The organism is Acinetobacter sp. CWB-B33 (assembly GCF_039655955.1).
GTDB classification, from domain to species: domain Bacteria; phylum Pseudomonadota; class Gammaproteobacteria; order Pseudomonadales; family Moraxellaceae; genus Acinetobacter; species Acinetobacter bouvetii.
Genome location: NZ_JAGFEU010000004.1, coordinates 57,672 through 115,342 on the forward strand (window position 1 = coordinate 57,672; position 57,671 = coordinate 115,342).

Annotated in this window: 50 protein-coding genes, 7 tRNA genes and 1 riboswitch (2 of these 58 cut by a window edge); of the genes, 26 read left to right on the top strand and 31 right to left on the bottom strand. The window is 47.8% G+C overall.

Translation table 11 applies throughout. From position 1 onward, the window contains the following. The 4 genes from JZ784_RS12395 to ftsW all read left to right on the top strand — a co-directional run. On the top strand, positions 1-1,725 hold the 3' portion of the coding sequence (locus tag JZ784_RS12395; protein WP_346315080.1) for a ferrous iron transporter B. The gene continues 129 nt to the left of window position 1, outside the view; the window shows 1,725 of its 1,854 coding nt (coding positions 130-1,854); the start codon falls outside the window, past its left edge; it ends in the stop codon at positions 1,723-1,725. A gap of 30 nt (positions 1,726-1,755) precedes the next feature. Continuing rightward, positions 1,756-2,007: a DUF6587 family protein gene (locus tag JZ784_RS12400; protein ID WP_346315081.1), complete on the top strand. Its 252-nt coding sequence runs from the start codon at positions 1,756-1,758 to the stop codon at positions 2,005-2,007. A 175-nt stretch (positions 2,008-2,182) separates the two neighbouring features. Further along, positions 2,183-3,529: a UDP-N-acetylmuramoyl-L-alanine--D-glutamate ligase gene (gene murD, locus JZ784_RS12405; RefSeq protein ID WP_346315082.1), complete on the top strand. Its 1,347-nt coding sequence runs from the start codon at positions 2,183-2,185 to the stop codon at positions 3,527-3,529. Positions 3,530-3,550: 21 nt separating this feature from the next. Next, positions 3,551-4,747 (top strand): putative lipid II flippase FtsW, encoded by a 1,197-nt coding sequence (gene ftsW, locus JZ784_RS12410; protein WP_005013359.1) that lies wholly within the window; start codon positions 3,551-3,553, stop codon positions 4,745-4,747. A gap of 147 nt (positions 4,748-4,894) precedes the next feature. On the opposite strand, the gene gluQRS is transcribed toward ftsW, so the two are convergent. From gluQRS to JZ784_RS12440, 6 genes are all read right to left on the bottom strand, one after another. Then, positions 4,895-5,815 (bottom strand): tRNA glutamyl-Q(34) synthetase GluQRS, encoded by a 921-nt coding sequence (gene gluQRS / locus JZ784_RS12415; RefSeq protein WP_346315083.1) that lies wholly within the window; start codon positions 5,813-5,815, stop codon positions 4,895-4,897. A 2-nt stretch (positions 5,816-5,817) separates the two neighbouring features. Further along, positions 5,818-6,345, bottom strand: coding sequence for an RNA polymerase-binding protein DksA (dksA, locus tag JZ784_RS12420; RefSeq protein ID WP_005013354.1), 528 nt, complete (start codon positions 6,343-6,345; stop codon positions 5,818-5,820). Between the two features lie 209 nt (positions 6,346-6,554). After that, positions 6,555-7,364 carry a 3',5'-cyclic-AMP phosphodiesterase gene (gene cpdA, locus JZ784_RS12425; RefSeq protein WP_346315084.1) on the bottom strand — a complete coding sequence of 270 codons (810 nt, stop codon included), beginning with the start codon at positions 7,362-7,364 and terminating at the stop codon, positions 6,555-6,557. 10 nt (positions 7,365-7,374) lie between these two features. After that, complete coding sequence (locus tag JZ784_RS12430; protein WP_346315085.1) at positions 7,375-7,995, bottom strand: NUDIX hydrolase; 621 nt, start codon at positions 7,993-7,995, stop codon at positions 7,375-7,377. Between the two features lie 83 nt (positions 7,996-8,078). Continuing rightward, positions 8,079-9,974, bottom strand: a complete 1,896-nt coding sequence (gene thiC, locus JZ784_RS12435) for a phosphomethylpyrimidine synthase ThiC (protein WP_346315086.1) — start codon at positions 9,972-9,974, stop codon at positions 8,079-8,081. A gap of 149 nt (positions 9,975-10,123) precedes the next feature. Further along, a riboswitch (TPP riboswitch) is annotated at positions 10,124-10,249 on the bottom strand. Between the two features lie 96 nt (positions 10,250-10,345). Further along, complete coding sequence (locus tag JZ784_RS12440; protein WP_346315087.1) at positions 10,346-11,380, bottom strand: hypothetical protein; 1,035 nt, start codon at positions 11,378-11,380, stop codon at positions 10,346-10,348. A 279-nt stretch (positions 11,381-11,659) separates the two neighbouring features. On the opposite strand from JZ784_RS12440, the gene JZ784_RS12445 reads away from it, so the two are divergent. After that, entirely contained in the window at positions 11,660-13,006 is a 1,347-nt protein-coding gene (locus JZ784_RS12445; protein ID WP_346315088.1) for a TolC family outer membrane protein, read from the top strand. An 86-nt stretch (positions 13,007-13,092) separates the two neighbouring features. Further along, a complete protein-coding gene (phoU, locus tag JZ784_RS12450) occupies positions 13,093-13,809 on the top strand; it encodes a phosphate signaling complex protein PhoU (protein ID WP_005013328.1) in 717 nt (238 codons plus the stop codon). 105 nt (positions 13,810-13,914) lie between these two features. Here phoU and JZ784_RS12455 read toward each other — a convergent pair whose 3' ends face one another. Further along, the gene (locus tag JZ784_RS12455; RefSeq protein WP_346315089.1) at positions 13,915-15,717 is read right to left on the bottom strand and encodes an ABC transporter ATP-binding protein; all 1,803 of its coding nucleotides are present in this window, start codon (positions 15,715-15,717) and stop codon (positions 13,915-13,917) included. A gap of 140 nt (positions 15,718-15,857) precedes the next feature. On the opposite strand from JZ784_RS12455, the gene JZ784_RS12460 reads away from it, so the two are divergent. Then, positions 15,858-16,481, top strand: coding sequence for an alpha-ketoglutarate-dependent dioxygenase AlkB (locus tag JZ784_RS12460; RefSeq protein WP_005013324.1), 624 nt, complete (start codon positions 15,858-15,860; stop codon positions 16,479-16,481). Between the two features lie 196 nt (positions 16,482-16,677). On the opposite strand, the gene JZ784_RS12465 is transcribed toward JZ784_RS12460, so the two are convergent. Further along, complete coding sequence (locus JZ784_RS12465; protein WP_130144047.1) at positions 16,678-17,451, bottom strand: IclR family transcriptional regulator C-terminal domain-containing protein; 774 nt, start codon at positions 17,449-17,451, stop codon at positions 16,678-16,680. Between the two features lie 483 nt (positions 17,452-17,934). On the opposite strand from JZ784_RS12465, the gene JZ784_RS12470 reads away from it, so the two are divergent. Genes JZ784_RS12470 through JZ784_RS12480 form a run of 3 tightly spaced genes read left to right on the top strand, consistent with a single transcriptional unit; the run spans position 17,935 to position 21,288 of the window. Next, positions 17,935-20,058 (top strand): FUSC family protein, encoded by a 2,124-nt coding sequence (locus JZ784_RS12470; RefSeq protein WP_346315090.1) that lies wholly within the window; start codon positions 17,935-17,937, stop codon positions 20,056-20,058. Continuing rightward, on the top strand, positions 20,051-20,254 hold the full coding sequence (locus JZ784_RS12475; RefSeq protein WP_346315091.1) for a DUF1656 domain-containing protein: 204 nt from the start codon (positions 20,051-20,053) through the stop codon (positions 20,252-20,254). Before JZ784_RS12470 ends, JZ784_RS12475 begins: the two co-directional genes overlap by 8 nt. Positions 20,255-20,280: 26 nt before the next feature. Next, entirely contained in the window at positions 20,281-21,288 is a 1,008-nt protein-coding gene (locus JZ784_RS12480; protein WP_346315092.1) for an HlyD family secretion protein, read from the top strand. Positions 21,289-21,360: 72 nt separating this feature from the next. Here the strand turns inward: JZ784_RS12480 and ruvX are convergent, their stop codons facing one another. The 3 genes from ruvX to recN form a co-directional block, all read right to left on the bottom strand. Further along, positions 21,361-21,804: a Holliday junction resolvase RuvX gene (gene ruvX / locus JZ784_RS12485; RefSeq protein WP_346315093.1), complete on the bottom strand. Its 444-nt coding sequence runs from the start codon at positions 21,802-21,804 to the stop codon at positions 21,361-21,363. Then, positions 21,797-22,351 carry a YqgE/AlgH family protein gene (locus JZ784_RS12490; RefSeq protein WP_005013310.1) on the bottom strand — a complete coding sequence of 185 codons (555 nt, stop codon included), beginning with the start codon at positions 22,349-22,351 and terminating at the stop codon, positions 21,797-21,799. Before JZ784_RS12490 ends, ruvX begins: the two co-directional genes overlap by 8 nt. 274 nt (positions 22,352-22,625) lie before the next feature. Continuing rightward, positions 22,626-24,287: a DNA repair protein RecN gene (gene recN, locus JZ784_RS12495; protein WP_346315094.1), complete on the bottom strand. Its 1,662-nt coding sequence runs from the start codon at positions 24,285-24,287 to the stop codon at positions 22,626-22,628. A 578-nt stretch (positions 24,288-24,865) separates the two neighbouring features. Between recN and JZ784_RS12500 the strand changes: the two genes are divergently transcribed. The 3 genes from JZ784_RS12500 (at position 24,866) to JZ784_RS12510 (ending at position 27,026) form a co-directional block, all read left to right on the top strand. Then, entirely contained in the window at positions 24,866-25,189 is a 324-nt protein-coding gene (locus JZ784_RS12500; protein WP_005013307.1) for a pyrimidine/purine nucleoside phosphorylase, read from the top strand. Positions 25,190-25,327: 138 nt separating this feature from the next. Continuing rightward, positions 25,328-26,077: a 23S rRNA (guanosine(2251)-2'-O)-methyltransferase RlmB gene (gene rlmB, locus JZ784_RS12505; RefSeq protein ID WP_005013305.1), complete on the top strand. Its 750-nt coding sequence runs from the start codon at positions 25,328-25,330 to the stop codon at positions 26,075-26,077. 28 nt (positions 26,078-26,105) lie between these two features. Beyond that, positions 26,106-27,026, top strand: a complete 921-nt coding sequence (locus JZ784_RS12510) for a DMT family transporter (protein WP_219190545.1) — start codon at positions 26,106-26,108, stop codon at positions 27,024-27,026. Here JZ784_RS12510 and coaE read toward each other — a convergent pair. From coaE to pilB, 4 genes are read right to left on the bottom strand one after another with little or no spacing between them, the layout of a single operon-like run. Then, the gene (gene coaE / locus JZ784_RS12515; protein WP_346315095.1) at positions 27,023-27,631 is read right to left on the bottom strand and encodes a dephospho-CoA kinase; all 609 of its coding nucleotides are present in this window, start codon (positions 27,629-27,631) and stop codon (positions 27,023-27,025) included. The genes JZ784_RS12510 and coaE overlap by 4 nt on opposite strands. 9 nt (positions 27,632-27,640) lie before the next feature. After that, positions 27,641-28,504 (bottom strand): A24 family peptidase, encoded by an 864-nt coding sequence (locus JZ784_RS12520; RefSeq protein WP_346315096.1) that lies wholly within the window; start codon positions 28,502-28,504, stop codon positions 27,641-27,643. A 23-nt stretch (positions 28,505-28,527) separates the two neighbouring features. Further along, the gene (locus JZ784_RS12525; RefSeq protein WP_346315097.1) at positions 28,528-29,757 is read right to left on the bottom strand and encodes a type II secretion system F family protein; all 1,230 of its coding nucleotides are present in this window, start codon (positions 29,755-29,757) and stop codon (positions 28,528-28,530) included. 35 nt (positions 29,758-29,792) lie between these two features. After that, positions 29,793-31,502, bottom strand: coding sequence for a type IV-A pilus assembly ATPase PilB (pilB, locus tag JZ784_RS12530; protein WP_005013293.1), 1,710 nt, complete (start codon positions 31,500-31,502; stop codon positions 29,793-29,795). A 275-nt stretch (positions 31,503-31,777) separates the two neighbouring features. On the opposite strand from pilB, the gene tpiA reads away from it, so the two are divergent. The 11 genes from tpiA to JZ784_RS12585 all read left to right on the top strand — a co-directional run bounded on the left by tpiA (position 31,778) and on the right by JZ784_RS12585 (position 39,023). Beyond that, entirely contained in the window at positions 31,778-32,569 is a 792-nt protein-coding gene (gene tpiA, locus JZ784_RS12535) for a triose-phosphate isomerase (RefSeq protein WP_346315098.1), read from the top strand. Between the two features lie 13 nt (positions 32,570-32,582). After that, entirely contained in the window at positions 32,583-32,912 is a 330-nt protein-coding gene (secG, locus tag JZ784_RS12540; protein ID WP_005013290.1) for a preprotein translocase subunit SecG, read from the top strand. A 53-nt stretch (positions 32,913-32,965) separates the two neighbouring features. Next, positions 32,966-33,050: transfer RNA gene (locus JZ784_RS12545), tRNA-Leu, on the top strand. A gap of 46 nt (positions 33,051-33,096) precedes the next feature. Next, positions 33,097-33,173, top strand: a tRNA-Met gene (locus JZ784_RS12550). 76 nt (positions 33,174-33,249) lie between these two features. Continuing rightward, a tRNA-Met gene (locus JZ784_RS12555) sits at positions 33,250-33,326 on the top strand. Positions 33,327-33,394: 68 nt separating this feature from the next. Further along, positions 33,395-33,471: transfer RNA gene (locus JZ784_RS12560), tRNA-Met, on the top strand. Positions 33,472-33,560: 89 nt separating this feature from the next. Beyond that, positions 33,561-33,637 (top strand) — tRNA-Met (locus JZ784_RS12565). Positions 33,638-33,852: 215 nt separating this feature from the next. Then, complete coding sequence (rimP, locus tag JZ784_RS12570; RefSeq protein WP_346315099.1) at positions 33,853-34,389, top strand: ribosome maturation factor RimP; 537 nt, start codon at positions 33,853-33,855, stop codon at positions 34,387-34,389. A gap of 23 nt (positions 34,390-34,412) precedes the next feature. Next, positions 34,413-35,897: a transcription termination factor NusA gene (gene nusA / locus JZ784_RS12575; RefSeq protein ID WP_005013286.1), complete on the top strand. Its 1,485-nt coding sequence runs from the start codon at positions 34,413-34,415 to the stop codon at positions 35,895-35,897. 10 nt (positions 35,898-35,907) lie between these two features. Further along, positions 35,908-38,619 (top strand): translation initiation factor IF-2, encoded by a 2,712-nt coding sequence (infB, locus tag JZ784_RS12580; protein ID WP_346315100.1) that lies wholly within the window; start codon positions 35,908-35,910, stop codon positions 38,617-38,619. Then, positions 38,619-39,023: a ribosome-binding factor A gene (locus tag JZ784_RS12585; RefSeq protein WP_005013277.1), complete on the top strand. Its 405-nt coding sequence runs from the start codon at positions 38,619-38,621 to the stop codon at positions 39,021-39,023. Before infB ends, JZ784_RS12585 begins: the two co-directional genes overlap by 1 nt. 362 nt (positions 39,024-39,385) lie before the next feature. On the opposite strand, the gene JZ784_RS12590 is transcribed toward JZ784_RS12585, so the two are convergent. The 11 genes from JZ784_RS12590 to JZ784_RS12640 form a co-directional block, all read right to left on the bottom strand. Further along, positions 39,386-39,784 carry a Na+/H+ antiporter subunit G gene (locus JZ784_RS12590; protein ID WP_005013273.1) on the bottom strand — a complete coding sequence of 133 codons (399 nt, stop codon included), beginning with the start codon at positions 39,782-39,784 and terminating at the stop codon, positions 39,386-39,388. Positions 39,785-39,795: 11 nt separating this feature from the next. Then, positions 39,796-40,071 (bottom strand): monovalent cation/H+ antiporter subunit F, encoded by a 276-nt coding sequence (locus JZ784_RS12595; protein WP_005013270.1) that lies wholly within the window; start codon positions 40,069-40,071, stop codon positions 39,796-39,798. Further along, on the bottom strand, positions 40,068-40,589 hold the full coding sequence (locus tag JZ784_RS12600; RefSeq protein ID WP_005013268.1) for a Na+/H+ antiporter subunit E: 522 nt from the start codon (positions 40,587-40,589) through the stop codon (positions 40,068-40,070). The genes JZ784_RS12595 and JZ784_RS12600 overlap by 4 nt, the downstream gene beginning before the upstream one ends. Further along, the gene (locus JZ784_RS12605) at positions 40,590-42,398 is read right to left on the bottom strand and encodes a monovalent cation/H+ antiporter subunit D (RefSeq protein ID WP_346315101.1); all 1,809 of its coding nucleotides are present in this window, start codon (positions 42,396-42,398) and stop codon (positions 40,590-40,592) included. It lies immediately after the preceding gene. Next, on the bottom strand, positions 42,398-42,763 hold the full coding sequence (locus JZ784_RS12610; RefSeq protein ID WP_005013260.1) for a Na+/H+ antiporter subunit C: 366 nt from the start codon (positions 42,761-42,763) through the stop codon (positions 42,398-42,400). Before JZ784_RS12610 ends, JZ784_RS12605 begins: the two co-directional genes overlap by 1 nt. 4 nt (positions 42,764-42,767) lie before the next feature. Further along, positions 42,768-45,605, bottom strand: coding sequence for a monovalent cation/H+ antiporter subunit A (locus tag JZ784_RS12615; RefSeq protein ID WP_346315220.1), 2,838 nt, complete (start codon positions 45,603-45,605; stop codon positions 42,768-42,770). A 338-nt stretch (positions 45,606-45,943) separates the two neighbouring features. Beyond that, positions 45,944-47,374, bottom strand: coding sequence for an AAA family ATPase (locus JZ784_RS12620; RefSeq protein WP_346315102.1), 1,431 nt, complete (start codon positions 47,372-47,374; stop codon positions 45,944-45,946). Between the two features lie 37 nt (positions 47,375-47,411). Next, on the bottom strand, positions 47,412-48,914 hold the full coding sequence (locus tag JZ784_RS12625; protein ID WP_018572855.1) for a UvrD-helicase domain-containing protein: 1,503 nt from the start codon (positions 48,912-48,914) through the stop codon (positions 47,412-47,414). A gap of 19 nt (positions 48,915-48,933) precedes the next feature. Next, a complete protein-coding gene (hisIE, locus tag JZ784_RS12630; protein ID WP_346315103.1) occupies positions 48,934-49,716 on the bottom strand; it encodes a bifunctional phosphoribosyl-AMP cyclohydrolase/phosphoribosyl-ATP diphosphatase HisIE in 783 nt (260 codons plus the stop codon). Between the two features lie 219 nt (positions 49,717-49,935). Next, a complete protein-coding gene (locus JZ784_RS12635; protein WP_005013241.1) occupies positions 49,936-50,823 on the bottom strand; it encodes an SDR family NAD(P)-dependent oxidoreductase in 888 nt (295 codons plus the stop codon). A gap of 587 nt (positions 50,824-51,410) precedes the next feature. Beyond that, positions 51,411-52,688, bottom strand: a complete 1,278-nt coding sequence (locus JZ784_RS12640) for an aminotransferase class I/II-fold pyridoxal phosphate-dependent enzyme (protein WP_346315104.1) — start codon at positions 52,686-52,688, stop codon at positions 51,411-51,413. 295 nt (positions 52,689-52,983) lie between these two features. Here JZ784_RS12640 and ettA point away from each other — a divergent pair, with 295 nt between their 5' ends. Next, positions 52,984-54,645, top strand: a complete 1,662-nt coding sequence (gene ettA, locus JZ784_RS12645; protein WP_004691537.1) for an energy-dependent translational throttle protein EttA — start codon at positions 52,984-52,986, stop codon at positions 54,643-54,645. Between the two features lie 59 nt (positions 54,646-54,704). On the opposite strand, the gene JZ784_RS12650 is transcribed toward ettA, so the two are convergent. Continuing rightward, positions 54,705-55,118, bottom strand: coding sequence for an SEL1-like repeat protein (locus JZ784_RS12650; protein ID WP_005013237.1), 414 nt, complete (start codon positions 55,116-55,118; stop codon positions 54,705-54,707). A gap of 573 nt (positions 55,119-55,691) precedes the next feature. On the opposite strand from JZ784_RS12650, the gene JZ784_RS12655 reads away from it, so the two are divergent. Beyond that, entirely contained in the window at positions 55,692-56,642 is a 951-nt protein-coding gene (locus JZ784_RS12655) for a cation diffusion facilitator family transporter (protein ID WP_346315105.1), read from the top strand. A 31-nt stretch (positions 56,643-56,673) separates the two neighbouring features. Here JZ784_RS12655 and JZ784_RS12660 read toward each other — a convergent pair whose 3' ends face one another. The 4 genes from JZ784_RS12660 to gltX all read right to left on the bottom strand — a co-directional run. After that, positions 56,674-57,015 (bottom strand): hypothetical protein, encoded by a 342-nt coding sequence (locus JZ784_RS12660; protein WP_005013235.1) that lies wholly within the window; start codon positions 57,013-57,015, stop codon positions 56,674-56,676. Positions 57,016-57,182: 167 nt separating this feature from the next. Continuing rightward, positions 57,183-57,258 (bottom strand) — tRNA-Glu (locus JZ784_RS12665). A gap of 31 nt (positions 57,259-57,289) precedes the next feature. After that, positions 57,290-57,365, bottom strand: a tRNA-Ala gene (locus JZ784_RS12670). 57 nt (positions 57,366-57,422) lie between these two features. Further along, on the bottom strand, positions 57,423-57,671 hold the end of the coding sequence (gene gltX / locus JZ784_RS12675) for a glutamate--tRNA ligase (protein ID WP_346315106.1). It continues 1,260 nt past the right edge of the window; the window shows 249 of its 1,509 coding nt (coding positions 1,261-1,509); its start codon lies beyond the right edge, outside the window — the gene reads right to left on this strand; it ends in the stop codon at positions 57,423-57,425.

The window sequence follows — 57,671 nt, forward strand, 5'->3', positions numbered from 1 at the left end:
GGCCAATTTGTACTGCCGTCAGGCAAGCCTGTACGTGTGCTGGATTTGCCGGGGACATACAGCCTCAACGCGACCAGTCCGGATGAGGAGATCACCCGCGATGTGGTGCAAGGCAAAATTGCTGAGGAAGGCCATCAGGATGCTTTCCTGTGCGTGGTGGATGCCACAAACCTCAAACTGCATCTGGGCTTGGTGATGGAGATGATTGCGCTGGGCCGTCCAATGCTGCTGGTGTTGAACATGATGGACGAGGCGCGCCGCCGGGGCATGCAGGTCAACACGCAAAAGCTGTCAGAGCGTTTAGGCATTCCGGTTGTGGAAACGGTTGCTGTGCGCAATGCAGGTATTGAAAGCCTGATGAGTGCGCTTGATCAGGAAAAATTTGCTGTACCGCATACCGAACTCAGCGGCCTGACGGGTGACACTCACCAAAAGATTGATACGATTCTGAACGATGTGGTTCATTTTGTAGACCATGAAGATAAGCGTTCCGACTTTCTAGATAAAATATTCCTGCATCCTGTGCTGGGCTTAGTCAGCCTGGCGGTCATGATGTTTATTATCTTCCAGGCGGTCTTTGCTTGGGCTGCGCCATTTATGGACGGCATTGAAACCTTCTTTGGCTGGCTGGGAGAATTTATCGGACAGCATATTTCGCATCCACTGCTGAACAGTTTGGTGGTGGATGGAATTATTGCAGGGGCGGGCGGTGTCGTGGTGTTCCTGCCGCAGATTTTGATTTTGTTCTTTTTTATTTTGGTGCTGGAAGAATCGGGCTATTTGCCGCGCGCGGCTTTCCTGCTGGATAAGCTGATGTTCAAAGCCGGATTGAGCGGGCGTGCGTTTATTCCATTGCTGTCCAGTTTTGCCTGCGCTGTGCCGGGTGTGATGGCGACCCGCAGCATCAGTGATCCGCGTGATCGTCTGGTGACCATTTTGGTTGCGCCATTAATGACCTGTTCTGCGCGTTTACCTGTCTATGCGCTGCTGATTTCAGCGTTTATTCCTGCAAAGATGGTGTGGGGCGTGTTTAATTTACAAGGTCTTGTGCTGTTTGCCTTGTACATGGCGGGCATAGTCAGCGCTTTAATCGTCGCGACCATACTGAAATTTTTCCAAAAAGATAAGTCTCAGCATGCGCTGCTGATGGAGCTGCCAAGCTACCGCTTTCCTGATATTAAAAGCATCTGGATCGGCTTGCTGGACCGCGCCAAGATCTTTATGAAGCGCGTTGGCGGCATTATCTTTGCGCTGTCAATTTTGCTGTGGTTCCTGTGCACTTTCCCGCAGGCGCCAGAAAATGCGGCGTTGCCAGCGATTGATTATTCTTTTGCCGGCATGCTGGGTCATTTAATGCAGCCGATTTTTGCACCGATTGGATTTAACTGGCAGATCTGTATCGCCTTGATCCCTGCGATGGCTGCCCGTGAAGTGGTGGTGGCAGCATTGGGCACCGTATATGCCTTATCCGCAGCGGATGATGATGCTGTGGCCCAGGGCTTATCGACATTGATCAGCAGCGGAGATTTAGGCTGGTCATTGGCGACAGGCCTGTCTTTGCTGGTGTGGTTTGTTTATGCGCCGCATTGCTTGGCAACATTGGCCACCGTTAAGCGTGAAACAGGTTCATGGAAAACGGTCGGCTTTATGACGGTCTATCTGTTTGGTTTGGCTTACTTCATGGCCTTTTTAACCTATCAAATTGCATCACATTACTTCGGCTAGGTTTTCGAGGCGACGTGAGAGGAGACTAAAATGATTGAAGTTCTAATCGTGGCTGCATTGGTGATTTGGAGTGCTGTCGTGGTGTTTAAGAAAGTTTTTCCGAAAACATCGTACGCGTTCTTTCTGTCTTTATCGAATGTGGCTCAAAAGCAGGGCTGGACGGCTGTGGCGAAACGTTTAAAGCCTGCCATGGTTGCAGGCTGCGGCGGCAGCTGCGGATGCTCTGCATCGGACACGCCTGCTGAAAAAAACCCGGAAGTGCAGGCCGTGAAGTGGAAATAAGTTCCGATTGCTGAAAGCGCTTTTTAGCAAAATAGAAAAACCGTCATTTTTATGACGGTTTTTTTACGCGCTGACACAAAAAAACCGCCAGAAAGTCAAAACTGAAAAAGCATTCAAAACAGCAAAGTGCTAACATTTTGTCAGTTTTAAAAACAAACCATAAAATGGGGCAAAAATGTTAATACAGCGTGGTGGTTTAAAGGTCGTTGCTGGACTTGGAATTTCAGGTGTCGCCGCGGTTAATTTTTTACATGAACACGGTTACCGCGTTGCTGTTACAGATTCAAGAGCTACCCCGCCAGGCCATGACCAGATTCCTGCTGCAGTGCAAGCCAGTTTTGGCCAATTAGATGAAGAGCTGTTGCTTCAGGCCGAAGAAATTGTCATCAGCCCAGGGCTGGATCCAAAACTGCCGGAAATTCAGGCCGCAGCAGCCAAAGGCATTCCGATTGTCAGTGAAATTCAGATTCTGCGCCGGGCAACAGATAAGCCGATTGTCGCCATTACCGGATCTAATGCCAAAAGCACCGTGACCACGCTGCTGGGCTTAATGGCGAAAGAAGCCGGGAAAAAAGTCGCGGTGGGCGGCAATTTAGGGCGTCCTGCACTGGATTTAACCAAAGATGATCCAGAACTGTATGTGCTTGAACTCTCCAGTTTCCAGCTGGAAGCGACCTCCAATTTAGCGGCGGAAGTTGCTGTTGTATTGAATATGAGTGAAGATCATTTAGACCGCCACGGCGATATGATGGGCTATCACACTGCGAAGCACCGCATCTTCCAAGCTGTGAAAAAAGTGGTGTTTAACCGTGATGATTCTTTAACCCGCCCGCTGGTGCCGGACGCAACGCCGATGCAAAGCTTTGGCTTGAATGCGCCGGATATGAATCAATTTGGCATCTTGCGGGATGATGACGGCACAATTTGGCTGGCGCGCGGGCGTGAGCGCCTGCTGAAAAGCTCGGATATGTATATTCAAGGCACGCACAATGTGGCGAATGCTTTGGCTTGCCTGGCGCTGGGTGAAGCGATCGGCCTGCCTTTAGACAGCATGCTGAATACCCTGAAGACGTTTAAAGGCCTCGAGCACCGCTGTGAATTCGTAAAAGAATTGGCGGGTGTGCGTTACTACAATGACTCGAAAGGCACCAACATTGGCGCGACACTGGCGGCGATTGATGGCTTAGGCGCCGCCATTGAAGCCCAAGGCGGCAAAGTGGCGATTATCTTGGGCGGGCAAGGCAAGGGGCAGGATTTCACAGCGCTGCGTGACTCGCTCAGCAAATACGCTAAAGTGGCGGTGCTGATTGGTGAAGACCGCCCAATCATTGAGAAGGCGATTGCGGGGACAACAGCGCTGCTGCATGCGGCAACGCTGAAAGAAGCGGTGGAAATTTGCCAGCAGCATGCGCAGGCCAATGATGTCGTGCTATTGTCACCTGCATGCGCAAGTTTTGATATGTTTAAAGGTTACAGCGAACGCGGTCATCAGTTTGTTGACTGCGTGAATTCACTGGCTTAAAAGAATGATAAGGAACGTTGTATGGCTGGGTTAGCTCAGACGACCATCAGTAAGATAAATGAAGCCTATGACCGGTGGGCGCCTCGGCTGCCTGCCGAAGTCAACATGCGCAATGTGCTGATTTTTTGCGTGCTGGCGCTGTTGTGTTTAGGCTCCATTATGGTGGCTTCGGCATCAATGCCGTATGCAGACCGTCTGCATGAAAATGCATTTCACTATATTACACGGCACGGGATTTCAATTCTTGTGGCCGGTGTTGCGGCATTCTTGGCCTATAAAGTGCCGATGAATGTCTGGTTCAACAATACCTTCCCGCTGTGGCTGCTGACGATTCTGCTGCTGGCGGTGGTGCTGGTGGCGGGAACCGAGGTCAATGGTTCAACGCGCTGGATTCGGATAGCCGGTTTTACCCTGCAGGCCTCAGAGGTCGCCAAAGTCATGATGGCGATTTTTACTGCAGATTATGTCGTGCGCAGGGCGGAAGAAGTGCGGACCAGTGTTTCTGGCCTTGTGCGGCTGGGTGTGGTGATGATTATTACCGTGGGTTTGATTCTGGCAGAGCCAGACTTAGGCGCGACCGCTGTCATTGTCTTAATGATCCTCGGGGTATTTTTCCTTGCAGGCGCACCGGCGATTCAGTTTATCGCTTTCATGGCGTTTATTATTGCCGGCTTGGTGATTGCGATTGTGTTCGAGCCTTACCGCCTGCAGCGCGCGCTGTCGTTCACTAACCCTTGGGCAGACCCGTTAGGGACTGGCTACCAGCTGTCGAATGCCTTAATGGCGTTTGGCCGCGGTGAGTGGTTTGGTGTGGGGCTGGGCCACAGTATTCAAAAAATGTCGTATCTGCCGGAAGCGCATACTGATTTCATGCTGGCTATCTTAGGTGAGGAATTCGGCTTTTTTGGCATCACGACGGTTTTGGTGCTGTCATTCACCATGGTGGTATGCTGCATTAAAATCGGCCATCGCGCGCTGAAAAACCAGTACCTGCGTGCGGGCTATTTGGCGTATGGCATCAGTATTATTTTCCTGCTGCAGATTTTAGTGAATGCCGGCATGAACATGGGCATGCTGCCAACCAAAGGCTTAACATTGCCCTTTATCAGTTATGGCGGCTCATCCTTGATTATGTGCGCGGTGATGATCAGCCTGATTCTCAAAATTGAAGCCACCACTTGCCAGACCAACCCAAGCAAAGAAGAATCCAGCTTTTAAATGATTGATGGGCAAGATTCGGGCCGGACAGCGTAAAGGCGGTGTCCGGTTTTTTTATTGAGCAGAGGGGTTGATTGAACAGCAGTCTGGAAGCAGAGATATCAGCGGATCATTTGCACGGCTGTCAGGGGGTATTGCTGGCTGCCTTTACAAATAGATGCCGCGCAGTTCTGTGCTGTGCGGGATCAAGTCTGTATTCCACTGCGCGACAGCCTGCTGAAGCATTTGAGCTGGGCTGTTTAATTCGACTTCCGGCTGGCGCAAAGCGCGTAAAGCCTGCTGTAAAAGCTGCGGCGCCTGTGTTAAATCCAGCGCCTGCGCCATATTCTGCTTAGACAGTTTCTGCCCCTGATCATTCATCGCTAAAGGCAAATGCATATACTGCAGCTGCGGATAACCCAGCAACCGACCCAGCCAAATCTGCCGTTCAGTATTGTCTAAGAGGTCTGCGCCGCGCACGACATGCGTCATGCCCTGCAGATAATCATCCACCACCACTGCCAGCTGATAATTGATAATGCTATCGCGGCGTTTGAGCACGAAATCGCCAAGATCATGCTGCAGGTTCGAGCAGTGGATTCCCTGCAGGCGGTCAGTAAAGCAGATCTCCTGATCGCTGACTTTGACCCGAATGGCCTGATCTTTTAAAGCCAAGTTCAGATTGCGGCAGGTGCCCTGGTAAATATGATTCGAGCCGAGCATTTTCCGGGTGCATTGGCAGGCATACACCAAGCCGTGCTGATGCAGCTGCTCAATGGCAGATTCATAGAAATTCAGGCGGTTTTTTTGAAAGATGATGTCGGCATCAGGCTCAAACTGAAAAGCATCAATTGAACGAAGAATGTGATCTTCACTGCCTGGGGAAATGCGCGGAATGTCGGTATCTTCAATACGCACCAGCCATTGGCCATGATGTGCGCGGGCGTCGCAATAGCTGGCGACTGCGGTAATTAAAGATCCAAAATGCAAAGGGCCGGTTGGCGATGGCGCAAACCGGCCCACATAAGCCATCCTGCTGTCCCCCTCCTTTGGTAAAGGAGGGGTTAGGGGAGGATTATTCAATAACATGCTTAACCGTTATTTTGCTTCTCTTTGATTTCTGCCAGTGTTTTGCAGTCAATACATAGAGTGGCAGTCGGACGGGCTTCCAAACGGCGCAAGCCAATTTCAATACCGCAAGTTTCACAGAAACCGTAGTCATCATTTTTGATGGCTTCGATTGACTGCTCAATTTTACGGATTAATTTGCGTTCACGGTCACGCGTACGCAATTCAATCGCAAATTCTTCTTCCTGCGTTGCACGGTCGTTGACGTCTGGAAGCGCAGTATTTTCATCCTGCATGGTGTTTAAAGTGCGGTCCACTTCAGACATCAGTTCAGCTTTCCATGCCAGCAGGATACGCCGGAAGTGCTCAAGCTGCCCTTCAGACATGTATTCTTCATTTTTCTTAGGCTGATAAGGTTCAATACCAAATAAGCTAGCAGTAGAACCACCTTCAGATGCCTTTGGCTTCGCTTTGCGGACGCGTTTTACAGATTTTTCATCTGCTGTATCAGTTTGTGCGTCTAAGACTTGATTTTGGTTGTCATTCGCCATATAGGGCATTCCTCATCATATGCATATTATCTATACGCAAAAAATATGGTGATATGCAAGTTTTTATCGACCCTTTTGGGAGATTCCTCCTGCAGGGGTCGTCATCATATAGACTTTTTTTCGATTTTGATAGTCTTAGATGTCGGGTTTCTAACTATCACTTTTCCATCAGATGCAATAACTTAATGCAAAAGAAACAAAATGAAAAGTTAATAACCTGAAATTTCAACATTAATTTTGGGCTGATTGATTTTTACGCGAATCACGTGCGTCGAAAATTCACCATTTTCTTTTAAATTCAGCACACGGTAACCCGGCATAGACTCATCCAGCGCGAAAGAATCGCTATGCGGCTTGAACTGAACACTGGTTGACGGCGTGGATAAAAACTGCACGCCGTGGCGCTCATTGCGGGAATCCTGATGCACATGGCCGTACAGTACAGCTTTAACATTTTGATGCTTGGCAATCACATCCAGCAAATGATCTGCGTTTTTCAGCTTATGCTGATCAATCCAGAAGGACTGCATGGCAAAGGGGTGGTGATGGCAGGCAATGATGATATGCTGATCCGCCTGTTCTGACAGCATTTGATCCAGCTGCTCCAGCTGTTCTTGAGCAACCCAGCCATCGACTTTCCCTTCAACGGCGCTGTTCAGCAGAATGAGGCGCCAATTGCCAAAGCTCAGCATGTGCGCGCGGTCTTGCTGGCGGTGAAAAGGGAAAATGGCCGTATCGTCATGATTCCCCGGAATTTGAAAATGCGGCAGGTCCAGCGTCTGCATAAAGCGTAAATAGCGGTCATAGGTTTCTGAGACCGGCACTTGCGCTAAATCGCCGGTATGAATGATGGCGTCAATATCGGGCAGGTGCTGTCTCATATGCTGAATGACAGCATGAAAGCTTTGTTCAGGATTCATGGCTGCAAATTCTAGATCATCCTGATCCATGAGATGCGTATCTGAAATTTGGACAATCGTCCAGCCTGAAGATGAATCTGTGTGATTTGATAAAGGCATGTCCTTCCCCTTAGACACTCTTTATAGTATGAATTTTCTGCTGCAGCCATTGCAAGGCCATAATGACGGGAGCATTCTTTAACCGACCGCCGGCAAGCAGCTCAGGCAGGTCTGCATAATTAAAAATATGCAGCTGAATATTTTCGCCTTCGTCCGGCCTGCCGAAAATGCCGCCATGTTCAGGCAATTCCGCCTGCGCGGCATACAAATGGAACAGTTCTGAACACGCGCCCGCCGAAGGATAGAAGCTGAACAGATGCTGCAGCGCATCCAGTTCACAGCCCGATTCTTCTAAGCTTTCCCTGCGGATGCAGTTTTCAGCAGATTCATCGCCATCCAATACGCCGGCAATAATTTCCAGCTGCCAAGGCGATTCGGCATCATCGATTGCGCCGATGCGGAATTGCTCAATTAAGGCAAATTTTTCCTGGTGGTCATGATAAATCAGTACGCCGGCAGCTTCCGGACGGTGAATCAGCTCTCTGTGAATGACCGCAGTGAACTGATCTTGCCCGAACAGGCGGTGCCGGAGGCTGACTTTTTCAACTTGAATAAAGCCTTTGAATTGATATTCACGCCCTTCAACAGTGAAATCTTTTTTGTTATATGAAGCTTGTTTAATAATATTCATATGCTTAAAAAATGCAAAAGGATGAAAACGGCCGTTTTCATCCTAACTGAGATTTAAAAGAACACCAATTTTTTTTTACGCAGTTACAGTTTGTGGTACAATTTTTGACCATGTTCATGGTAGGCCGTTTTCATGGCCTGCATGCCTGCATCAATGGCTGCGGGGCTTTCAGCAGCCAGTTTGGTATTTTGTTGATTTTGCGCGTAATCCCTGACATTTTGCGTGATTTTCATCGAGCAGAACTTTGGCCCGCACATGGAACAGAAATGCGCTGATTTATGCGCCTCTTTCGGCATGGTTTCATCGTGCATTGAGCGCGCTGTATCCGGGTCTAAGCTCAAATTGAACTGATCTTCCCAGCGGAACTCGAAACGCGCTTTAGACAGGGCATTATCGCGCACCTGCGCGCCGGGATGCCCTTTGGCAAGGTCTGCTGCATGGGCTGCGATTTTATACGTAATAATGCCGTCTTTGACATCTTTCTTATTGGGCAGGCCCAAATGCTCTTTCGGGGTCACATAACAGAGCATGGCTGTGCCGTACCAGCCAATCATGGCTGCGCCAATGGCAGACGTAATGTGGTCATAACCGGGGGCAATATCAGTGGTCAGTGGCCCAAGCGTATAGAAAGGCGCTTCTTGGCATACTTCCAGCTGCAAATCCATATTTTCCTTCACCATGTGCATTGGCACATGCCCCGGACCTTCAATCATCACCTGCACATCATGTTTCCATGCGCGGTGAGTGAGTTCGCCTAAGGTGCGCAGCTCGCTGAACTGCGCTTCATCATTGGCATCCTGAATGCAGCCCGGACGCAAACCATCGCCTAGACTGAAAGAGACATCATAGGCTTTCATGATTTCACAGATTTCATCGAAATGAGTATACAGGAAGTTTTCGGTATGATGCGCTAAGCACCATTGCGCCATGATTGAGCCCCCGCGGGACACAATGCCTGTCAGGCGATTCGCGGTCATCGGCACATAGCGCAATAGCACGCCTGCATGAATGGTGAAGTAATCCACGCCTTGTTCGGCTTGTTCAATCAGCGTGTCTTTGAAAATTTCCCAGGTTAAATCTTCAGCCACGCCATCCACTTTTTCCAAAGCCTGATAAATCGGTACAGTGCCGATTGGAACCGGTGAATTACGGATAATCCATTCACGGGTTTCATGAATATTTTTACCCGTAGACAAGTCCATGATGGTGTCTGCGCCCCAGCGGGTTGCCCAGGTCATCTTTGACACTTCTTCATCAATCGAAGAACCCAACGCAGAGTTGCCGATGTTGGCATTAATTTTCACCAGGAAGTTGCGCCCAATGATCATCGGCTCGCATTCAGGATGATTGATATTGGCAGGGATGATGGCGCGGCCTTCAGCCACTTCTTTACGCACAAATTCAGGGGTGATTTCCATGAGATTGCGTGCGCCAAAGTTTTGCCCTGCATGCTGGCGCATATCCACGCCTTCATGCTGGCGTTGATTTTCACGAATCGCAATGTATTCCATCTCAGGCGTGATGATGCCTTGTTTGGCATAGTGCATTTGCGAGACGTTGCGGCCTGTTTTGGCGCGGCGCGGTTTTTGGATATGGGCGAAACGGATGCCGGCAGTACGGATGTCTTTCAGGCGTTCTTGTCCGAACTTTGAGGTGAGGGTGTTCAACCGCTCGGTATCACTACGTTCAGCAATCCAGGCTTCACGGACATTGGGCAGGCCTTTATTCAGGTCAATCTGCACATTGGGGTCGGTATACACGCCTGATGTATCATAGACCATGATCGGCAGATTTTTTTCACCGCCTAAGCCGGTTGGCGTATCGGTGAGTGCAATTTCACGCATCGGCACTTGAAGGTCTGGGCGTGAGCCTTGGATATAGACTTTTTTCGATGCGGGCAATATGCGGGTCAGATCTTTGGCTTCTTGCTCGTGTTGAGCCAATTGATCAGCGGGGGATAGATTCGTTAACTGGTTCATTGCAATGATCCTTATGAATGACATCAACGAATCAAGCACGACCAAAAACGCTGGCGATTTCGTCCGTTTCAAGGTGTATCCAGCATGGTTTTGCTGTGAATACAGGTATTTCGACCTATGCCTCTGAAACAGTGAAATGCGGGCTTTAGTTTTTAGACTGGCTTGATTCCTACGCAGGTTTTAACCTGATCAGGTTCAACGGTACTCACTCTCAAAAACATCAAATGCTTTTAAGTGATCTCAGCGAGGGATTACTCGCGCTCCGTCAAGCGATGGGCAAATTTTAGCGCAGTCTGATGATAAAAAATAGTCAGGCCGCTTGAACTTGTGCAATAAGCAGATAAATTGCTCTGCTGCTGTAGACAGGGACGCTAAAGGCAAATGGCGTCTGAAAAACAGTCTTGTCTATAATGGGGGGCTGGATTGCGCAAATTCAGATACAGCTCCAGCTGCTGCCAAGGGCTTAACCCGGTTTGACCGCCAGCGGACTGAATGCGCTGTTCACCATTCATGTCTAAAAATTGCAGGAAACGGCTGGCTTGGCGGGTCAGCTCAGAATGCTGGAGGCTGGACATTTTATGCAGCTCTTCAATCGTGCTGGCCTGCACATCCTGCGGGTCGGCATAATTGCTGGATACGGGTGTTTTTTTTAAGCCTTTGAACAGGAAGAGTTTATACTGATACAGCAGGTGCTGTGCATCCTTCCGGTAAGAGCTTTGAGGATATGTGCGAATATAATCTTCCCAAAACAGCGCGCGCCGGGCAATTTCAAAAGGTTCAATCCTTAGCGACTGATTGGCGAATGCGGGTTCAATATTTTGCAGCGCTAAGTTTTCAATAAATACCCGCTCGGCTTCCGGCATGTAGGGCGAAAAAATTTTGGCGAGATAATATGGGCTGCGGCGGTAATGCACATTGGAAGATGCAGAATCCGCCAGCTCCACATAGGCCTGGCCTTGATGTTTCAGCAAATACTGATCGCGGATTGTCAGCTGTTCAAAGTGGCTTTGATGAATTGTTGGGTGCTGCGCGATGTCAAAGGCATATTGCTCAAAAGCCATTTGCTGAGGCGCTGTGCGGCTGACCTGCAGAAAGTTGCGGTACATTTCATTTGAGCGCTGGAGCATCTGCTGCTGTTTGGCCAAAGGCTGCAGCGGCAAGCAGACTTTTAAATCATGATTGACTTGTTCTAATGCAAAAGTGGTGCGCTGATTGTTGATTTCCTTCATGTTTTTTTCAAGATTTTGGCATAATGCGGACAAGTCAACAGCATCATGCCGTGCATGCGAATTTTCCAGCGGTTCTTTTAACGGCTGCGGTTCAGGCTGCTGCTCACAGCCCGCCAGCAAGAATATGCAGGAACATGCAAAGATCCGCTTTGCTGCGGTTAAACAACGCTTTGGCACAGGCACCCAATGAGGAAAGTTGAAAATACATTTGTCCGATAGAATGCCGATATTTTATAGCTGAAATTGCATCATACTGTGTAGTATTGTGAAGTTGTTTGTTACAGCGCCGTGTGTATGAGCATTTATTGCAGAAAAATGTGGCAGAGTTAGAAAAAAATGTATAAAAATTAATAAAAATCATACTGGAAATAGCGTAAAACAATTTAGGATTTGCTTAAGATTGATATTCAGTGCCTTGCCGGAAGATGGCTGGCTGTGATGGATTTACGAAAAAAAATGAAGATATGTTTTCTATTCAGCGCTTGCCTGCTTTGTGCAAGTTCCCCGTTGCTGGCTATGGATTTGGTGGACGCTTATGACCGTGCAAAGCTGGCGGATCCGAATTGGCAGGCAAATCAGCTGCAATATGAAGCGGATAAATTGAATTTAGGCATTGCCAATGGCAACCTGCTGCCGACAGTAACGCTCTCAGGCAATATCACCCGAAAGAATCAAAATGCCAATCAAAGCGGCGCAGCCATGGGGCTGTCCCTGCCGGACAGCAGCACCGCCAAGCAGCTTGCTTTGACGGCGCGTCAGCCGATTTTCCGCTGGGATGCATGGGAAGGCTTGAAGCAAGTCAAAACCTCGATTGACCTGAGTGAGATCAATTTGCGCTTGCAGCAGCAGGATCATATTCTGCAAGTGGCGGATGCCTATTTTAATGTGCTGCGCCAGCAGGCGCTGACTGCGGCAAATTTACAGGAAGAGCAGGCGCTGTCAGAACAGCTGAAAATGATGAATGCCAAGCTGAACGAAGGCCTGATTGCTAAAAGTGACGTCAGCGAAGCCAATGCGCAATATCAAAATGCGCGCGCCAACCGCATGGCGACCCATGTGCAGCTGATTTTAGCGCAAGAACAGCTGCAGCAGCTGGTTGGGTCATACCGCGATCATTTGGCGGTGCTGCGTGAGGATTTTCAATTTCAGAAACCGGTGCCGGATAATATGCAAGACTGGGAAAATCTGGCCATGAGCCAGAACCTTGGCATACTGCAGGCCAAAACCCAGCGCCGCTATGCTGAAGATGCAAAGCGTGTGGAAAAAGCAGCGCTTTACCCGCAGGTTGAAGCGGTCGGCACCTATGGCTACAGCAAGCAAAGCCCCGAATCCATCATGTCGCAAGACGGCCAGTTTGATCAGGTGGGCGTCGAGATGAACTGGAACATATACAACGGCGGGCGCACGCAAAAATCCATTAAGCGGGCAGCCATCAATGTGCAGAAGAGCGAGGCGCTGCTTGATGCCGCGGTGCGGAAGGCGGCAACGGATGTAAAAAAATCCTATTTGCAGGTGGAAACTGATCAGGCCAAGCTTCAGGCGCGCAAAGCGGCCATGGATTCCTCCGCCATTGTGTCTAAAGCTTCGCAAGCGCAGTATCAGGAAGGGCTGAAAACTATGGTGGATGTGCTTTTGGCGCAGCGCAACGCATTCTCTGCCAAGCAGGATTATTTGAACTCGAAATATGATTACCTGCTGCACGTCCTGCAGCTGAAAGCTTCAGTCGGGCGTCTGGGCGATAAAGATTTAGCTGAAATGAACGCATGGCTGGTCAGGCCTGCAGAAGCTGCTGTAAAGAAATAGCCGGCCGTCATAAAACTTTAACAATGATTATGCTTTAATATCGGCTTAAAAATCTGTCTCAATTCAGCTGCTGTGGAGTACATCCCTTGCCAAATAATCCTGTGTTGAATCACCATATTTCTTCACAATTTAATGAAGATTTACAGGATGTGAACACCAAATTCATGACCATGGGCGGTTTGGTCGAACAGCAAGTGGCGAATGCAATTCATGCGCTGCTGGATACAGATGCCGCCATGGCGGTTGATGTCCAGTTTCAGGACAATACCGTCAACCGCTATGAAACTGAAATTGATGAGGCTTTGACGCTGATCCTTGCGCGCCGCCATCCGGCCGCCATCGATTTGCGCATGGTGATAGCGATGTCAAAAGCCAATACCGATTTAGAGCGCATTGGCGATGAAGCGGCGAAAATTGCCCGCATCGCGCAGAGCCTATGCGAAGAAGGCGGCTCGCCGCGCGGCTATATGGAAACCCGCCACATTGGCAATCAGGTCCGCGTGATGATTCATGACGCTTTAGATGCATTTGCGCGCCTAGATGTTGATCAGGCGCTGAAAGTGCTGCTGGCGGATGCGGACATTGACCGTGAATACCAGTCAGCTACCCGCACTCTAATGACCTATATGATTGAAGATCCGCGCCATATTAGCCGCGTGATCAATGTGTTGTGGGTGCTGCGTTCTTTGGAGCGCATCGGCGATCATGCGCGCAACATTTCTGAGCAGGTGATCTATATGGTGAAAGGCTTTGATGTGCGCCATACCAGTGTCGAAGAAATTGAGCAGAAAGTGCAGCGTTAAGCTGAGAGAGATAAAAAAGCCTATCCATCGATAGGCTTTTTTTCTTTTGCGCGCATTGATGATTTTATTCGGGCGGCGCTTGCAGGTGGAATCTCTCTGTGGGCTTCAGCTGTGGGTTTCTTCTTCGGCATCATCTTCAAAGGTTTTGGCAATTTTCTCAATATTCAGGCTTTTGGCCATCGCATCAAAAATTTCTTTATACACGCCTTCCTGATGGTACAGCGCATCATGTTCGCCGTGTTCAGCAATGTAGCCTTCTTTCATCACATAGGTATAATCCGCATCAATAATTTGCGACAGGCTGTGCGAGATCATAATCACGGTGCGGCCTTGCTTGATTTCATCTAAGCTGTGCTTAATCTGCTCAGTGGCAATCGCATCCAAGCTCGCGGTCGGTTCATCCAAAAAAATAATCGGCGGATTTTTTAAGAACATGCGGGCGAGGGCAATCCGCTGCTGCTGTCCGCCGGAAAGCATGAGGGCATCCGCTTCATAGCCATGCGGCAATTGCAGAATCTGCTCATGAATCGAGGCTTTTTTGGCCGCGGCAACAACATCTTCTAAACGGGCATTGATTTTGCCGTAACGGATATTTTCAAAAATAGAGCCTTGAAAAATATGATTTTTCTGCAGAACCAATCCAATATGCTCCCGCAGGTAATGCGTATCTATGTCCTGAATATCAATACCGTCAAGTTTAATTGTCCCGCTGTCAGGCTCATAGAATTTATCCAGCAGACTGATGAGGGTGGATTTTCCTGCACCGGATAAACCGACCAGCGCTGTGATTTTATTCGGCTGTATGGTCATGTTGATGTTTTTAAGCGCATGATGCCCATTAGGATAATAAAAATCGACATTTTCCAGCTGAAATTCACCTTTTATGGCCGGTTTTTGCTGGCCAGTCGATTCAATTTCATCATCAGCTTCCAGTATTTTAAAGAAGCTTTCCGAGTAAATCATGGCATCATTGACTTCATCATAAATGCGGTGCAGTGAACGGATCGGGGCAGATACGTTATTGAACAGCAAGACGTGATACATGATCATGCCAATGCTCATCTGGCCGTCTAAAACAAAATAAGCGGTCAAGATGATAATCAGCACAATACCGATCTGTTCAATAAAGGTTTTCAGGCCATCAAACAAAAAACTGACTTGACGCGTCTGCATTTGATTGTCAGTCAGTTCTTTTTGCAGCTTCAGCTGTTTTTCTGATTCAATGCTTTCACGGTTAAAGGATTTGATGACCGTAATCGAGTTGATGATGCCTAAAATCCCTTGGCTTTTTTTCTCCCGGCCATCGCGTAAATTCCGGCGCCAGCCGCCCAATTTCTGCGCCTGTTTATACGTCAGCCAAAAATAAACCGGCACAATGCTGAGCGCAACCAAGCCGACATAAAAATTGGCGTAAAACATGAGGCCCAGCGCCACGATTGCGCTGGTGAACAACGGTAAAATATCAATAAAGAAGATTTGCACCAAGCGGGTCAGAGAACCGATGCCGCGGTCAATACGGGTCTGCAGTTTGCCGGCTTGATTATTTTCTTGATTGAAAAAGGACAATTGGTAGGTGAGGAATTTTTCAATGATGCCCTGCGCTAAATCCTGAGAGACAAAAATCCGCAGTTTTTCCCCATAAAATTTTTGCCCAAATTGCACAAAGGCATTCAAAATTTCCTTGCCCAGCAAAATCGCTGAAATGGTGATCAGAATGTGCCAGCCAGCTGCTAGGCCTTGGCCGGCTTCTACCAGTTTATTGATGCTGTCGACAGCATATTGCAGCGTCAGCGCATTGACCTGAGCGGTGAGAGAGCCAATTAAAGTCAAAATAAGGGTGGCAATAACCAGCACCCGATAAGGCTGGACAAAAGGCCGAAGTTTTTGAAACAAATGCCATAAATTCATAAGCAGTTATTTTTATTGTGAATCCTGTTGCTGAGTCTAAGCCTGAACATTTAAAGCGACAAGCTGTGACTTTGTATTAATTTGTGAAGCGGCATTTTTCAGTACACTATGGATTGAAATGCAGGGACTGGGTGCGGGCCATGACGCTGGAATTATTTGAACCAGAGCGGCGAGGCAATATTTTGCCGCGTGACGGCATTGTTGAAGATTATGGCTTAATTTTAAATCAAGCGCAGAGCGATCAGTATCTGCGCTACTTTCTGCACCATTTGGCTTGGCAGCGGGATGAAGTGGTCCTGCATGGGCAGCATTATATTACCGGCCGTAAAGTCGTCTGGTATGGCGATGAACATTATCAATACCGTTATTCCGGCAGCTTAAAGCAGGCGCAGGCATGGAATTCGGGGCTTTTCCGGCTGAAACAGCACATAGAAGGCCTGATAGGCCATCCTTTCAATTCATGCCTTGCCAATTTGTATGAGCATGGCCAGCAGGCTGTGGGCTGGCACAGCGATGATGAACCCTCTTTGGTGTCGAAAGCAGGGCATGAAACCGTGATTGCATCCTTAAGTTTTGGCGCTACGCGCAAGATGCGCTTTAAACATAAAGTTCAGCCTGAACATATTGATGTGCTGCTGCAAAGCGGGCAATTGATTGTGATGCGCGGACAAACGCAAAAATATTGGAAGCATTGCATCAGCAAAACAGCCAAGGTGCTGGATCCAAGGATTAACCTAACGTTCCGCTATTTTTTCCCCGGATGAGCGCCGGAAATTTCAGGCAAGAAAAAAGCCCATGAACATCATGAGCTTCTTGCTTCTGAGGGATGTCTTCATGTCGTTGCCAGCATGTCATGGAACATAATGGTTGTGAAGAATAATAATCATATTATGAGAATTGCATTTAAAATACAACGTATTTATTTGTTAAATCCGGATGAATTATTGGGCTGTCCAGATGTCAGATATTCGGCTGATCTGACAGCGTCATAAACTTCTTTTCAATTAAAGCGGCATTTTCCTGCAAAATTTCAATGAGTTTTTGCAAATTAACAAATTCAAAGCGGTTTTTTGATGCCAGCAGGGTCAGCGCTAAAGGCGGCTCTTTACTGGAAAACTTAACCGGAACAGACAGGCCCGCAACATTCGGGTCGAGTTCACCATTCGAAAAATAATAGCCTTGCTTTTTAATCTTCTTCATTTTATTGAGGAAATCATCCTCGCTATCGGCAAAACCTACTTCTGAAAGCTGAGCTGAATAACGCTGGTAGTAATCCAGAATCTGCTGCTTCGGCAGATATGACATCATCACCTTGGCTGAAGAGCCGACAAAGACAGGGCGCGGACAGCCGCGTCCATAGGACAGCAGCAGGGTATTCTTGAAGACTTCATCATGCAGGTCGATACAGGAATCATGATTCAGCAGCGTCAGCAGGCAAGAAAATTCGGTGCGTTCAACAATTTCATGCATAAACGGAATGCTGATCTGCACCAGCGGGTCTGTGGTGCGGGAAATATAATCTAAAACGGCAATTTTGGACCCCAGTGTGTAATCGCCTGAAGTTCCGCTCAGCCGCTGCAGCAGCTCTGCTGAAACCAGCTCTTTGAGATAGCGGTAGCTGGTGGGTTTGGAAAGGCCCAATTCTGCACTGATGGTATCTACATTGATTACTGGGCGTGATACTGAAAATAAATCGAGCACAGTGAGAATTTTACCAAAACTGGAGAGCGCCATATGAACCTGCTTGGTTAAACTGAAAGTCAGAAATTGAGATATACAGTGACTTTATAACAAAATGCTGAAGATTCTGCAGGACTTTTATGCGCGCAGTGCGGCAATTCGCATCATTCAATGCGCTGCATAAGAAGACTGATAAACAGGAATGAAATTGATCATTTTTAAACACTATTAATAGTTAAATTATCAAAATAAGATATTTTATTTGACATTGAGGCAGTTTTTTGAAAAAATTAATGCATAAAATATCCAATGATGAATAATTAATCTTCCCTTTCCTTGGGGCAAGTTTCTTTTTTGGCTGTTTTCCTTTGCTGAATGCTGAAAATGGCTTTCTGCTTTTCAGCACGCATTGCCCTTATTTTGAATGCATTTTTCCTCTCTTTGCCCTTTGGGCAGCGGATACGTCATTTTGATTGATTGAAATGGCGCGATGAAGCCATCTCAAAAATAAGCCTGCATTCACTGCCGAGAATCCCTATGCTGCTGATTAAACCTTTACTCGCATTTCGTCCAAATAAGATGGATTGGATTTTTGCGTCTAAAACATTCGCAGCTGGACTGCTGGCGCTGTATGTGGCGTTTGAGTTGAATTTGGCTTATCCCATCTGGGCGATTGGTACGGTTTTTGTGATTGCGAATCCTTATTCGGGCATGACATCGTCCAAAAGCATTTACCGGGTTTTGGGGACGCTGATCGGCGCCATTGTTTCAGTCATTGCGACGCCGGCACTGATCAATACGCCATGGCTCTTCACTTTCTTTTTGGCCGCGTGGGTCGGATGGTGCCTGTATTTTTCATTGCTGGACAGAACACCGCGAAGCTATGTGTTTATGCTGGCAGGCTATACCACGGTCATTATTGCCTATAACGCTGTGTATTACATCGACAGCATTTCAATTTTTGATATGGCGATCGGCCGTTTTTTAGAAATTACGGTTGGGGTGGTGTGCAGCGCTATTGTGACGACGACGATTTTTCCGATGCATATTGGCCCAGCCGTGAAAGTGCGGGTCAATAAAACCGTGCAAGATACGCAGAATATTTTCAATAAGATTTTACTGAATGAAAAACATCCAAGCCATTATGCCGAATCTTTAGGCAGCCTTGCCCGCGATATTGCCGATATTCATGGCATGGTGGTGCATTTGAGCTATGAAAAGTCAACGCTCAAAGGCATGACCAAACCGCTGCAGGAAATGCTGAATCAGATGACGATGCTGCTAAGCAATTTAGTCGCTATGTTGGAACGGATGAACCAGCTGGATGAGCCGTTTAAAGATCAGCATTTTCAGCAAGAAATGGCTTCCATTCATGCGCATATTCAGATGTTTATGCAGGATGATCTGGAAATTCAGGAACAGGATTTAAACCTGTTGCCGCCTGAATTTGAACCGGATTTTCATCGGCTGATGCAATTGGCGCCGCATGAACAGCAGATTATTCTGGCGGGTCTGAAAATGGATGTCCGGCACTATATTCAGAATATCCGGGCGATTCAGCTGATCTGGCAGCGCATTAACTGCGGCGATGCGGTATTGCCGGAATCTGTAACTGCCTTGACGACAAGTTATCCCAATTTGCACCGCGACCATGGCGTTGCGGTACGCGGCGGAATTTCAGCTTTTATCATTATTATCCTTGGAACCGGTTTCTGGATTCTCAGCGGCTGGAAAACAGGATTCATGCTGGCGGAAATGGCCGCGATCAGCGCCTGCATCTTAACGGCAATGGATAACCCGGTACCTGCTTTAAAAATGTTTATCCGCGGCAATATTTATGCAGCGTTTGCGGTTTTTATTTATGCCTACGGTATTTTTCCGCATGTCACTGCATTTTGGCAGCTGGCAGCGGTGCTGGCGCCGTTTGTGATCTTCTGCCTGCTTTTATTTCCGCATCCGCCTTTAGTCGGCATTGGGCTGCCGATGCTGATGGGTACCGTCATGGGGCTGAATCTGCAGAACCGCTACAGTTTAGATCAGGTTTTATTTTTCGATGCCTCTATAGGCACGGTCATTGGGCCGATTATTTCGGTTTATGTGATTCATTTGGTGCGCGCAATGTCGCCTGAAATGACGGTGCAGCGGATATTGTCTATGCATTACAAAGCAATCCGCCAAGCGCTGTACATCCCTTATGGCGTGCCGTTCCGCATCCATTTGCGCACAATGCTTGACCGTATCGGCATCTTAAACACCAAAGCTGTGCAGTCTGAGGCTTTAAAGCGCGATATTAATTTAGCCTTGATTGAGGCCAGCGCTGTGGTCGATTTAACGCGCCTGCAGGAGCTGATGCAGGAATTTCCCGCTGAACATGAACTGGCAGCCGGCTTGGGCGACTTGATTCAGCTGCTGGATGATTACTTCAGGACAAAAGAATGGATGCGCCCTGAATTGCCGCTGAAAGATAAGGTGTTACAGAAAATTGCGCTCTTGAAGCGGCGCAGCAATGAATTAAACAGCCGTGAAATAGCAGAGCGCCTGCTGGTGTCGCTGAACAATATCCAAAGCAGTTTATGCCATGTCCTGAGCAATGCTTCGGGCAACCCATCGAAAGCTGCGTCCAAATTAGATACCGAGCCTGCAGGAGTTCAGCATGGGTGAGATGAATATTTATGGGGTATATGTCCCCATGCTGCTGATACAGGCTATTGCTGCCTATGCCGTGCTGCGCCTGCTGATGCTGTTGTTAGATAAATGGGCCGAACAGGGCTGGATTGCCATGCCGAGCGTGTTTTATCTGTGCCTGTACATCATTCTGCTGGGCTGCGGGCATTGGCTCTGTGCTGCTGTGCTGTAAAAAAATTGAAATATTGAGGTGAAAAAATGACGTCTGTGAATGTGCGTAAATATGTGCGGCCCGTTCTCTTGCTGGCAGCTGCAGTGATGGCTTTGCTGGTCGCGCGCCATATTTGGAATTATTATAATTCTGAACCGTGGACACGGGATGGCCGTGTGCGCGGAGACGTCATTCAGGTGTCTTCCGATGTTTCCGGTTTAGTGACGGAAGTGCTGGTGCAGGATAACCAGTCGGTTAAAAAAGGCCAAGTGCTGTTTAAAATTGATGTGGCGCGTCAAGCGCTAGATGTAGAGCAGGCCAAATCAGAACTGTATAAAGCCAAAGCCGGTTTAGCTGAGGCTGAAGCAGCACTGGCGCAATCCAAAGCCAATCTGGTCAAGTCACAGGCGAATATCAACCTGGCGGATAAAAATGCAGCCCGCTATTCCAGTCTGATGGATGGCGCGATTTCCAAACAGGAACAGGATCAGATTTTTGCTGCGCGGGATGAATCTCATGCGGAACATCAGCAAATGGGCGCCGCCATCGAGCAGGCGCAAGCCAATATTGTGCAGCAAAAAGCCCTGATTCAGGCAGCCGCCAGCAATCTGCACTTAGCGCAACTGAACTTAAACCGCTCTGAAGTGGTTGCGCCGGCAGACGGAACGCTCTCCAATTTTGAACTGCAGGAAGGCAATTATGTCAAAGTCGGTCAGGCAGTCGCTGCGCTGCTGGATCGTCAAAAACTGTACATTGTTGGATATTTTGAAGAAACCAAATTGGATAAAATCTACATTGGCGCGCCTGCGACTATCCAGCTGATGGGGGATTCCACAAAAATCAAAGGCCATGTACAGGGGATTGCGAGCGGGATTGAAGACCGCGAACGGACTTCAACGACAGGGCTGCTGGCGAATGTGAATCCAACGTTCAGCTGGGTGCGTTTGGCGCAGCGGGTGCCAGTGAAAATCGCTTTGGATGAACTGCCGGGGAATCAGCTGGCCTTTGTTGCAGGGCGTACTGCGACGGTGCATATTGATGCTGCCGTCAAATAAGGACGGTTCAGCATTTCAAAAAACAAAAAAGCATCCGAAAGGATGCTTTTTTGTTTTTCAGCACTCAGCCCTTTACGGCGTTAGCCCTTCCGGATTGCGGTACCAGCTTTCAATAAATAACGCCGCCGCAATGCTGTCAGCCGCCAATTTTTTGCCGCGGCCTTGCGCTTGATAATGCTCCAGTTCGCCGCGCGCTTCACGGGTCGTCAGCCGTTCATCCACCATCAGTGTTTCAATATTGGTTTGATGGCGCAGCCTGCGGGCAAACTTGCGGGAACGGGCAGACAGTTCAGATTCAGTATCATCCATATTCAGCGGCAGGCCGACTAAAAATAAATTCGGCTGATACTGCTGAATGATTTTCAGCAGTTCATCCCAATTGGGAATGCCGTCTTTCATGGGAAACAGCGCCAAAGGGTTCGCGCTTTCAATCATGGACTGGCCCACCGCCATGCCCATTTTCTGTGTGCCGAAGTCAAACGCCATAATCATGTTCGGTGTATTTAAATCAGGCATGTCCAATCTCTGAAGATAACCAAATGCGGTCTACCCCCATTTTTTTATAGGCGGCATCCCAGCGCGCATCGTAAGGCAAATTAAAAATCAAATCCATGTCTGCATCACAAATCAGCCAATCGCCGCGTGAAATTTCCGCTTCCAGCTGATTTTTGTCCCAGCTGGCATAGCCCAGCGCAATTTGATAGCGGCCAACGCCTTCATTGTGCGCAATCGCATCCAAAATATCTTTTGAGGTGGTAATGCAGACATTTTCACCGACGGCAATAGAGGAATGCCAAGTCGGCTGGCCCGTATGCAGGACAAAGCCTGCTTCTGGGCGCAAGGGGCCGCCTTGCAGTACTGCATGCGGATTGACATTATCCGCATCAATTTCAAGGTCATTCAGCAATTCTTTAATTTGGATGCCTGAAGGCCGGTTAATGATAATGCCTTGAGCGCCGTCATGGTCATGGCGGGCCAAATAAATGACTGTATTTGCAAAGAAGTCATCTTGCATATCTGGCGGAGCAATCAGGCAGCGATGCGTCAGATATTGTTTAGACACCTAGGCCTTTCTCCTTATCTCGATCAGATGAATGTTAATAATTATGTATTTATCAACATACTAGACTAAGTCTGGTTCAACAATGAATTTTTGTATGAATTCTGGGTTTTCTGCTGCCGGCATACCTGCTGTACAGCTGCTGTAATCCTTGCGGTGCAGTCTGCAGAAAACCGGCTGCCGCTATACAGGCATTGTGAAATAAAGACGCCATAAAAAAACCTTCGAGGGTTTCAAAGGCTTTTACGAATTTGCTGAGGCGCCTGTTTCACTGCATTTAACTGTGCTGAAATTTCAGCTGGCGCAATTGGCGGGCGTGCTGCAGGGTGGTTTCATTAATTTCCACACCGCCAGTCATCCGCGCCAGTTCTTGAATGCGGCCGTCTTCCCCGAGCTCAAAGATGGTGCTGCTGGCGGGATCCGTCTGCTGTTTTTTCACCAGCAGATGCTGATCGGACTGCGCGGCCACCTGCGCCTGATGGGTGATGCACAGAATCTGCACATGTTCCGCCAAGCCAGCGAGCAAACGGCCGACAATTTCCGCGGTCCCGCCGCTGATTCCGACATCAATTTCATCAAAAACAATCACTTCAGCATCAGTTTTTTCAGCATTCATCACCTGCATAACTAAGGCGATACGGGAAAGTTCCCCGCCAGACGCAACGCGCGCCAGTGGCTGTGCAGGAATGCCTTTGTTGGCGGTAAACAGCAGCTGAATGAAGCTGAGGCCTTCGCTGGATGCATCATCAAGAGGCTCAAATTTAAATTCAAAATGCGCTTCAGGCAGCGCCAGCTGTTTTACCTGCTCCGTCAGCTGTTTGGCAAGCGGCGCGGCGGCCTCACGGCGGATGGCATCTAAATGCTGCGCTTTGGCTAAGAAATCCTGATGTGAAATTTCAACTTGTTCCGCCAAGGTTTCCGGATCTTCCAGCTCATGCAGCTGCTGCAGTTCAGCCTGCCATGCTGCATATTCTGTTTTCAGCAGTTCAGGCTGTGTGCGGTACTTGCGGGCAAGGCGGTGGAAAATTTCCAGCTGTGAATTCAGCTCTTCCATGCGTTCCGGATCAAAGCTCTGGCGGTCCATAAATTGGCGCAAGTTTGCTGTTGCATCTTCCAATTCGCTCTGCGCATTCAGCATAGAAGCATAAATTTCAGCCAGCTGTTCGCTGCGCCCCGCATGAGGCTCGATGCGCCTTAAAATAGATGAAATTTCCTGATTGATATTCTGTTCGGCATCATCCAGCGCAGCGAGGCTATAGCTGCAGTCTTGCATAATATGTTCATGATGGCTCAGGCGGTCGAATTCCTGCTCGATGTCTTTATAATCCATCTGAACCATCGGTTCGAGCTCTTCCAGCTGCAGTTCCAATGTGTCGATACGCTGTTTGCGGGTCGCTTGCGCATCCAGCGCTGCCTGATGCTGGCGGATATCTTTTTGCCATTTGCTATAGGCATCACGCACTGCTTGTGCAGGCGCGTAAAAATTGCTGTAGCGGTCTATCCAGTGTTTAGGGTAGGGCGGTTCCAGCAGCTGCTGCTGGCTGTGCTGGCTATATAGCTGAACCAGCAAGCGGCCGATTTCTTTCAACTCCGCTAAACTGCTTGGGCGCCCATTGATCCATGCTTTGCTGCGGCCAGTGGCGAAAACTACACGCCGCAGCAGCAGTTCACCAGATTCATCATCCAGTTCCTGTTTTTTGAGCCACAGCGCTTCAGGCGAATCCGGCTGATAGCTGAAGGTTGCTGTCACATCCGCTTTATCTGATCCAAAGCGCACATAATTGGTATCTGTGCGTTCACCTAAGCAAGCCGAAAGCGCATCCAGCAGCAAAGACTTTCCTGCGCCGGTTTCACCGGTTAAGACGTTGAAACCTTGTTCAATATCAATGGCTAAATGTTCGGCTAAAGCAAAATTGATCAGAGTTAAATGTGTCAGCATAAACGCATCCAAGCTGCGAGAAGTTCGAGTTTAAGATAGACAAGTTTTGTTTTTGTCACAAGACGGATTTTATTTTTAAATCACCGTAAACCTCGTAATTCTATATTAATTTCAACATAAAAATACACCTTCAGTATGATCCTCGGGTAAATCATCTCATACCGCGCAAAAATGTGCAGGCCAGCTTTAAAACGCCGGCTTGAAAATAAGCATCGGAAAATTCCAGCCCAGTGTGTACGGCTTGGGCTTGGCTGGGCCATTTCATTGATATGGCATGCCAGTCGGCAGCTCAGTTTTCAGATCAATTGCAGCGCTATCCCTCAAAAGCGCGCGTGGATCTGAAGCAGGCGGGAGTTTGCAGGGCAGCATAAAAAAAGAAATTTGTACTGCGGAATGACTTGTTTTAGACTCAATATCCATTGGGGTAACATCGCCTGCAATGCATGCAATCGAGTGCGGGCAGGCGGCATCTAATTCTTTGGTCGATCTGTATCAAAGATGGATTGATTCGTGCAGACAGCGCCATTAAACTGCTGTTAGCAAATACTATAAATATGCTTTATCTGGAGAAAATAAGCATGTCAGCTCAGTTTGATCATGTATCAGTCATCAAAAAATCAAATGTCTATTTTGGCGGTCTCTGCATTAGCCACACTGTGCAATTTGAAGATGGCACCAAAAAAACACTGGGGGTGATTTTGCCGACTGAACAGGCGTTAACTTTTGAAACGCATGTTCCTGAGCGCATGGAAATTATTTCTGGTGAATGCCGCGTGCAGATTGCCGACGGCGAAGAAAGCGAATTATTCCGCGCAGGCCAGTCATTTTATGTGCCGGGCAATAGCCGCTTTAAAATAGAAACAGACGAAGTGCTGGATTATGTTTGCCATTTAGAAGGCTGATTTATTCTAGGCGCTGAGCTGACTTAGGTTAAGAAATTTCAGTCTAAATCAGTTAAACTACGCATTAAGCATAAATCCTGTAAAGTTTGCTTTACAGGATTTTTCTTTTGAATGATCAATCAAAGTTAGAGGCCGTTCATGGCGAAACCTGAATATTATTATGGCGTACATTCTGTAGAGTCATTGCTGGAGCTTGAACCTGAGCGTGTTTTAACTTTATTCGCTTTGAAAGGCCGTGAAGATCAGCGCCTGCAGCGTATTTTTGAATTGGCGGAGCCCTTTGGCGTCAGCATTCAAAAAGCCAGCCGGGACACCTTGGAAAAATTGGCGGGCTTGCCGTACCATCAGGGTGTCGTGGCAGCTGTGCGCCCGCATCCCACGTTAAATGAAAAAGATTTAGAAGACCTGCTGACGGTATCCAAACAGCCTTTATTGCTGGCTTTGGACCAAATCACAGATCCGCACAATTTGGGCGCGTGCATCCGTACTGCGGCCGCGATGGGCGTTGAAGCGGTGATTGTGCCGCGTGACCGTTCAGCAAGCTTAACGCCAACGGCGCGTAAAGTCGCAGCCGGCGGAGCGGAAAAAGTAAAATTCATTCAAGTGACTAACTTGGCGCGCACCTTAGGGCAAATCAAAGAGCAGTTTAATGTTCAGGTGGTCGGCACCATGCTGGATGAGCAGGCATTGCCGATTCATCAGTTTGACTTTACCGGCGCTGCCGTATGTGTCGTGATGGGCGCGGAGGATACAGGCTTGCGTCCTATTACCCAAGCGCAGTGCGATCAAAAAGTCTATATCCCGATGGCGGGGAATTTGCAAAGTCTCAATGTGAGTGTTGCAACAGGCATGGCGCTGTATGAAGCCTGCCGCCAGCGCAATCACTGATTGTTCCACCCAAAAAAAGCTGAGAGCAATGTCCCCGAAAAGGCAAGGTTATCTATACGTTCTGATTACGATGTGCATTTGGGGCGGTTTTACCCTCACGGCGCGCTTGAGCGCCAATTGGGGAATCAGCGCTTGGGATTTAACCGCCTTGCGTTTTGTACTGGCCTTTATCATTTTAATGCCGATCTTGATCTACAAGAAAGATACGGCATTTTTATGCAAAAAGGAGCCGTTCATTTTAGCGATGCTGGGCGGCGTGATTTACTGCTTAACGGCTTACAGCGCTTTTCATTATGCCCCTGCAGCGCATGCGGCTATTTTTTTGAACGGCTGCATCCCGCTATGCACTGCCGTGGCGGCATATGTATTGTTTCAGCAGTCGTTTGACCGCCACACTTGGATCAGCCTTGTCATCATGGTGATTTCTTTGGGCGCTATGAGCTTCCTGATGTATTTGCAAACAGGGCAGGCATTTGGCTTGGGCGATCTGCTGTTTTTCCTCAGCGCCATTTGGTGGGGGATTTTCACTGTATTACTGCGTCAATGGAAATTATCGGCATGGCATGCCATGGCCGGTGTCGCGGTTTGGTCAGCGATCATCTATGTGCCGATCTATCTGCTGTTTCTGCCGAAACATCTCACTGAGCCAGATCCAGTCCATCTGATTTCTCAGGTGCTATTCCATGGAATCTTTGTGGTGATTATCGCAACTTTGACTTATGTTGAAGCGATTAAAAGGCTGGGCGCTTTTAAAACGGGCAGTATTGTCACTTTGGCGCCGTTTATCGCGGCTATTATTGCGGTGCCTTTGCTGAATGAGCCATTGAATATCGCGATTGTCTGCGGATTGGCGGGGATGGGGATTGGCGCACTGCAGCCGTGGCGCTGGCTGGTGCATCAAGATCCGCTCCAGCAGCAATTGAACGAACAAAAAAAGCAGTCAGATTAAGGCTGCTTTTTTAATGCCATGGCGAGATATTTTTCATGCATCGGCTGCAGATGCTGATATAAATGATCCAGATGGCCATCATTCAGCACAATATCATCTGCAATCTGCTGCTTGCGGAGGCGGGGCATTTGCGCTGCAATGATTTTTTTGATCTGTTCCTCATTTTGCCCATCGCGCTGCGATGCGCGCAAAATCTGCAGTTCTTCAGATGCATCAATCAGCAAAGTGCGCTGAGTCAGCTCATGCTGATTGGTTTCAAACAGCAGGGGAGAAACCAAGATGGCATATGGGCTGTCAGCTTGCGCCAGCTGCTGAATAATCGAGTTTCGGATGGCTGGATGAGTGATTTGCTCTAATACTTTGCGTGCTTCAGGTGCTTTAAAGATATGTTCACGCAATGCGCGGCGGTTGAGTTCACCATCTGCCTGCAAAACCCAATCGCCGAAAGCTTGATGGATATCCTTTAAGGCGGGCTGGCCTTTTTGCACTATTTCACGCGCGACGATATCGGCATCTACCACAACGATGCATTGAGATTCAAACCAAGCGCTGGCTGCCGATTTTCCGCTGCCGATGCCGCCTGTTAACCCCATCACAAAAGCCATGCCTATTCCTTATTGACCCAAATAAATTTTCATAATCTGCTCACCCCAGAGAAAGGCGATCCAGCCGGCAATGGCAATATAGGGGCCAAAAGCAAAAGGCTGATTTTCCTTGCGGATTTTCAGTAGGATAATGCCGATAATTGCGCCGACTAAGGATGATAACAGCACAATCAGCGGCAGCATCAGCGGCCCCATCCATGCGCCTAGCGCTGCCAGAAGTTTAAAATCTCCGTAGCCCATGCCTTCTTTGCCGGTCACAATTTTAAAGAGGTAATAGACAATCCAAAGGCAAAGGAAGCCAATGATATACCCCCAAATCGATGATACCGGAGAAGTATAGATAGCGAAGCTATTGATGCCTAAGCCTAAAGCCGCCAAAGGGAGCGTATAGCGGTCAGGAAGCAGCTGAGTATCAAAATCAATAAATGTCAGGGCGATTAAGACCCACGTGAACAGCAAGCCGAACATCATTTGCAGCGTTGGGCCAAAGACGGTGACGACAATCAATGAACATCCAGCGGTCAGCAGTTCAATCAGCGGATAACGGATGCTGATCGGGTTTTGGCAGGCGCCGCATTTACCGCGTAATATCAGCCAGCTGATCACAGGAATATTTTGATACCACCGAATCGGACTATGGCACTTCGGACAGGTTGAAGCGGGTTTGCTCAGCGTGATTTTGCTTTCATCAATAATCGGCTGTTCAGGATGCAGCAGAAACTGGCAATCAGTGCGCCACTCCTGTTCCATCATTTTTGGCGTGCGGTAAATAACCACGTTCAAAAAACTGCCTATGCACAGGCTGAGTAGGCCAACAGCAATATAAAGCGCTGTTGGATTTTCGATAAAATAGGAAATAATATTGGAGAACAATTTAAATTTAAGCCTTCTTAGATTTAACCAACCACAGAACCCATCTGGAAGATTGGCAGGTACATGGCAATCACTAAGCCGCCAACCAGCACACCTAGAATGGCCATAATTAAAGGTTCCATCATTGAGGTTAAACCGTCAACGGCATTATCGACTTCATTTTCATAATGCGTTGCCACTTTATCCAGCATGGCATCCAGAGCACCAGACTCTTCACCGATCGCCACCATCTGTACCGCCATAGAAGGAAACTTATCAGTCACCCGCATGGCAAACTGCAGCTGCTGGCCGGTTGCCACATCATCACGGATCTTCATGACCGCAGTTTCGTAGACGACGTTGTTGGTTGCGCCTGCCGTGGATTCCAGTGCATCAATCAGCGGAACACCTGCGGCAAAGGTTGTTGCCAGTGTGCGGCTATAGCGTGCGATAATCGCTTTATATACCAAGTCTCCAAAAATCGGCGCTTTCAGCGCAGCTTTATCCAGAAAATCTCGGAATTTTTTGCTGCGTTTTTTGGCTTCTAAGAAACAGGCAATGACCGCAGCGACAGCGATAATGAAAATAAACCAATAGCTTTGAAACCAGTTGGACATTGCAACGACCATTTTGGTAAATGCAGGCAATTCCGCACCAAAGGAACTGAAAAGACCTTCAAAAACAGGGACAACTTTGACCATCAAAATAATTGTCACAATAATAGCTACAACAATAACTGTTGCAGGATATTTCATGGCTTTTTTAATTTTTTGCTTCAGCAGTTCACTTTTTTCTTTGTAAATCGCTACACGGTCCAGCATGGTTTCCAGTGCGCCGGACTGTTCGCCTGATTCAACTAGAGAACAGAATAGGTTATCAAAATACTGCGGATATTTACGCAGTGCGCCGGCAAAAGTATTGCCGCCTTCCACTTCGCCTTTAATCCCTAAGACAACTTCACGCATAGATGGGTTTTCGAGGCCTTCTGCAACAATTTCAAAACCCTGCACCAAAGGAACACCAGCTTTCATCATCGTCGCAAGCTGGCGGGTAAAAATAGTGATGTCCAGTGTAGACACTTTCTTTTTCATCAATCCTTCGAGAATGTTCTTGCGCTTCTCCCGAATATTCTTAATGGTGATGCCTTGCTTGCGCAACGTCACTTTTGCCAGCGCCATGTTGCGCGCCGGCAGTTCCCCCTTAAGTTTGGCCCCTTTACGGTCAATCCCTTCATAACTGAAGGTTGGCATCATCTGCGCTTTTTTGACAGCCATGAATTTATCCTTATTTTAAATATTAAAAACAGCCGTTATTCACTGGTTACGCGATTGACTTCCTGAAGAGAAGTCACCCCCTGCATAACCTTAACTAAGCCTGAACGGCGCAAATTGTTAAATCCTGCTTGATTTGCAGCCTCTGCAATAAGAAGCGCGTTGCCGTCTTCCATAATAATGCGTGAAATCTCCGGCGTCACTTTCATTACTTCATAAATACCGACACGGCCTTTATAGCCTTCACGGCATTCTGGACAGCCGACAGGCTGGTAAACTTGAAAGTCTGGATTTTTCAGATCATCTTCTGTAAAACCCATTTCCAGCAAGCTTTGCTGTGGAATTTCCACTGCTTCTTTACATTGCGAGCACAGGCGGCGCGCTAAGCGCTGTGCAATCACCAGATTGACTGAAGTTGCGATATTGAATGAAGGCACACCCATATTGCGCAGACGCGTCAACGTTTCAGGCGCGCTGTTGGTATGCAGCGTCGACATTACCATATGGCCTGTCTGCGCCGCTTTAATGGCAATTTCAGCCGTTTCTAAATCACGAATCTCACCAACCATGACAATATCCGGATCCTGGCGCAGGAAAGATTTTAATGCGGCGGAGAAGGTTAAGCCCACTTTATTGTTGACATTGACTTGATTGATCCCTTCCAGATTAATTTCTACCGGGTCTTCTGCGGTGGAGATATTAGTGTCTTCCCGGTTTAAAATATTCAGGCCGGTATATAAAGATACCGTTTTACCTGAACCCGTCGGACCAGTAATCAGCAGCATGCCTTGAGGTTTTTCTAAAGCCTGCATAAACAGTTCTTTTTGATCAGGCTCATAACCCAGCGCATCAATCCCGAGCATGGCGCTGGATGGATCGAGGATACGCAGCACCAGTTTCTCACCGAACAGCGTAGGCAGTGAGTTTACACGGAAGTCGATCGCCTTGCTTTTGGATAATTTCAGCTTAATGCGGCCGTCTTGCGGAACGCGCTTTTCAGAAATGTCCATTTGCGACATCACCTTTAGGCGAGATGCTAAGCGATTCGCCAGCTGCAAGGGCGGGTTGGCAATTGATCTCAGCACGCCATCGACGCGGTAGCGGACACGGTAAGATTTTTCATAGGGTTCAAAGTGCAAATCCGAAGCGCCCATGCGGATGGCGTCGACCAGCAGCTTATTGATGTACTTAACAATAGGCGCTTCTTCGCCTTTTTCTTCTTCTTCATCATCGGTGTTCTGGTCAGGGGCATCTGTCGCAATATCAAGATCGAAATCATCATCAAAATCAAAAGTGCTTTCTTCCGCGAATTGCTGCTCAATCAGCTTTTCCAGCTTATGGTGCTCAACAATAATGGTTTCCGTGTTCATTTTGCTGCTGAAGCGGATTGCATCCACAGCTTCAATGTTGGTCGGATTGCTGGTTGCCACATACAGTGTGCTAGCATGTTTGTAAATCGGCAGCACGCGGTAGCGCGTGATCAGCTTCTCGTCAATATCTTCGCGGATAATCAGATTGGCATCATAAGCGGAAATGTCAAAAATCGGTTCGCCAAATTCTGCTGAAATGGTTTCCGCCACAGTCAATGACGGAATGTTCAGTTCTTTGGTCAGGTACGCGACAATGTCCTGATTGGCTTTTTGGGCGCTTAAGAGCGCTTCACGCATTTTTTCTGCAGATACGTGTCCTTCTTCGACCAGGCGCCGAATAAACCCTGTAAATCTTGGAGATCCCTGTAGTGCTGTCATGCTTGAATAGGCCTATACTTCAGTTTGTTTATAATTGGTATTTGAAAATTATACTTTTGTTATTTAAAAATACCATATCTTAAAGTGTTGTCACTACCTAAGTATTGATCAAAACTTTGAACCAGTCCTTAAATCGCCGCTTTTTTTTGGGAAAATTGTGCTGAAAATTGTATTTCTTATTTTTTAGCTAAAATTGTAAGCTGAAAATTATCATCAAAATTTTCAATTGCGTGTAGAATGTGCCCGTTTTCATCTAAAGTTTCTGCAGGTTATTTATGTCGGGTTCGGCGATTACACCTTGGGTTGTTGGCAATTGGAAAATGAACCCAATGCGGGCAGATGCCAAACAGCTGGTTCAAGAATTAAAACAATTGCTTCAAAATCAAAATATTGAAGAATCTAAATGTCATATTGGCGTGGCGCCGGTTGCGCTTGCGCTGGAAGCTGTTCAAACGCAATTTTCAGATTGCAGCCGTGCGGTCAGCATCTTTGCGCAAGATCTATCACGTGTTGCCGGTACGGGCGCTTATACAGGCGAAATCAGTGCCGAATTATTGAAAGACAGTAAAATTGAATATGTGCTGATTGGCCACTCTGAACGGCGTGAAGTTTTTGGCGACAGCCCAGCGGTAATTAATGAAAAAATTAAAAACGCTTTAAACGCTGGCTTAACAGTGATTTATTGTGTAGGTGAAAGCCTTGCGCAGCGTGAAAATGGTCAAGCTGAGCACACTGTGCTGCAGCAAATCTGTGACATTGCAGCGGTGGTCCAGAGTGAGCAATGGAGCAATATCATTGTGGCTTATGAACCAATTTGGGCGATTGGCACGGGCAAAACAGCTTCGCCGGAAGACGCCCAGGCAATGCATGCGAAAATCCGTGAAGGGCTCAGCCAAATTACGCCTGCCGGCAAAGGCATCGCGATTTTATATGGCGGTAGTGTAAAACCTGAAAATGCAGTAGAGTTAGCAGCCTGCCCAGACATCAATGGTGCATTGGTTGGCGGCGCATCTTTAAATGCAGAGGCTTTTTATCAAATTGCCCAAGCATTTGCGAATACAAAATAATTAGGAGTACAGCATGCAAACTTTTGTGCTGGTGGTGCATATTATCTTAGCCGTTTTGATGATTGTTTTGATTTTAGTTCAGCATGGCAAAGGGGCGGACGCAGGTGCATCTTTTGGCGGCGGCGGCGCAGCAACAGTATTTGGCGCATCTGGCTCGGCTAACTTTTTGACCCGCTTAACTGCGATTTTAACTGCATTATTCTTTGTAACCAGCTTAACGCTGGCTGTTTATGCGAAGAAGCAAACTGCCGATGCATACAGCCTGAAATCAATTTCTTCTGCGCCGGCAGCGCCTGCTAAATCGGCTGAAACTTCACCAACTGCGCCAAAAACAGCCGAATAATATTATTTAGCTCTTTCTTTTTTGAGGTGATGCGTCTAGAATGCGTCACTGCTGCGGTGGTGGTGGAATTGGTAGACACGCTACCTTGAGGTGGTAGTGCTTTCGGGCGTGGGGGTTCAAGTCCCCCCTTCCGCACCAACTTGTAATCCAGAACATAAGTTGGTGTGTGCAGCAAATCTGTTGATGCGGGATGGAGCAGTCTGGTAGCTCGTCGGGCTCATAACCCGAAGGTCGTTGGTTCAAATCCAGCTCCCGCTACCAATCAATCTTATTTTAGATGCAAACTGAAATAGGCACTTTAAATTGTCTAAAGTGGGATGAATTTTTTGCATATTGATGCGGGATGGAGCAGTCTGGTAGCTCGTCGGGCTCATAACCCGAAGGTCGTTGGTTCAAATCCAGCTCCCGCTACCAATCTTATTTTAGATGCAGACTGAAATAAGCGCCTGAAGTTTGAAGGTGAATAAATTTTTGCATATTGATGCGGGATGGAGCAGTCTGGTAGCTCGTCGGGCTCATAACCCGAAGGTCGTTGGTTCAAATCCAGCTCCCGCTACCAATTCTGATTAAGGTGCAACTTAATCGGGTACAGTTGATCAGTTTTCATTGAAAATGATTGGCAATTTGTATATAATTTTTGCACGTTGATGCGGGATGGAGCAGTCTGGTAGCTCGTCGGGCTCATAACCCGAAGGTCGTTGGTTCAAATCCAGCTCCCGCTACCAAGTTTCTAAAAGAGGCTCACAACTAGGTGGGCCTTTTTGCACAGTGGACTATGGTTTTCTGTGCACAATTGGGGCGATTTACGCCCTTTTTTATTGGCTATTGCGTAGTACTGGCATAAATTTGGTCAAATTGCCATATTTTACGACTACAATAGCTGGCATTGGTCTGCAGTGGTCATTCCGGCCATCAAATCTCATAATTTTGACGAGAGTAAATGAAGCTATCAAATAAAACTCAAGCACTTCAGGACTTAATTGCACCCGCTGTGCAGGCATGTAATGTAGAGCTCTGGGGCATTGATTTTGTGCCGCAAGGCAAGCGCTCGCTATTGCGTATTTATATCGACAAGCCGGTAGATGAAAACGCTGCGCCAATCATCAATGAAGAAGGCGAAGAAGAGCTGGGCCGCGGTATTGGCGTTCAGGATTGCGTGCGCGTGACGCAGCAAGTGGGCGCGATGCTGGATGTGCATGATCCGATTTCCGGTGAATATGCGCTGGAAGTATCATCTCCAGGCTGGGACCGCCCATTCTATAAGCTGGAGCAAATGACCGGCTATATTGGTCAGCAGGTTGCATTGCGCCTTATCAGTGCTGTAGATAACCGCCGTAAATTCCAGGCAAAACTTGTGGCCGTTGACCTTGAAAATGAAATAATTCAGGTTGAGGTTGAAAAGCAGCAAGTGCTGGAAATCGACAGTCACAATATTGATAAAGCAAATTTAATCTACCAAGATTCATTCAATAAATAAGAATCTGAACGAATAGGTGACTTATGGCACGTGAAATTCTTACCGTAGTAGAAACGGTTAGTAACGAAAAAGGTGTAAGTCGCGATGCAATTTTTGAAGCGCTTGAACAAGCTCTGGTTGCCGCGACTAAAAAGAAATTCTATGAAGGCACAAATTCTGAAGAAGCGCGCCTTCGCGTAGAAATTGACCGCCGTACAGGTGACTACAGCACATTCCGTCAATGGGAAGTGGTGGCGGATGAAGATCATGAAATGCCTGCTTGCCAGGATGCGATTTCTGATGTTGATCCTGCAAAATGGTCCATTGGCGATATCCGTGAACTTGAAGTTGAATCGATTGATTTCGGCCGTATCGCTGCGCAGATTGCGAAGCAGGTTATCGTGCAGAAGATTCGTGAAGCAGAGCGCGCATTAATTGCCGATGCTTATGAATCTAAAGTCGGTGAGCTGATTTACGGCGAAGTGAAGAAGCAGACTAAAGACGGCTTCATTATTGACTTAGGTGATAATGCTGAAGCCTATCTTGCACGCGAGGAAATGATTCCAAAAGAAATTTTGCGTCCTAAACAGCGTGTCAATGCGATTCTTTACAGCGTTAACCGTGAAGGCCGCGGCGCTCAATTATTATTGTCGCGTGCTAAGCCTGAAATGCTGATTGCTTTGATGAAAAAGGAAATTCCTGAAATTTCTGAAGAAATCATTGAAATCAAAGCGGCTGCGCGTCAGCCTGGCGTCCGTGCTAAAATCGCGGTGAAAACCAACGATCACCGCATTGACCCAGTGGGCGCATGTATCGGCATGCGCGGTACGCGTATCCAGGCGGTTCAGCAGGAACTGAATGGCGAGCGTATTGATGTTGTGGTGTGGTCTGATGATGCTGCGCAGTACATCGCCAGCGCTTTAGAGCCTGCGGATGTATCCGGCATTGTGATTGATGAAGAAGAGCGTACTGCTGACATCATCTTCGCTGCCAGCGATCAGCTGGCGCGCGCGATTGGCTCTCAAGGTCAAAATGTGCGTTTAGCATCTGAATTGACGGGCTACAAGCTGAACATGATGCTGGAAGATGAGTATCACGCACGTCAGCAAAATGAAGCGCAGCAGTATTTAGACATGTTTGTAACACGTCTGGATATTGAAGAAGACCTCGCGATGGCGCTGGTGGAAATGGGCTTCACTTCAGTCGAAGAAGTTGCTTATGTTCCAGCGGAAACATTCGATGAAATTGAACTGGATGCTGAAACTGTTGAATTGCTGCAAAGCCGCGCGAAAGAAGTCGCATTGGCGGATGCATTGAAACAGCAGGAAAACATTCAAGAGCCGAGTCCTGAACTTGCTGCAATGGAAGGAATGACTCAAGAGATCGCGTATGCGCTTGCTGCCCGCGGTGTAATCACAGTAGATGACTTGGCTGACCAAGCCACCGACGATATCGAAGATATTGAAGGCTTGGGCGCAGAAAAAGCAGGTCAACTGATTATGAAAGCGCGCGAATCATGGTTTAACTAGGAGGTAATATATGACGGACAAGTCGATTAAAGAGTTGGCGCTCAGCGTGGGTACCCCAGTTGAGAAGCTGCTGGAACAGGTTCGTGATGCAGGTTTGCCGCAAGGTAAAGCTGATGACATTATTACCGCCGAACAACAAAATGTACTCGTCAACCATTTGAAGAAAGTTCATGGTCAAGACGATGGACACGCAGGAAAAATCACGTTGAAACGTAAAACGACCAGTACAGCTAAAGTAGCAAGTACATCAGGTAAGGCGAAAACCATTAACGTAGAAGTTCGCAAGAAGCATACGTTTACCAAGCCTGATCCAGAACAGATTAAAGCTGAAGCTTTGGCTAAAGCGCAGGCGGATCAAAAAGCGCGTGAAGAAGCGGCAAGCCCGTCTTCTTCAGCGCAGCAAGAAGCGCCAAAACAGGGTGACTCTAAAGCTAAGCAGGCGCTTGAAGCCATGCGCGCTGCAGCCAAGCAGGAAACTGCGAAGCAGGAAGTGCCTAAAGCTGCAGTTGTGGTGAAGCGCAAGTCAAACAATAAGCCAATTGTGAAGCAAGTGGTTAAAGTGACTGAGACTGCTGAGCAGAAGAAAGCGCGTGAAGCGCAGACTGCACAGCTGAAAGCGACTGAAGAAGCAGTGCGCCGTAAAGCGGCTGAAGAAGCGCAGCAGCGTACGCTTGAGCAAATGCGTCAGATGGCGTCTAAGTATACGTCTGAAGATACAACTGCAACCATTCGTGTTGTAGATGATTCTCCATTAGCTGCAGGCCTTGTAGGCCAGGCTTATGAAGACTCATTTGCCAAAGAAGACCGTGAAATCAAGCGCGGCGGCAACACCACGAATACGCGTTCGCCGAAAAAAGGCGGCCGCCGCGGTCAAGAAGAGCAATCTTTCAGCCACAATCAGCATAAACGCGGTTTGAAAACAAGCCAGGCAAACAAGCATGGCTTTGAAAAACCAGTTAAAAAGCAAGTGTATGATGTAGAAATCGGTGAAACGATTGTTGTTGCTGACCTTGCGCAAAAAATGGCGGTTAAGGTTCGTGAAGTTATCAAGTCACTGATGAAAATGGGTGAGCTGGTAACGCAGAACCAAGCGATTGAGCAAGATATTGCAGCGCTGGTTGTTGAGGAAATGGGCCATAACCCGGTTCGCGTATCTGATACGCAAGCTGAAGACAACTTGTTGGAAGCTGCTGAAGAAGCGCGCGGCGCGCAAACGACGCGTCCTCCAGTAGTGACTATCATGGGTCACGTTGACCATGGTAAAACGTCGCTTCTTGACCGGATCCGCCGCACTAAAGTGGCTGCAGGCGAAGCGGGCGGCATTACACAGCATATTGGCGCGTACCATGTGAAAACTGAGAAAGGCATTATTACTTTCTTGGATACTCCGGGACATGCGGCATTTACTGCAATGCGTTCACGCGGCGCGAAAGCGACAGATATCGTGGTGCTGGTTGTAGCGGCGGATGACGGTGTTATGCCGCAAACTGCTGAAGCGATTGATCATGCCCGCGCTGCAGGTACTCCAATTATTGTTGCAATCAATAAAATGGATAAAGAGTCTGCTGATCCAGACCGCGTATTGAATGAATTGACTGCGAAGCAGATCGTGCCTGAACAATGGGGCGGCGATGTTCCTGTTGCCATGGTTTCTGCGCATTCAGGCATGGGAATCGATGAGCTGCTTGATTTGATTTCTATCCAAGCTGAAATGCTTGAGCTGAAAGCATCTGAAGAAGGTGCAGCGCAAGGTGTTGTTATTGAAGCGCGCGTAGACAAAGGCCGCGGTGCGGTCACGTCTATCCTGGTTCAAAACGGTACGTTGAAAGTAGGTGACTTGGTTCTTGCCGGTTCATCTTACGGCCGTGTTCGTGCAATGACAGATGAAAACGGTCAGCGCATCAAATCAGCGGGCCCTTCAATTCCTGTAGAAATCCTTGGCCTTCCAGAAGCGCCGATGGCGGGTGATGAAGTTCTTGTCGTTGATGATGAGAAAAAAGCGCGTGAAGTTGCTGATGCGCGTATGGACCGTGAACGCCAGAAGCGTCTTGAGCGTCAAAGCGCAATGCGTCTTGAAAACCTGATGGCATCTATGGGCAAGAAAGATGTGCCTATCGTGAATGTGGTTCTTAAGACTGACGTGCGCGGTACTTTAGAAGCATTGCATGTTGCGCTGGCTGAGCTTGCAACAGATGAAGTGAAAGTGCGCGTCATCAGTTCAGGTGTCGGTGCGATTACTGAGTCTGACGTGACATTGGCTGAATCTTCAGAAGCTGTGCTTCTGGGCTTTAACGTCCGTGCAGATACAACTGCGCGTCAAAAAGCAGATGCAGACGGCATTGATATCCGTTACTACTCAATCATTTATGAATTGATTGATGACGTGAAAGCGGCAATGAGCGGCAAGCTTGCGCCAGAACACCGTGAAACAATTCTGGGCGTTGCTGAAGTGCGTGAAGTGTTCCACTCAAGCAAATTCGGCGCGGCAGCAGGCTGTATGGTGCTGGAAGGCATGTTGCACCGCAATAAGCCAATCCGTGTATTGCGTGATGATGTTGTTGTATTCCAGGGTGAGCTTGAATCTCTTCGCCGTTATAAAGAAGTGGTTGAAGAAGTTCGCGCCGGCATGGAATGCGGCCTGGCTGTTAAAGGCTACAAAGACATCAAAGTTCAAGATAAGATTGAAGTGTATGACGTTCAATTGATTAAACGGAGTCTTTAATGGCGGGTAGTCAGCGTCTTAAGCGTATGGCAGATACAGTTCAGCGCGAGTTGTCTGAACTGATCCGCCAGGAACTCAAAGATCCGCGTTTAGGTGGCCTTGTGACCATCTCTGCGGTGAAAGTCAGTCCAGACTTGGGTTATGCTGAAGTTTATGTCACTGTGATGGGGCGTGAATTAGGTGATGAGCAAAGCGAAGCGGCGAATAAAGAAACTTTAGAGGTCTTGAACAAGGCATCCGGTTTCCTGCGTCATGAGCTGAGCCGCAGCATCAAGACACGTATAACGCCGCGTTTGCGTTTCCACTACGACAAAACCAATGCCTATGGCAACTATATGTTTGGCCTGATTGCAGAAGCAGTGAAGGATTTGCCTCCTGAAGATGCAAAAAAAGATGAAGAATAAGTTCATATTGAACAAATAAAAAAGCCGCCTTCGGGCGGCTTTTTTATTGTCTGAAATGATTTCTTTTTGAATGAGCTGCAAGCTTCAAACCAAGCGGTATTTATCGAGGAACATGCTGTACAAATGTTATGTGGATGACGTGAATGATCAATCGCGCGAGCCCGCTAAGTTTTACAGATGCGGTTTTATATTAGGAACTTGCGCTGGATTAATTTTTAATAGGCTGTGAAAACACTACTCATGCAAGCGAGCGGAATAAGCTGACTGTTTTTATTATAATTTGATGGCAGTATTTTGACGCTAAGATTATCAACTGACTCAGTTTACTGAAATTTCAACTGAGTCATTTCATATTGAGCTGCTTAAAGCTGATTTTCGCTGTCTTCATGCTTATTGTGAAATGCGCGGCGGCGGGTACGCTGCCAAGGCAAAGGGCGGTTTAAGGTTTCCGGCACGTCCCCGCTCATAGAGCGCAAACGCAAATGCAATGCCGCCTGCGCAATTAAATTGGCGGATACTGGCGCAGTAATGAAGGCCAGCAGAGTCAGCAGCAATTCTGCAAAGCCAAGGCGCCCATGAAAGGCAGCATAAATAATGGCTGCAATTAGAAAGCTGCCCAGACCTAAGGTGCTGGATTTGGTTGGGGCATGCAGGCGCATGAACAAGTCAGGCAGCCTCACCATGCCGATGCCGCCGACCAGCATGAAAAAAGCGCCAATAATCAGAAAAATAGAAACGGTGATTTCCATTGCGAGCTGCATTGAATATTCTCCTAATCAATCACATGGCCAGTGGTGAAATAGCGGGCCAGCGCGGCGGTAGAGACGAAGCCCAGCATTGCAACCAGCAGCGCGCCTTCAAACATGGCAGTGCTGGCCCAGTAAATTTCCAAAATCACAATGAGGCAGGTTGCGTTCAAAAATAGAGTATCTAAGGCCAGCAAGCGGTCAACGATAGACGGCCCGATAATCAGCCGAATTAAGCAGAAAAGCATTGAGATCGTGACAGCGCCCAAGCAGATGGCCAGCGCATAAGGCAAAATGGTCATGATGATTCTCCTGGCTGAACACCGAAAATTTGCATCAGCGGTTTTTCATAGCGGTCTTTGATATTTTGAATTTCAGCTTCAGTATCATCGGCACTTAAAGCATGCACTAAGATATCGCCGCGGTCCTGATCAATACCTGCAGACACTGTGCCAGGCGTAGTGGTGATGATCATTGCCAATAGGGTATTCACTTCTTCATGCTGTGTTTCCAAGGGAATCCGAAACCATTTTGGGTGCATTTTATGCATCGGGCCCAAGACCAATTTTGCGACTTTGATATTGCTGACAATGATGTCCCACAGCACCACAAAAAATAATCGAATGGCTGGGAGCCAATCAATATTGGGGGTGCGCGCAATAAAAGGGCGAACCAAGCGCGGAATGCCGACCGCCAAAATCAGCGCCATTAAAATAGTGCCTGCATCTAAGCTGTGGTTCAGCATCAGCCAGCTGAGTCCGACAATGACAGAAACCAGCGGATGAGGGAACCAGCGTTCAAAAACTGAAGCGATTTTCATCTATTGCGCCTCCATGGGCTTAAGCTGAGCATCTGCAGCGGATTCTTCTTCAAGCTTTTGCTGCAGCATTTGACGCTTTTTATATTCTGAAATATGTTCTCCATCCAAGGTTTCAGGCGCAATTAATTGCGGTATCAAATGCGCATTCGGATCTGCTGTTTCTCCGCCGTATTTGGTTTCTGGCAGGTTTTCAGGGTCAAATGGCTGGACACTGATTATCTCGCCATGCTCATCTTTTTTCAGCAGCACATTTTCATACATTGCATTATTTTGGATTTGCTGCGCAGTATTCAGCACATACTGATAAATAGGCGCGGCGCATGCCATATAGGCAAGCAATCCTGCCAGCAGGATATAGATGGCTGTGTCATTGCGTTTCGGCGCTTCTGCGGGCAATGCCTGATAAGCTTTGAATGCGATGGTTTCTGGGTTGTCTTCAGGCTTGCTGGCGCGCCAGAACAGAATGAAACCGACCCGCGTCATGGCAATGATACTGAGCAGGCTGACAGCCAGCACCGTTAAAATAATCAGCAGCTGATGCGGTGATGAAGATGTCGCCTGTAAAATAAACACTTTACCGAGGAAACCGCTGAATGGCGGCAGGCCAGCCATCATCAGTGCAATAATGAAGTACGTGAGGGCGACAGTTTTGTGCTGTTTCATCTGCGGGGCAATTTTAAAATGATCTTTAAATTCACCGCGCTGAGAAGTAATCCACCCGCACAGCAGATAAAAAGCGGCCCCGGCCAAAGTGCTGTGCACCAGATAATACAGTCCTGCTGCCCAAGCCTGCGTACTGAACAGTGAAATGGCGATCAAGATGGTGCCGATTGAGGATAAAATCATAAAACCGACAAAACGGCGCAGGCGTTCTGCGCCAATTGCGCCAATCACGCCGTAAACCGAGGTGATTAAGCCAATCGGCAGCAGCCAGTTTTGCAGAATTTGCCGGCTGACCTCATCATCAAAGACTGTACCGTTGACCCGCAAAATGGCATAAATGCCGACTTTGGTCATAATGGTAAATAGTGCGGCCACTGGCGTTGCAGCCACAGCATAAGTTTTTGGCAGCCAAAACCCGATAGGAAGCATGGCGGCTTTAATGCCGAAAACCACGAAAAGCAAAAGCCCGCCTGCTACGGCCAGACGGTGCTGATCATGCTCCAATAAGGGCATTAGGCGGGCAACATCCGCCATATTCAGGCTGCCGACACTGCCGTAAATCAGGCCTAAGCCAATCAGGAACAGCGCAGAAGCCAGCAGGTTAATGGTGACATAATGTACGCCCAGCTGAAACCGGGCCTTGCCTTGGCCATGCAGCAGCAGCACATAAGAAGCCATCAGCAAGATTTCAAAGAAAACAAAGAGGTTGAATAAATCGCCGGTGAGAAATGCGCCGCATAGCCCCATCAGCAGAAAATGGAACATCGCATGGAAATAGCGCCCGCGTTCGTCCCATTCTTTACTGGCGTACCACATGATGGGCACGGCCAAACCGTAGGTCAGCACCAGCATGAATGCTGACAGCTGATCCAGCACCAGGACAATGCCAAATGGCGCAGCCCATTCACCCAGATTATAAACACTGATTTGCCCCGAACTGGCAAAAATCAAATAGCTGACGGCAGTCAGCAGCCCGAGAATGGACGATACAAAACTGATGCCGCGCCGCCAAGGCTGACGCCAGTCCTGAGCGAGTGCGCCAGAACCGGGATTGCCTAATAGAACGAGCAGAAATGCAGTCAATGCCGGAATTAAAATACTGAAAATTGGAGTGTGCTGGGCCCAAAATTGGATGAAGTCATTCATTATGGCTCATCCTCCCGCGGATCAAATTGCGGTATTTCCTCTTTCGCATCGACGTGATCTGTTCCTGATTCAAAACGGCTGCGCAACGCCAGCTGCACAATGAAGGCTGTTGTGGCAAATCCAATCACAATTGCCGTCAGCACCAGCGCCTGCGGCAATGGATCGGTGGATTTGGCTGTTTCAGTCAATACGGCAGGGGCGTTGATTTGAATGCGGCCCATGGCGAATAAAAATAGGTTGACGGCATAGCCGATCATCGCCAAGCCAAGCACCACAGGAAAAGTACGCGCCCGCAGGATTAAGTAAATGCCTGTCGCAGTCAGTAAGCCAATGGCAGTAGTCAATAAAAATTCTAAACTGATCATGTGCTTATCCTTTAGGTACTGGACCAGACATGCTGGAATGCCGGGAATCGCCCAGAACGGAAATCATCAGCATGGTTGCGCCGACAACTGTGATATAGACCCCAACATCAAATAAGGCTGCACTGGCTAAATGCATCTCGCCGATAACAGGCGGATGAACATAAATGTGCGCGCTGGTAAGGAATGGGCGCCCCCAGAACCACGCGCCAAGGCCAGTGAAACCGGCAACCACAAGGCCAATGCCGATCCAGATTTCATACAGGCGTCCGGATTTGGCATGGAGCAGGCGTTCAGCCTGATCCTGACCGAGGGCAATATATTGAATGATCAGCGCCAATGAAGTAATCAGCCCTGCAATAAATCCGCCGCCGGGCAAATTGTGCCCGCGCAGGAAAATGTACAGGCTGACCACCAAGGCCAGCGGCAGTATCCAGGACGCTGTGATGCGGAACATCAGCGGTGAAGGATTAAAACGGTAGCTCAGCCCTTGGGTAATCGTGGTGCCGTGCGCCCGCATGCCATCCATCAGGCAGAGCGCGCCAATCGCGGCGATCCCCAAGACTGTGATTTCACCGAAGGTATCGAATCCGCGGAAATCAACCAAAATGACATTCACGACATTGGTGCCGCCGCCCAGCGGAATCGACTGCTGCATGAAAAACCATGAAATTGAATTGTGGTCACGGGTCAGAATCAGCCAGGTAATCCAGGCAATGCCGGCGCCCCCGCCAATTGCAATCAGGGCATCGCGCCAGCGCCGCGAAACGCTGGATTCATAAGGCGTTAACTGAGGAAGTAAAGACAGGCTCATCAGCAGCAGCACTGTGGTGACGACATCCACCGTAATTTGCGTTAAGGCCAAGTCCGGCGCAGAGAAGCAAATAAAGACCATGGTCACCACTAGACCCACAGCGCCGCTGATCAGAACCGCTTTAATGCGTTCATGATGAAACCACAGCATCATCCAGCAGGCAGAGAACAGCAGCATCCACAAAACAATGGCGATGGCAGGCGCATGAGTCAGTTCACGGGTGCCTGTGCTAATGCCTTGCGAGGTCAGCGGCACGGCAACAACCGCAATGCTGAACAGGATAATCCATATCAAGTAGCTTTGCAGTGATCCGTTTTCTGTTGCCCGCTTGAATTTGCGTGACTGCAGCAAAAGATGCTTTAAAAAAAGGTCAAATAGAATTCTGCCCTGAAACTTGCCCAGCGCCGGATCAAGGTCAATTGAGCGGATACGTCCGCCTTTGGCCAATGAAAAATAGAAGATGATGCCGCCGAATAGCGCGATCAGGCTCATGACCAGCGGAATGTTGAAACCATGCCAGAGGGCGATATGCACGCCTTCAAAGGCAAAATTCTGGGTGCTGGCCTGTGCCGTGCTATTCACAATTTGCTCTATCAGCAGGGCAGGGAGCAGGCCCACTAAAATGCAGAGAACAGCTAAAAGCGTTGCAGGCGCACGCATTCCGAATGGCGGTTCATGCGCATTTTTGTTGGGGACATCTTTGCCGACCGGGCCGTCAAAAAAGACCCCATGCACCAGGCGGATAGAGTAGGCGACGGCAAAGATCCCAGCCAGTGTTGCTGTAATTGCGGAGCCAATCAGAATAGGCCCGGACAGTTCACGCAGCAGCTCGGTAAAGAACATCTCTTTAGACAGGAAACCATTGGTCAGCGGTACGCCAGCCATAGAGGCGGCGGTGATCATGGTCAGGGTGGCGGTAAAGGGCAGCAGCTGCCATAAGCCGCTGAGCTTGCGCAGGTCACGGGTGCCGGATTCATGATCGATGATGCCGGCAAGCATGAACAGGGCCGCTTTAAATGTCGCGTGGTTAATGATATGGAAAATGGCTGCGGCTACGGCCAGCGGCGAACCGATGCCCAGCAGGCAGACAATCAGGCCCAAATGGCTGATGGTCGAGTAGGCCAGTAAGCCTTTTAAATCTTCTTTGAAAATCGCAAAGAATGCCGCCATGCATAAAGTAAACAGGCCGACAAAGGTCACAATATTATGATAGAGCGCTGCGCCGGCAAAAATCGGCAGCAAGCGCGCCAGCAGGAAAATTCCGGCTTTGACCATGGTTGCAGAGTGCAGGTACGCAGAGACCGGTGTGGGCGCGGCCATGGCATTCGGCAGCCAAAAGTGGAACGGGAACTGCGCGCTTTTGGTAAATGCGCCGATTAAGGTCAGCAGCAGAATCGGCACAAACAACGCATGGTTTTGAATGAGTTCCCCCATGCCGAGAATTTGGTCAATTTGATAAGTGCCGGTCACTTGGCCGAGTAAAACAAAGGCCCCCAGCATGCACAGCCCGCCCATGCCGGTAATGGTGAGCGCCATGCGTGAACCGCGCTGGGCGGCTTCGTAATTGCTCCAGTAACCGACCAGCAGGAAAGATGAAATACTGGTCAACTCCCAAAAGACCAGCAGCAGCATTAAGTTGTTTGACAGAGAAATGCCCAGCATGGCTGCCATGAACAGCATGAGCATCATATACAGCTTGCTGAGGGAGTTTTTAGGGCTGAGGTAATAATACGCGTAGATATAAATCAGTGTGCCGATGCCGGTGATCAGCAGGGAGAACAGCAGGCCCAGTGAATCTAAGCGGAAGCTGAAATCCAGGCCCAGCTGGGGAAGCCATGACCATGTTTGAATGAGCACTTGGCCATTAAAGACGTCTTTTGCCTGAGTCAGGAGCAGCGCTAAACTGCTGATGCTGACCCCAATAGCCCCAAAGGCTGTTGCTCCGCGGGAGAACTGCTTGAGCCAGGAAACAAGGCATGTACCCAGCACTAGCGGTAACAATATAATAATCGGCAGCACACTCGTATCCATTGTCGTGATTAGGTTATGCACCTAGAGTGAATCTTCATCTTTCAAGCGTTTCAGGACAGCAAGGAGCGATCCAAAGTGTTTAATCTTGAAAGCCAATGTATTGAAAATTAAAGCAGCTGTATTGCGCAGCATGTAAATGATTGCAAATTCCGATTTTAATATAGAAATTGCAAGTAAAACCGATCATATTACAGCACAGCCTCAACTTCAATCTTTTTTCTGCATCCGTTCAACATTATACGCCTGCTGCAATTGTCTGTGGGGTGATGGGCTGAACAGTCTGCATTTTCTGCCAAATATGAATTTGCCCAGCAGTTTATTGAGCGCTGCAGCATGCTTTAAAGTAGGCGGCCGCTGCTGAGGCTGGGGCCGCTGCCATTCAAGAGGCGGATTAATTCCTGCTGCTGTTCGCCGTCCAGCTGCTGCTGAATTTGCAGCAGCAGCGATTCTGCTGTCGGCATATCTGCTGGCGGTTCTTGCAAGAGGGAAGGCTGGCTGTCAGTTTCTGCAGGCAAAAGAGCGCCCTCTGAATAAAGCTGCGCATAAATCTCTTCAAACTGCTGCGGCTCTGTTTGAATTGGCGACAGCTGTTTATTGTCAAGTTTGAAGCATTGAAAGGCCGATGCCTGCTCCAGCAGTTCCGGACGATTGCCTGTGGCAATGATCTGCAGGCGCGGGAAGGCCCGATGCAAAGCGGGTAAAATGGCTTGCGCCATGTTCTGATCCAGCTGATGGTCAATCGCGTCAATCAGCAGAATGCCTTCACCTTCTTCACAAGGATAGAGGCTGGCTGGATTAAGCAGGCACATGCGCCGCACAATATCCCCAACCAAAGCCGTTAAATTGCGGATGCTGTTGGACAGCTGCTGAAACAGCATGGCTTGGCCTTGATAAGTCACCATCAGCTGCAATTTGGGATGATATTGCAGATAGATGTTGCTGAATTCAGGCAGAACAATGGCCAAGGCGCGTCTAAGCGACTGCAATGCAGGCGCGTGCATTTCTGCAAGGGCTTGGGTAATGCGGCTGGCGAAGAAGCTGTCGGATTTTATTTCCGCAGCTGCGCCTGATTTATTTTTATGCAGAATGTCTTGCACCATCTGAGCGCTTTGCGCATTTTCGATGTCGCAGATTTCGCGGAACCATTCAAAAAACCGGCTGAAGGTGGTGAAAGGAATGGCTGAAATTTCGTAAGCATGCGCGGGCTGAAAAATGGCAGGATTGTTTTTATTCAGCAAGTTCACTTCATTGACAAAGCGTTCCGCAGGGTAATAGGCGATGAGCGGCAAGCCGAGCAGCGGGTCGTCTTTTAAAGCGCGCTGATAGCGGGCCGCCAATTCTTCCAGCTGCGGCGTTTCTGCTTTGCTGATGCCCATGCCTTGGCTGTTTAAGGTTTTATACAGTTGCCAAGAGCAATGAAAATAATCGGTGTCTGATGCAGCCTGCCGGCTTTCTGGTCCGTTTAAGGGCAGGTCATGGTTGCTGGATAATTTCCCCATTTCAGCAGGATAACTGATCCGCACATCAATTTTAGCCTGCAGGCGGTTCAGCATGATGTCCTGATCCAGCATCACCACACCCGCGGTGCGCAGGTCTTTATAGCGGGCGGCAAACCAAGTCAGCGCCTGATAGGTGAAGCGCAGGATAGAGGTTTTTCCGGAACCCTGATCGCCTAAAATTAAGGCAACTGGCTGCTCATGGCAGTTGAATTTTGCCTGCAGGTCGGTGAAATGCAAGGTGTGCTTGAGCTGGATGGATTCAATTTTCATAACACACCTTCAGCTGATTTGGGGTTCTCTGGAATGCTTAGCTTACCGCACGGCGCAATGACTGCGGCATCTCCCGCTTGAGCATCTGCATCAGGTCATAAATATGGTGAATGTTTAAACTTACTTTAGCACGTGTGCAGGCCACGTACAGCAATCGTAACTCTTCGTCACTAATTTTATAGTCTTTCTCGTTCAGCCTGAATTGATAGTCATCTTCAATATGCACGCGTTCCCATTCCAAGCCTTTGGCTTTGTGCGCCGTTGAGATAATGTAATCCGCCTGATCAATGGGAGTGATTTTGGCCAGCGCGCGTTTTAAAGGGTCGGTGCCGTGATCATCCACCAGTTTCACCAGCGGCTTGATGTCGCTGCCATCATTGGTTTCACAGTATTCATGCACGTCATGCCATGAATTGAACCATGCCAGTTCAGGCACATCGGTCACGCGCTTGCCCTGTTTCAGCATAGAGGCGGCATCGACAAAACGGTTGAGCTTGGCATGGTCAGCCTGCAGGCTGACTTTTTCACCGTGCACCAGGCCGGCCAGCAGCAGTTCCATGGCGCGGGCATTGGTGCGGCATAAAATCGCATCGCGCTGTTTGGTATGCGGCTTATTGACGACTTTTGAGTTCATCAGCGGGTTGCCCAGCAGCGGCACTGTTTCATTGAGAGCGCCTAAAATAGCATTGGCATTCAGGGCGATTTCTTCACCAAAACGGAATGAGGTTGTCAGGCGGGATTCCGGCAAAGGCAGCTGCTGCATGGCATTGACAGCGCCGCGCCAGGCATAAATCTGCTGATGCGCATCGCCGACATAAATGACTTGCGTGCTGCGCTGCTTCAGCAGGATGCCAAGCATCAGTGGATCAGCATCCTGCGCTTCATCAAACAGCACATAATCGGCGGGAATATTCGGCTCGGACAATGCCCAGAGTTTCAGGTAAATGTCATGGCTGATGCCTGCTTCATGACGCGGGTCTATAGACTCCAGCCAGCGCCGTTCAATAGCGGGGTATAAATGTGTCTGCAAGGCGCTAATGTCGTCAGGATGAAGCCAGCTTGGCGCCTGCAGATGGCGCGGGGCAGGGTATTGCGAATTGGTCGAGCAGAAATAGCTGACCGCATTGGCCACTAGGCTGGCTAAGCGGGAGGGCATCAGCACATACTGTTCATAGCGCCCGCCCATCATGCGGCGCAGCGTAATCGGCGTTAAGCGGTATTCTTTGGCCATAAAGCTGGGGCTTAAACGCGGCAGGCGCAGCTTGTCAGTGACTCCACGTGGAACGCTTCGGTAAGCCAAGGAGTGAAAGGTACGGCAGTCGACGTTGCCATGAAATTTCTGCTGCGCTTCGCTGGCAATCGCTTTGTTGAAGGCCAGATACATGCCGCGGCGCTGCGGCATGGCATCACTGATCATTTGCAGGGTGGTGGTTTTTCCTGTGCCGGCATAGGCAATGACTTTAAAGGATTTGCCCAGGCGAGCGTTATCAATGGCAGTGGCCTGCTCATAGGTCGCGCTCGGTTTTTTCTGATCAGTCAATGGAGGATGCCGTAACGTTTCAGTGAGAGCGGCTGGCTTTTTCAACCAAGCCTGACAAGCCTTGGCGGCGCGCCAGTTCGTTCAGCACCAATTGCGGTTCAAGGTCAAAGTAGCCCAGCATGACAATGGTATGGAACCATAAATCTGCCACTTCGTAGATCAGGTCGTTTTTGTTGTCTTCATTGGCCTCAGATTTAAAATCTTTCGCTGCAATAATCGTTTCAACGCCTTCTTCGCCGATTTTTTCTAAGATCTTATTCAGGCCTTTGTGATACAGCTTTGCCACATAAGAGGAGTCCGGATCTGCTTGCTTGCGCTCCGCCATCATCTGGCCGAGGTAGTCTAGAACTTCGACTTGTTCAGACTGGGCATTCGATGCATTCATTGCCAGCGTGTGCGGGTTTACAGACTTTTCACCGTAAATTTGGCTAGGGTCTTTCAGCTGCGCATCGACAGTTTCCCAGCCGCTTACAGTCAACTTGCGGTAGAAGCACGATTCCCGGCCAGTATGGCAGGCAATGCCGCCGTGCTGTTCAATCTGCAGCACAATCACATCTGCATCGCAGTCTAGGCGGATTTCATGCACGGTTTGAAAATGGCCGGACTCTTCACCTTTGTGCCACAGTTTTTGACGTGAACGCGAAAAATACACCGCTTGATTTTTTTCTGCGGTCAGCGCTAAAGCTTCACGGTTCATCCACGCCACCATCAAAATACGGCCAGTTTGATGATGCTGTGCAATAGCAGGCACTAAGCCTTGTTCGTTAAATTTTACTTCATCGAGCCATTGCAGATTGTTCATGTGGATTACACCCAAATTTTGTTCAAATAAATAAATTGCAGTTTCAGCTGCAAGGCATAGTGTACGGCATCCGGCTTGAATAGAGGAACTAAAACTTAAGCAATTTTCGAAAGGCGGCTGCTGTTTGTCGGTTTGCTGCGTTTGCTGGGCAACCCATAAAAAAATAAGCCCAAGGCTGGGCTTATTTAAAAAATCCGTGATGCTTAAATCAAAAGCGGCTTACCAGTGTTCGCCTGGGAATAAGCGGGCATAGGCTTTCTGCACAAAATTCAACTTTTCCTGTTTGCCCACAGATGCGGACGAGCTTGGGAATAAGTTATAGCCAATAGACATTAATTTATTGTTGATGTCTGGCGCAATAGAATAGGTAATTGACGCTAAACGGCCTAAATTGGTCGCCACTTTCTTCGGACGCTTCACAATGGCGTAGGCGATTAAATCTGAAGCCTGTTCAGGAGACAGTGTCGGCACGTATTTATAGATTTTCGTCGGCGCGATCATTGGCGTGCGCACCAGCGGCATATAAATAGACGTAATGGCAATTTTATGCGAATGCACTTCGGCAGAAAGGCAGCGGCTGAACGCATCCAGAGCCGCTTTAGATGCGACATAAGCGGAGAAGCGTGTCGCATTCGCCAAAACGCCAATTGAGCTGATATTGATGATATGGCCTTCGCGGCGGATCATCATTTGCGGCAGGATATTCATGACCAGGCGGATGGCGCCGAAATAATTCAGCTGCATGGTGCGTTCAAAGTCATGAAAACGGTCAGTGGATTCATGGACTGCACGGCGGATAGAGCGGCCCGCATTATTGATGAGGATATCAATATGATCAACAGAGGCCAGAATCTGCTTAGAAACCTCATCAATGGAATCCATGTCGTTCAAATCGCATGGGAACACAGAGGCTTGACCGCCTTTGGCTTCAATCTCGGCTTTAACTTCGTCTAATGTTTCTTTGGTGCGGGCGACCAGCAGAACATGTGCGCCGGCATCCGCTAAGCGGTGGGCTGCAGTTAGGCCGATGCCGCTTGATGCGCCAGTAATGAGGACAGTTTTTCCATTCACTTTTTCTTGAAAGAGTTTTTCTAATCTTTGTTTCACGCTTAGTTCCCTGATTTGAATAAATGTGATTCAGTGCATTTGTTTTTATTGCCTGACTGCACTTGCTTCTTTATGAAGTCAGCAGTATTCCATGCGGCTATGATAGCGTATTTAACTTGAAAAGCTATAAATTAACTTGTTGAATTTAAAAATAAATTTAGAGTAAAAGCTCTATTTCTATCTGTGCTGTTAGTGGATTTTTACCATATAAAAAAAGGAAAGAAAAGCTTTTTTCAAAATTCATTATGCCGATGATTTTTTGAATGATTTTCAGCAAGAAATGCGTGCTGAAATAACCCTGAAAAATGCCTAAAAAAAGGCCTTTTTATTCAATTTTGCCACTGTTTTTTGATTTTGAGTAAGCTTTATTGAGCGGGGAGATTGAAAATCATGCACGCTTTTTAAACCTGATGCGGTGTCCTTGAATAACCCGTTTGTCTGTTCCGTCATGATGCAGGGCAGGAACTGACAGTGCATTTTGCAGAAGGTAAAGCGCTGGCGACAGAGGATAAATGCAGGCTGCTTTTTTTAAACTGTTCATAAAAAGAGCCACATTTCTAAGACTGAAGATGCGGCTCTTTTGGGGATTAAACTTTGGACAACGCCTGTTCCAAATCTGCAATCAAATCATCAATATGTTCAATGCCTACAGATAAACGCACCATATCAATGCTTACTCCAGCAGACTTTAATTCCGCTTCATTCAGCTGTCGATGTGTTGTGGTTGCAGGATGACACGCCAAGCTTTTGGCATCACCAATATTGACCAAACGTGTAAACAGTTGTAGGGCATCAATAAAGCGCGTGCCGCCTTCACGGGCATCTTCTACCCCAAAGGATAAAATCGCGGAAGGTTTCCCTTTAACGTATTTTTGCGCCAACGCATGCTGCGGGTGGTCTTTCAGTCCCGCATAGTTGACCCATTTGACTTTGGGATGGGCTTGCAAATATTCCGCGACTTTCTGCGCATTTTCAGTATGGCGTTCCATACGCAGATTCAGGGTTTCTAAGCCTTGCAGAATTAGGAACACGCTTAAAGGGCTAATGGCCGCGCCGGTATTGCGTAATGGCACCACGCGGGCACGCGCGATATAAGCTGCTTCGCCTAGAGCTTCGACATAGTTCACGCCGTGATAGCTTGGGTCTGGCGTATTCAGCACTTTAAAGCGCTCAGGATATTTGCCCCAAGGGAATTTGCCGCTATCGACAATCGCGCCGCCAATTGAGTTGCCATGACCTCCAATATATTTGGTCAGTGAATGCACCACAATATCAGCCCCGTATTCAAAGGGCTTCAGCAGCGCAGGAGTTGCGACAGTATTATCGACCACCACGGGTACACCATATTCATGTGCGATTTTGGCAATCGCTTCTAGGTCAATGATGTTGCCGAGTGGATTGCCAATCGATTCAATAAAGACCAATTTGGTTTTTTCATCAATTAAACCGCGTAGGGCTTCTGGATCTTGATAATCAAAGAAACGGACTTCAATGCCTTGTTTCGGTAGAGTGTGGGCAAACAGGTTATAGGTGCCACCGTACAAGGTTGAAACAGAAGCAATGTTGTCCCCTGCTTCGGTAATGGTTTGAATGGCATAGGTGATGGCAGCCATGCCAGAGGCTAAGGCCAACGCGCCAATTCCCCCTTCGAGTGCGGCTAATCGTTGTTCTAGCACTGCAGTGGTCGGGTTCATAATTCGAGTATAAATATTGCCTTGTACTTTAAGGTCAAATAAATCCGCACCATGCTGCGTATTATCAAAGGCATAAGACGTGGTTTGATAAATCGGTACGGCCACTGCTTTGGTGGTGGCTTCGGGGCTATATCCAGCATGGATAGCCAAAGTTTCATCTTTATAGGTCATGGGACTTCATCTGCGTGAGTTAAATATTGCACAGTCTACCATCAATGAATATGAGTTAAAGTGTGAAAATAATGAATATTTATCTAAAAAATTCATAAAGATGAGCTGCGCGTAGCTTCTTGTCTGCGTAAAAGTGCGATAAAAGTGATGTTTAAAAAACAACCGTGCTGAAAGTTGTAACATTGCATTGAAGATCGGTTTCATGCCTTATTTTTTCAACGTATTCATCGTATAATGCCCGCAAATATTTTTTCGCTTCTTGCGATTTTTTGGTTTTTCTATTGAGGAGTCCTACGTGGCCCAATATATTTATACGATGAACCGAGTGTCTAAGATGGTTCCGCCTAAGCGCGAAATCTTAAAAGACATCTCTTTGTCATTTTTCCCGGGTGCAAAAATTGGTGTACTTGGTTTAAACGGTGCAGGTAAATCGACCTTGCTTCGTATTATGGCGGGCGTAGACAAAGATTTCTCTGGTGAAGCGCGTGCGCAACCGGGTATCAAAATCGGTTACTTAGAACAAGAGCCGCCACTTGATCCAAATAAAGATGTCCGTGGAAACGTAGAAGATGGTTTACGTGAACCATTGGATGCTTTGGCGCGTTTGGACGAAGTATTTGCTGAATATGCAGCAGAAGATGCAGACTTTGATGCATTGGCAAAAGAGCAAGAAAAACTTGAAGCGATTATCCATTCATGGGATGCGCATAACCTGAGCAACCAAATGGATCAAGCTGCAGCTGCCTTGAACCTACCAGCTTGGGATGCAGACGTAACACTACTTTCAGGTGGTGAGCGTCGTCGTGTTGCATTGTGTCGTTTGCTTTTATCTAAGCCAGATATGTTGCTTCTAGACGAACCGACGAACCACTTGGATGCAGAATCTGTGTCTTGGTTAGAGCGTTTCTTGAAAGACTTTGCGGGCACCATTGTGGCGATTACGCACGACCGTTATTTCTTGGATAACGTAGCGGAATGGATTCTTGAGCTTGACCGCGGTATGGGTATTCCATATCAAGGTAACTATTCTTCTTGGTTGGAGCAGAAGAATGCGCGTCTAGAACAAGAGAACAAGCAAGAAGAATCTTTTGCTAAAGCATTGAAAAAAGAATTGGAATGGGTTCGTTCAAATGCGAAAGGTCAGCAAAAGAAAAACAAGGCGCGTATGGAGCGTTTTGAAGAGCTTAACTCACGCGAATTCCAACAGCGTAACGAAACTTCTGAAATCTATATTCCACCTGGTCCACGCCTAGGCAATAAAGTAGTAGAAGTGGAAGGCATCAGCAAATCATTTGATGGTCGCGTACTGTACGAAAACCTCAGCTTTACCGTACCGCCTACAGCAATTGTGGGTATCGTGGGTCCAAACGGTGCGGGTAAAACCACACTGTTCCGTATGATGACTGGTGAACAACAGCCAGATACAGGTACGGTGACTTTGGGTGAGTCAGTTAAAGTAGCGTATGTGGGTCAGATTCGTGACACCTTAGATAACAACAAAACTGTTTGGGAAGAAGTTTCAGGCGGTTTGGATATCTTAAGAATTGGCGATTATGAAATTGCATCACGTGCTTATATCGGTCGCTTTAACTTTAAAGGTCAAGACCAGCAGAAGCGTGTAGGTGAGTTGTCAGGTGGTGAGCGTAACCGTTTACAACTAGCGAAAATCTTGCAAATGGGCGCAAACGTCATCTTACTGGATGAGCCATCGAACGACTTGGATATCGAAACCTTACGTGCGCTTGAGGATGCAATTCTTGTATTCCCAGGTACGGTAATGGTGGTGTCGCACGACCGTTGGTTCCTTGACCGTATTGCAACGCACATCTTGTCGTTTGAGAACGAACAGCCTGAATTCTACGAAGGTAACTATGCTGAGTATGAAGCCTATCGTTTAGCGCGTTTAGGTGATGCTGCGGTTCAAAAACGGACCAAATACAAGAAAATTGGCGGTTAACGCTTTCGTTAATTCAATTAAAAAACCAGCCCGAAGGCTGGTTTTTTATTGCGCAGGATTCAGCTGAATACGATTTTTTCATATGCATGGATAAGCGCATTATTTGCAGGGGCGTATCCTTGATCGGCTGCTTTTTTCAGCCATAATTCGGCTAGACTGAAATTCCTTTCTAAGCCTAATTCTCCATTGAGATAGCAAATTCCTAATTTATATTGAGCTTCTTTATGCCCTCTTAAGGCGGCATTTAAAAAACTCCAAATTGCATTGCGGCAGTCAATGTTAGAGGGGTCAGTTTGACTGTCGGCATGATGCAATAAAAATTCTTGATGGTGTTGAATGGCGAGATGTTCAAAATACTCACCTTGAACATAATTCTTGTTGGCTTCCAAAATCAGTGAATGCATTCCTTGCATTTCTTCATTTGAAGAGTGTAACAAAGCAGAACTGATCATTTTTATAACGTATTTGATCATGCTGAACTCCTTTATAAATGTTACATTTTCTGGCTAGCTGTTGTTTAATTTATAATGCGTAAAGTTATATATCACGTTACTTTTTGTTGAAATTTATAACTGTACTGGTTGAAATTTAACATGAATAAATAGACTAAGTAAGTGACTGCGCAGTTTTTTTTATCACTTAATATTCTGTAAATTCTGATGCTTAGTTGCCATCACGGGTATTTCTTCAAAAACTTAACAGTTTGAACTCATTTAAATATCAGTTAATTTTTAAAAATACTGTATGTTCTTGTTTTGTAATTAACCCCAAACCTGCTGAATCCGGTGTTTCCATCATTGGGGCGCCGTCTAATATGAGGGCCTGAGTTGTGTGCCTTACGCGCTAACTCAACTGCGGGTTCCGCTCTTGCTCTTATTCAAGTCAATTTTTTATCTGAGATTCGGCGAAATTAAAATTCGAATTGACGGCTTCATTAAAAATTGAATTTGTATAAATCCTGCAAATAGTTGCCTGAGTGTAATGTTATTACTTATTCAGCTCTTGTTAATCTTAAAGTTAATTATCTGCGAATAAAGTTGACAATAATGAGCCATGATCATGACCATTCACATGCGGCCGTTGCCGAAGGAAATGCCAAAAAGTTAACTTTTGCACTTATTTTGACTTCTATTTTTTTAATCATAGAAGTGATTGCCGGTTTTATGACACAAAGCTTGGCGCTGCTGTCGGATGCGGCGCACATGTTTACCGATGCCGCCGCGCTGGCGATTGCACTGGCGGCCATTAAGATCGGAAAGCTGCCTGCGGATAATAAGCGCACTTTCGGCTATCAGCGTTTTGAAATTTTAGCGGCGCTGTTTAATGCATCGATGCTGTTTATGGTTGCTATTTACATCTTATTTGAAGCTTATCAGCGTTTCAGCCACCCGCCTGAAATTCAAAGCATGGGCATGATGATTGTCGCGGTTATCGGGCTGGCCATTAATTTAATATCCATGCGGATTTTGTTTTCCAGCTCGAAAGACAGCCTGAATGTGAAAGGGGCGTATTTGGAGGTGCTGAGCGATGCTTTGGGTTCAATTGGCGTCATTATTGGCGCGGCAGTAATTTATTTCACCGGCTGGATGTGGGTGGATAGCGTTATTGCGGTGCTCATCGGTTTTTGGGTGCTGCCGCGGACATGGATTTTACTGAAGCAAAGTGTCAATATTTTGCTGGAAGGTGTGCCGGAAGAAATTGATATTGAACAGCTCCGCAAGGATTTATTGAGCTTAAAAGGGGTGGAGAGCATTCATCAGCTGAAAGTCTGGGCCATTACCTCTAAAAATGTGCATTTGACGGTGCATCTGCTGGCGCCGTGTGCCGACCGCAATGCATTATACCGTGACGCTTTGGAGCTGTTGAGCCATGAACACGGCATTACAGAAATAACGCTGCAGATTGAAGATGATGTCTGTGCGGCGCATGGGCATCAGCGTGACGAGCCAGCTGCAATGCATGATGAACAGCAGCATGCAGAGCCGCATCAGCATTAAGCGGTAATGCGGCTTTTGGGGGAAGCTGTGATCAGCTTTCCCATTCGTGATTGCATTCGCGGCATTTCCATTTCTTTTGCGACTGCATGAATGCCTGCATGGAAATTTTAAAATCAGGCAAATCGCGGTAAAATAAGAAACCGGCAATCGCGCAGATAATAAATACAGCAACGGTCGCTGCCTGTAAAATGGTGCCGGCGCCATCGCCAAAAAGCCACATGGCAATGCTGATAATGACCAGAAGCAGCAATACAAAAATAGCCGGAATTAAAAAAACTAAGCTTTTAGGCACCACAGGACGCGCTGCTGGCTCGCCTGCTTGTGCAACAGGCATGATTTTAGGGCTCTGACATTTTGGGCAGCGGTATTGCATTGCAACTCCATAATTTTAATGTATCGTCTATTTTAATCAGAATGGCGAAGAATGCAAAAACACTTGATTAAAACACTTTGGCTGGCTGGGCATTGTTAAACAGCAGGCAATAAAAAACCCAAGTCGTAATGCTTGGGTTTTTTATTAAGATGTCGCCATCTTGAATATGGCGTCCCTACGGGGATTCGAACCCCGGTTACCGCCGTGAAAGGGCGATGTCCTAGGCCTCTAGACGATAGGGACAAGTGAGGCGTACACAGGTAAAACGGTTGTTTGGTGGAGTCAAGGAGGATCGAACTCCTGACCTCTACAATGCCATTGTAGCGCTCTACCAACTGAGCTATGACCCCAGTCTGTGTGAGCGCTATATTATGGATATAACACTCACGCGTCAACTAAAAAATCAATTAAGATTCATCAACTGCATCATTTTTCGGCAATTTTAAGCTTTCATTGAGTTTTTCCCATGCTTTTGCTTCTTTTTTGCTCGGTCCGCCGACAATTTCGAGGGCATGGCGCAGGCGGGCGAAGGTCAAGTCAGGGCCAATGGTGACCATAGACTGCATAACCGGCGTTGAAGATGTTGAACCGGCAATAGCAATAAAGAACGTTGGCATAAAGTCACGGAGTTTAATCTCCATTTGAGTTGCTAAGTC

Coding starts and splice junctions, on each gene's coding strand:
- JZ784_RS12640 (WP_346315104.1), bottom strand. CDS start 52,688: ATGACCTATAAAGATGAAACTTTGGCTATCCATGCTGGATATAGCCCC.
- secG (WP_005013290.1), top strand. CDS start 32,583: ATGCAAACTTTTGTGCTGGTGGTGCATATTATCTTAGCCGTTTTGATG.
- JZ784_RS12400 (WP_346315081.1), top strand. CDS start 1,756: ATGATTGAAGTTCTAATCGTGGCTGCATTGGTGATTTGGAGTGCTGTC.
- JZ784_RS12465 (WP_130144047.1), bottom strand. CDS start 17,451: ATGGCGCTCTCCAGTTTTGGTAAAATTCTCACTGTGCTCGATTTATTT.
- JZ784_RS12600 (WP_005013268.1), bottom strand. CDS start 40,589: ATGAAAATCGCTTCAGTTTTTGAACGCTGGTTCCCTCATCCGCTGGTT.
- hisIE (WP_346315103.1), bottom strand. CDS start 49,716: ATGAACAATCTGCAATGGCTCGATGAAGTAAAATTTAACGAACAAGGC.
- nusA (WP_005013286.1), top strand. CDS start 34,413: ATGGCACGTGAAATTCTTACCGTAGTAGAAACGGTTAGTAACGAAAAA.
- JZ784_RS12605 (WP_346315101.1), bottom strand. CDS start 42,398: ATGAATGACTTCATCCAATTTTGGGCCCAGCACACTCCAATTTTCAGT.
- tpiA (WP_346315098.1), top strand. CDS start 31,778: ATGTCGGGTTCGGCGATTACACCTTGGGTTGTTGGCAATTGGAAAATG.
- JZ784_RS12585 (WP_005013277.1), top strand. CDS start 38,619: ATGGCGGGTAGTCAGCGTCTTAAGCGTATGGCAGATACAGTTCAGCGC.
- infB (WP_346315100.1), top strand. CDS start 35,908: ATGACGGACAAGTCGATTAAAGAGTTGGCGCTCAGCGTGGGTACCCCA.
- rimP (WP_346315099.1), top strand. CDS start 33,853: ATGAAGCTATCAAATAAAACTCAAGCACTTCAGGACTTAATTGCACCC.
- JZ784_RS12480 (WP_346315092.1), top strand. CDS start 20,281: ATGACGTCTGTGAATGTGCGTAAATATGTGCGGCCCGTTCTCTTGCTG.
- JZ784_RS12650 (WP_005013237.1), bottom strand. CDS start 55,118: ATGATCAAATACGTTATAAAAATGATCAGTTCTGCTTTGTTACACTCT.
- JZ784_RS12525 (WP_346315097.1), bottom strand. CDS start 29,757: ATGGCTGTCAAAAAAGCGCAGATGATGCCAACCTTCAGTTATGAAGGG.
- cpdA (WP_346315084.1), bottom strand. CDS start 7,364: ATGCCTTTATCAAATCACACAGATTCATCTTCAGGCTGGACGATTGTC.
- JZ784_RS12510 (WP_219190545.1), top strand. CDS start 26,106: ATGTCCCCGAAAAGGCAAGGTTATCTATACGTTCTGATTACGATGTGC.
- JZ784_RS12655 (WP_346315105.1), top strand. CDS start 55,692: ATGAGCCATGATCATGACCATTCACATGCGGCCGTTGCCGAAGGAAAT.
- ruvX (WP_346315093.1), bottom strand. CDS start 21,804: ATGCCTGATTTAAATACACCGAACATGATTATGGCGTTTGACTTCGGC.
- JZ784_RS12660 (WP_005013235.1), bottom strand. CDS start 57,015: ATGCAATACCGCTGCCCAAAATGTCAGAGCCCTAAAATCATGCCTGTT.
- JZ784_RS12500 (WP_005013307.1), top strand. CDS start 24,866: ATGTCAGCTCAGTTTGATCATGTATCAGTCATCAAAAAATCAAATGTC.
- JZ784_RS12470 (WP_346315090.1), top strand. CDS start 17,935: ATGCTGCTGATTAAACCTTTACTCGCATTTCGTCCAAATAAGATGGAT.
- murD (WP_346315082.1), top strand. CDS start 2,183: ATGTTAATACAGCGTGGTGGTTTAAAGGTCGTTGCTGGACTTGGAATT.
- JZ784_RS12460 (WP_005013324.1), top strand. CDS start 15,858: ATGACGCTGGAATTATTTGAACCAGAGCGGCGAGGCAATATTTTGCCG.
- dksA (WP_005013354.1), bottom strand. CDS start 6,345: ATGGCGAATGACAACCAAAATCAAGTCTTAGACGCACAAACTGATACA.
- JZ784_RS12620 (WP_346315102.1), bottom strand. CDS start 47,374: ATGAAAATTGAATCCATCCAGCTCAAGCACACCTTGCATTTCACCGAC.
- JZ784_RS12610 (WP_005013260.1), bottom strand. CDS start 42,763: ATGATCAGTTTAGAATTTTTATTGACTACTGCCATTGGCTTACTGACT.
- thiC (WP_346315086.1), bottom strand. CDS start 9,974: ATGAACCAGTTAACGAATCTATCCCCCGCTGATCAATTGGCTCAACAC.
- JZ784_RS12595 (WP_005013270.1), bottom strand. CDS start 40,071: ATGACCATTTTGCCTTATGCGCTGGCCATCTGCTTGGGCGCTGTCACG.
- rlmB (WP_005013305.1), top strand. CDS start 25,328: ATGGCGAAACCTGAATATTATTATGGCGTACATTCTGTAGAGTCATTG.
- JZ784_RS12430 (WP_346315085.1), bottom strand. CDS start 7,995: ATGAATATTATTAAACAAGCTTCATATAACAAAAAAGATTTCACTGTT.
- pilB (WP_005013293.1), bottom strand. CDS start 31,502: ATGACAGCACTACAGGGATCTCCAAGATTTACAGGGTTTATTCGGCGC.
- JZ784_RS12590 (WP_005013273.1), bottom strand. CDS start 39,784: ATGCAGCTCGCAATGGAAATCACCGTTTCTATTTTTCTGATTATTGGC.
- gluQRS (WP_346315083.1), bottom strand. CDS start 5,815: ATGTTATTGAATAATCCTCCCCTAACCCCTCCTTTACCAAAGGAGGGG.
- JZ784_RS12615 (WP_346315220.1), bottom strand. CDS start 45,605: ATGGATACGAGTGTGCTGCCGATTATTATATTGTTACCGCTAGTGCTG.
- JZ784_RS12475 (WP_346315091.1), top strand. CDS start 20,051: ATGGGTGAGATGAATATTTATGGGGTATATGTCCCCATGCTGCTGATA.
- coaE (WP_346315095.1), bottom strand. CDS start 27,631: ATGGCTTTTGTGATGGGGTTAACAGGCGGCATCGGCAGCGGAAAATCG.
- JZ784_RS12445 (WP_346315088.1), top strand. CDS start 11,660: ATGAAGATATGTTTTCTATTCAGCGCTTGCCTGCTTTGTGCAAGTTCC.
- JZ784_RS12455 (WP_346315089.1), bottom strand. CDS start 15,717: ATGAATTTATGGCATTTGTTTCAAAAACTTCGGCCTTTTGTCCAGCCT.
- recN (WP_346315094.1), bottom strand. CDS start 24,287: ATGCTGACACATTTAACTCTGATCAATTTTGCTTTAGCCGAACATTTA.
- ftsW (WP_005013359.1), top strand. CDS start 3,551: ATGGCTGGGTTAGCTCAGACGACCATCAGTAAGATAAATGAAGCCTAT.